At 68.1% G+C, this 57671-nt stretch carries 52 protein-coding genes (1 of these 52 running past the window's edge); 23 read left to right on the plus strand and 29 right to left on the minus strand.

Annotated features, from left to right (window positions below):
• A partial coding sequence (locus tag NB3_RS21510; RefSeq protein ID WP_067806356.1) for a WD40 repeat domain-containing protein occupies positions 1 to 1325 on the plus strand: 1325 nt, incomplete at its 5' end.
• 194 nt (positions 1326 to 1519) lie between these two features.
• Positions 1520 to 1939, plus strand: a complete 420-nt coding sequence (locus NB3_RS21515) for an ATP-binding protein (RefSeq protein ID WP_084823548.1) — start codon at positions 1520 to 1522, stop codon at positions 1937 to 1939.
• Positions 1940 to 1946: 7 nt separating this feature from the next.
• Here the strand turns inward: NB3_RS21515 and NB3_RS21520 are convergent, their stop codons facing one another.
• The 11 genes from NB3_RS21520 to NB3_RS21570 form a co-directional block, all read right to left on the minus strand.
• Positions 1947 to 2303, minus strand: a complete 357-nt coding sequence (locus tag NB3_RS21520; protein ID WP_244892015.1) for a MerR family transcriptional regulator — start codon at positions 2301 to 2303, stop codon at positions 1947 to 1949.
• Between the two features lie 675 nt (positions 2304 to 2978).
• Positions 2979 to 4073 (minus strand): glycosyltransferase, encoded by a 1095-nt coding sequence (locus NB3_RS21525; protein ID WP_067806359.1) that lies wholly within the window; start codon positions 4071 to 4073, stop codon positions 2979 to 2981.
• Positions 4070 to 5437, minus strand: coding sequence for a glutamate-1-semialdehyde 2,1-aminomutase (locus NB3_RS21530; protein WP_067806361.1), 1368 nt, complete (start codon positions 5435 to 5437; stop codon positions 4070 to 4072). The genes NB3_RS21525 and NB3_RS21530 overlap by 4 nt, the downstream gene beginning before the upstream one ends.
• 193 nt (positions 5438 to 5630) lie before the next feature.
• Positions 5631 to 6956 carry a GNAT family N-acetyltransferase gene (locus tag NB3_RS21535; RefSeq protein ID WP_067806364.1) on the minus strand — a complete coding sequence of 442 codons (1326 nt, stop codon included), beginning with the start codon at positions 6954 to 6956 and terminating at the stop codon, positions 5631 to 5633.
• Complete coding sequence (locus NB3_RS21540) at positions 6953 to 8311, minus strand: glycosyl hydrolase family 28-related protein (protein WP_067806365.1); 1359 nt, start codon at positions 8309 to 8311, stop codon at positions 6953 to 6955. The genes NB3_RS21535 and NB3_RS21540 overlap by 4 nt, the downstream gene beginning before the upstream one ends.
• Positions 8308 to 9573: a Wzz/FepE/Etk N-terminal domain-containing protein gene (locus tag NB3_RS21545; protein WP_067806498.1), complete on the minus strand. Its 1266-nt coding sequence runs from the start codon at positions 9571 to 9573 to the stop codon at positions 8308 to 8310. The genes NB3_RS21540 and NB3_RS21545 overlap by 4 nt, the downstream gene beginning before the upstream one ends.
• A gap of 11 nt (positions 9574 to 9584) precedes the next feature.
• Positions 9585 to 10850, minus strand: a complete 1266-nt coding sequence (locus tag NB3_RS21550; RefSeq protein WP_244892016.1) for a hypothetical protein — start codon at positions 10848 to 10850, stop codon at positions 9585 to 9587.
• Positions 10851 to 10933: 83 nt separating this feature from the next.
• Complete coding sequence (locus NB3_RS21555; RefSeq protein ID WP_067806367.1) at positions 10934 to 11950, minus strand: CgeB family protein; 1017 nt, start codon at positions 11948 to 11950, stop codon at positions 10934 to 10936.
• A complete protein-coding gene (locus NB3_RS21560) occupies positions 11947 to 13200 on the minus strand; it encodes a lipopolysaccharide biosynthesis protein (protein ID WP_067806502.1) in 1254 nt (417 codons plus the stop codon). The genes NB3_RS21555 and NB3_RS21560 overlap by 4 nt, the downstream gene beginning before the upstream one ends.
• A 161-nt stretch (positions 13201 to 13361) precedes the next feature.
• Positions 13362 to 14492 carry a glycosyltransferase family 1 protein gene (locus NB3_RS21565; protein WP_067806373.1) on the minus strand — a complete coding sequence of 377 codons (1131 nt, stop codon included), beginning with the start codon at positions 14490 to 14492 and terminating at the stop codon, positions 13362 to 13364.
• Complete coding sequence (locus tag NB3_RS21570; RefSeq protein ID WP_067806505.1) at positions 14489 to 15559, minus strand: glycosyltransferase family 4 protein; 1071 nt, start codon at positions 15557 to 15559, stop codon at positions 14489 to 14491. The genes NB3_RS21565 and NB3_RS21570 overlap by 4 nt, the downstream gene beginning before the upstream one ends.
• A gap of 266 nt (positions 15560 to 15825) precedes the next feature.
• Between NB3_RS21570 and NB3_RS21575 the strand changes: the two genes are divergently transcribed.
• Complete coding sequence (locus NB3_RS21575) at positions 15826 to 16644, plus strand: glycosyltransferase family 2 protein (protein ID WP_067806375.1); 819 nt, start codon at positions 15826 to 15828, stop codon at positions 16642 to 16644.
• Between the two features lie 216 nt (positions 16645 to 16860).
• Here NB3_RS21575 and NB3_RS21580 read toward each other — a convergent pair whose 3' ends face one another.
• Complete coding sequence (locus tag NB3_RS21580; protein WP_067806378.1) at positions 16861 to 17982, minus strand: class I SAM-dependent methyltransferase; 1122 nt, start codon at positions 17980 to 17982, stop codon at positions 16861 to 16863.
• A gap of 14 nt (positions 17983 to 17996) precedes the next feature.
• On the opposite strand from NB3_RS21580, the gene rfbC reads away from it, so the two are divergent.
• Positions 17997 to 18560: a dTDP-4-dehydrorhamnose 3,5-epimerase gene (gene rfbC, locus NB3_RS21585; RefSeq protein WP_067806381.1), complete on the plus strand. Its 564-nt coding sequence runs from the start codon at positions 17997 to 17999 to the stop codon at positions 18558 to 18560.
• Here the strand turns inward: rfbC and NB3_RS21590 are convergent.
• The 4 genes from NB3_RS21590 to NB3_RS21605 are packed head-to-tail and all read right to left on the minus strand — an operon-like array spanning position 18538 to position 22278.
• Positions 18538 to 19572, minus strand: coding sequence for an NAD-dependent epimerase/dehydratase family protein (locus NB3_RS21590; RefSeq protein WP_067806384.1), 1035 nt, complete (start codon positions 19570 to 19572; stop codon positions 18538 to 18540). The two genes, rfbC and NB3_RS21590, sit on opposite strands and share 23 nt — an antisense overlap.
• A gap of 5 nt (positions 19573 to 19577) precedes the next feature.
• Positions 19578 to 20228: a PIG-L deacetylase family protein gene (locus tag NB3_RS21595; RefSeq protein WP_067806507.1), complete on the minus strand. Its 651-nt coding sequence runs from the start codon at positions 20226 to 20228 to the stop codon at positions 19578 to 19580.
• Positions 20225 to 20998, minus strand: a complete 774-nt coding sequence (locus tag NB3_RS21600) for a glycosyltransferase family protein (RefSeq protein WP_067806386.1) — start codon at positions 20996 to 20998, stop codon at positions 20225 to 20227. The genes NB3_RS21595 and NB3_RS21600 overlap by 4 nt, the downstream gene beginning before the upstream one ends.
• Positions 20995 to 22278 carry a class I SAM-dependent methyltransferase gene (locus tag NB3_RS21605; RefSeq protein ID WP_067806388.1) on the minus strand — a complete coding sequence of 428 codons (1284 nt, stop codon included), beginning with the start codon at positions 22276 to 22278 and terminating at the stop codon, positions 20995 to 20997. The genes NB3_RS21600 and NB3_RS21605 overlap by 4 nt, the downstream gene beginning before the upstream one ends.
• Before the next feature lie 450 nt (positions 22279 to 22728).
• On the opposite strand from NB3_RS21605, the gene NB3_RS21610 reads away from it, so the two are divergent.
• Both NB3_RS21610 and NB3_RS21615 read left to right on the plus strand, forming a co-directional pair.
• Entirely contained in the window at positions 22729 to 24246 is a 1518-nt protein-coding gene (locus NB3_RS21610) for a sugar transferase (RefSeq protein WP_084823550.1), read from the plus strand.
• A gap of 200 nt (positions 24247 to 24446) precedes the next feature.
• A complete protein-coding gene (locus NB3_RS21615) occupies positions 24447 to 25100 on the plus strand; it encodes a hypothetical protein (RefSeq protein ID WP_157111935.1) in 654 nt (217 codons plus the stop codon).
• A 24-nt stretch (positions 25101 to 25124) separates the two neighbouring features.
• Here NB3_RS21615 and NB3_RS21620 read toward each other — a convergent pair whose 3' ends face one another.
• Complete coding sequence (locus NB3_RS21620; protein WP_067806396.1) at positions 25125 to 25862, minus strand: TetR/AcrR family transcriptional regulator; 738 nt, start codon at positions 25860 to 25862, stop codon at positions 25125 to 25127.
• A gap of 117 nt (positions 25863 to 25979) precedes the next feature.
• Between NB3_RS21620 and NB3_RS21625 the strand changes: the two genes are divergently transcribed.
• The 3 genes from NB3_RS21625 to NB3_RS21635 all read left to right on the plus strand — a co-directional run bounded on the left by NB3_RS21625 (position 25980) and on the right by NB3_RS21635 (position 28399).
• A complete protein-coding gene (locus NB3_RS21625) occupies positions 25980 to 26579 on the plus strand; it encodes an NADPH-dependent FMN reductase (protein WP_084823552.1) in 600 nt (199 codons plus the stop codon).
• A 219-nt stretch (positions 26580 to 26798) separates the two neighbouring features.
• Positions 26799 to 27908 carry an NADH:flavin oxidoreductase gene (locus NB3_RS21630; protein ID WP_067806398.1) on the plus strand — a complete coding sequence of 370 codons (1110 nt, stop codon included), beginning with the start codon at positions 26799 to 26801 and terminating at the stop codon, positions 27906 to 27908.
• A 110-nt stretch (positions 27909 to 28018) separates the two neighbouring features.
• Positions 28019 to 28399: a nuclear transport factor 2 family protein gene (locus NB3_RS21635; RefSeq protein ID WP_244892018.1), complete on the plus strand. Its 381-nt coding sequence runs from the start codon at positions 28019 to 28021 to the stop codon at positions 28397 to 28399.
• On the opposite strand, the gene NB3_RS21640 is transcribed toward NB3_RS21635, so the two are convergent.
• The 3 genes from NB3_RS21640 to NB3_RS21650 all read right to left on the minus strand — a co-directional run bounded on the left by NB3_RS21640 (position 28394) and on the right by NB3_RS21650 (position 30929).
• Positions 28394 to 29182 (minus strand): MerR family transcriptional regulator, encoded by a 789-nt coding sequence (locus tag NB3_RS21640; RefSeq protein WP_067806404.1) that lies wholly within the window; start codon positions 29180 to 29182, stop codon positions 28394 to 28396. The two genes, NB3_RS21635 and NB3_RS21640, sit on opposite strands and share 6 nt — an antisense overlap.
• A 28-nt stretch (positions 29183 to 29210) precedes the next feature.
• On the minus strand, positions 29211 to 30101 hold the full coding sequence (locus NB3_RS21645; RefSeq protein ID WP_244892019.1) for an alpha/beta fold hydrolase: 891 nt from the start codon (positions 30099 to 30101) through the stop codon (positions 29211 to 29213).
• A 168-nt stretch (positions 30102 to 30269) separates the two neighbouring features.
• A complete protein-coding gene (locus NB3_RS21650; RefSeq protein WP_067806409.1) occupies positions 30270 to 30929 on the minus strand; it encodes a TetR/AcrR family transcriptional regulator in 660 nt (219 codons plus the stop codon).
• A gap of 97 nt (positions 30930 to 31026) precedes the next feature.
• Here NB3_RS21650 and NB3_RS21655 point away from each other — a divergent pair, with 97 nt between their 5' ends.
• Entirely contained in the window at positions 31027 to 32484 is a 1458-nt protein-coding gene (locus NB3_RS21655) for a DHA2 family efflux MFS transporter permease subunit (RefSeq protein WP_067806411.1), read from the plus strand.
• Positions 32485 to 32824: 340 nt separating this feature from the next.
• On the opposite strand, the gene NB3_RS21660 is transcribed toward NB3_RS21655, so the two are convergent.
• Positions 32825 to 33463, minus strand: coding sequence for a TetR/AcrR family transcriptional regulator (locus NB3_RS21660; protein ID WP_067806414.1), 639 nt, complete (start codon positions 33461 to 33463; stop codon positions 32825 to 32827).
• A 154-nt stretch (positions 33464 to 33617) separates the two neighbouring features.
• Here NB3_RS21660 and NB3_RS21665 point away from each other — a divergent pair, with 154 nt between their 5' ends.
• Genes NB3_RS21665 through NB3_RS21695 form a run of 7 tightly spaced genes read left to right on the plus strand, consistent with a single transcriptional unit; the run spans position 33618 to position 41189 of the window.
• On the plus strand, positions 33618 to 34487 hold the full coding sequence (locus NB3_RS21665) for an alpha/beta fold hydrolase (protein WP_244892020.1): 870 nt from the start codon (positions 33618 to 33620) through the stop codon (positions 34485 to 34487).
• Entirely contained in the window at positions 34484 to 35488 is a 1005-nt protein-coding gene (locus NB3_RS21670) for a VOC family protein (protein WP_067806420.1), read from the plus strand. Before NB3_RS21665 ends, NB3_RS21670 begins: the two co-directional genes overlap by 4 nt.
• Positions 35485 to 37236, plus strand: a complete 1752-nt coding sequence (gene mhpA, locus NB3_RS21675; protein ID WP_067806427.1) for a bifunctional 3-(3-hydroxy-phenyl)propionate/3-hydroxycinnamic acid hydroxylase MhpA — start codon at positions 35485 to 35487, stop codon at positions 37234 to 37236. Before NB3_RS21670 ends, mhpA begins: the two co-directional genes overlap by 4 nt.
• Positions 37233 to 38051 (plus strand): 2-keto-4-pentenoate hydratase, encoded by an 819-nt coding sequence (locus tag NB3_RS21680; protein WP_067806434.1) that lies wholly within the window; start codon positions 37233 to 37235, stop codon positions 38049 to 38051. Before mhpA ends, NB3_RS21680 begins: the two co-directional genes overlap by 4 nt.
• Positions 38048 to 39004: an acetaldehyde dehydrogenase (acetylating) gene (locus NB3_RS21685; RefSeq protein ID WP_084823553.1), complete on the plus strand. Its 957-nt coding sequence runs from the start codon at positions 38048 to 38050 to the stop codon at positions 39002 to 39004. Before NB3_RS21680 ends, NB3_RS21685 begins: the two co-directional genes overlap by 4 nt.
• Positions 39001 to 40011, plus strand: a complete 1011-nt coding sequence (gene dmpG, locus NB3_RS21690) for a 4-hydroxy-2-oxovalerate aldolase (RefSeq protein WP_067806435.1) — start codon at positions 39001 to 39003, stop codon at positions 40009 to 40011. The genes NB3_RS21685 and dmpG overlap by 4 nt, the downstream gene beginning before the upstream one ends.
• Before the next feature lie 35 nt (positions 40012 to 40046).
• Entirely contained in the window at positions 40047 to 41189 is a 1143-nt protein-coding gene (locus NB3_RS21695; protein WP_067806444.1) for an amidohydrolase family protein, read from the plus strand.
• A gap of 1188 nt (positions 41190 to 42377) precedes the next feature.
• Here NB3_RS21695 and NB3_RS21700 read toward each other — a convergent pair.
• From NB3_RS21700 to NB3_RS21710, 3 genes are all read right to left on the minus strand, one after another.
• On the minus strand, positions 42378 to 44171 hold the full coding sequence (locus NB3_RS21700) for an AMP-dependent synthetase/ligase (RefSeq protein ID WP_067806515.1): 1794 nt from the start codon (positions 44169 to 44171) through the stop codon (positions 42378 to 42380).
• Positions 44172 to 44434: 263 nt separating this feature from the next.
• Complete coding sequence (locus NB3_RS21705) at positions 44435 to 45337, minus strand: universal stress protein (protein ID WP_067806446.1); 903 nt, start codon at positions 45335 to 45337, stop codon at positions 44435 to 44437.
• A 51-nt stretch (positions 45338 to 45388) separates the two neighbouring features.
• Positions 45389 to 45736 carry a hypothetical protein gene (locus tag NB3_RS21710; protein WP_067806451.1) on the minus strand — a complete coding sequence of 116 codons (348 nt, stop codon included), beginning with the start codon at positions 45734 to 45736 and terminating at the stop codon, positions 45389 to 45391.
• Positions 45737 to 45790: 54 nt separating this feature from the next.
• Between NB3_RS21710 and NB3_RS36855 the strand changes: the two genes are divergently transcribed.
• From NB3_RS36855 to NB3_RS21730, 5 genes are all read left to right on the plus strand, one after another.
• Positions 45791 to 46072 carry a universal stress protein gene (locus tag NB3_RS36855; protein WP_169810733.1) on the plus strand — a complete coding sequence of 94 codons (282 nt, stop codon included), beginning with the start codon at positions 45791 to 45793 and terminating at the stop codon, positions 46070 to 46072.
• Positions 46073 to 46192: 120 nt separating this feature from the next.
• Positions 46193 to 46381, plus strand: coding sequence for a hypothetical protein (locus NB3_RS21715; RefSeq protein ID WP_157111936.1), 189 nt, complete (start codon positions 46193 to 46195; stop codon positions 46379 to 46381).
• A gap of 207 nt (positions 46382 to 46588) precedes the next feature.
• The gene (locus tag NB3_RS34395) at positions 46589 to 46774 is read left to right on the plus strand and encodes an SDR family oxidoreductase (protein ID WP_067806456.1); all 186 of its coding nucleotides are present in this window, start codon (positions 46589 to 46591) and stop codon (positions 46772 to 46774) included.
• 11 nt (positions 46775 to 46785) lie between these two features.
• Positions 46786 to 47775: an Acg family FMN-binding oxidoreductase gene (locus tag NB3_RS21725; RefSeq protein WP_067806459.1), complete on the plus strand. Its 990-nt coding sequence runs from the start codon at positions 46786 to 46788 to the stop codon at positions 47773 to 47775.
• 58 nt (positions 47776 to 47833) lie between these two features.
• Positions 47834 to 48733: a universal stress protein gene (locus NB3_RS21730; protein WP_067806462.1), complete on the plus strand. Its 900-nt coding sequence runs from the start codon at positions 47834 to 47836 to the stop codon at positions 48731 to 48733.
• A 149-nt stretch (positions 48734 to 48882) separates the two neighbouring features.
• Here NB3_RS21730 and ppsA read toward each other — a convergent pair whose 3' ends face one another.
• Positions 48883 to 51198, minus strand: coding sequence for a phosphoenolpyruvate synthase (gene ppsA, locus NB3_RS21735; protein WP_067806464.1), 2316 nt, complete (start codon positions 51196 to 51198; stop codon positions 48883 to 48885).
• Positions 51199 to 51349: 151 nt separating this feature from the next.
• On the opposite strand from ppsA, the gene NB3_RS21740 reads away from it, so the two are divergent.
• Positions 51350 to 51547: a hypothetical protein gene (locus NB3_RS21740; RefSeq protein WP_157111937.1), complete on the plus strand. Its 198-nt coding sequence runs from the start codon at positions 51350 to 51352 to the stop codon at positions 51545 to 51547.
• On the opposite strand, the gene NB3_RS21745 is transcribed toward NB3_RS21740, so the two are convergent.
• The 4 genes from NB3_RS21745 to NB3_RS21760 form a co-directional block, all read right to left on the minus strand.
• Entirely contained in the window at positions 51537 to 52091 is a 555-nt protein-coding gene (locus NB3_RS21745; protein ID WP_067806470.1) for a flavodoxin domain-containing protein, read from the minus strand. The two genes, NB3_RS21740 and NB3_RS21745, sit on opposite strands and share 11 nt — an antisense overlap.
• A gap of 68 nt (positions 52092 to 52159) precedes the next feature.
• Positions 52160 to 54880, minus strand: coding sequence for a cation-translocating P-type ATPase (locus NB3_RS21750; protein ID WP_067806472.1), 2721 nt, complete (start codon positions 54878 to 54880; stop codon positions 52160 to 52162).
• Between the two features lie 306 nt (positions 54881 to 55186).
• On the minus strand, positions 55187 to 56686 hold the full coding sequence (locus NB3_RS21755; RefSeq protein WP_371855925.1) for a wax ester/triacylglycerol synthase domain-containing protein: 1500 nt from the start codon (positions 56684 to 56686) through the stop codon (positions 55187 to 55189).
• A 131-nt stretch (positions 56687 to 56817) separates the two neighbouring features.
• Positions 56818 to 57671 carry the 3' portion of a bifunctional aminoglycoside phosphotransferase/ATP-binding protein gene (locus NB3_RS21760; RefSeq protein ID WP_084823555.1) on the minus strand. The gene runs 661 nt beyond the window's last position, so only the last 854 of its 1515 coding nucleotides appear in the window; its start codon lies off the right edge, out of view; its stop codon occupies positions 56818 to 56820.

Consider the following 57671-nt stretch of genomic DNA (forward strand, 5'->3'; position numbering starts at 1 on the left):
GCACCCTCGCCACCGGCAGCTACGACCGCACGGTCCTTGTGTGGGACACGAGTACCCGGCAACCCATCGGCGATCCCATCACCGGCCATACCGGCGGCGTCTGGTCGGTGGCGTTCGGCCCCGACGGCCGCACCCTCGCGGTCGGTGACTCCGGCGGCGGAGTGCGGTTGTGGGACACCATGACTCGGCAACCCATCGGAGACGCCATGACCGGCCACGCCGGCAACGTCGTGGCGATGGCGTTCGGCCCGGACGGCCGCACCCTCGCCACGGGCGGCGACGACCGTACTGTGCGGCTGTGGGACACCACCATTCGGCAGTCCACCGGACATCCCCTTTCCGGCCACACCGCCTACGTCACGTCGGTGGCATTCAGTCCGGACGGCCGCACCCTCGCCACCAGCAGCTTCGACCACACGGTGCGATTGTGGGACACCACAACCCGCCGACCCATCGGAGATCCGCTCACCGGGCACGCCGACAGTGTGTGGTCGGTGGCGTTCAGTCCGGACGGCCGCACGCTCGCCAGCGGCGGTGAGAACGGCACGGTGCGGTTGTGGGATGCGACCACTCGCCGACCGGCCGGGAACCCGCTCACCGGCCACGTCCGCCGCGTTTGGTCGGTGGCGTTCGGTCCGGACGGCCGCACCCTCGCCAGTGGCGACGAGAACGGCACAGTGCGATTGTGGGACCTCACCACCCGGCAACCGATCGGAAACCCCCTTACCGGGCACGGGCTAAGTGTCCTGTCGGTGGCGTTCAGCCCGGACGGCCGCACCCTCGTCTCCGGCGGGGAGGACGGGACGGTGCGATTGTGGGATACCACTACCGGGCGCCTGATCGGGGAGCCCCGCATCGGCAACACCCGTGGCGTGAAATCGGTGGCACTGAGTTCCGATGGCAGCACTCTCGCCGCCGGCGGCTCCGACGGTACGGTGCGGTTGTGGGACAGTGCCAGCTCTCCGTCCGGTGACTCCCTGATCGGGCACACCGCCAGCGTCTGGTCGGTAGCGTTCAGTCCCGACAGCCACACCCTCGCCACCGGCAGTTACGACGGTACGGTGCGTTTGTGGGACATCGCCACCCGGCAACCGATAGGCGACCCGCTCAGCGGCCTCAACGGCGGCGTCCAAGCGGTGGCGTTCAGTCCAGACGGTCGAACCCTCGCCAGTGGCGGTACCGACGACGCGGTGCTGCTGTGGGATGTGCGCTTCACGACCGATGTCGTCGGGTATCTCTGCGACTGGGCGCGAGGAACGTTCACCTCGGAACGATGGGCGCAGTATGTCCCCGCCGGCACGACTCCTCGCCGACTCTGCCCGTGAGGCGCACTCGCAACGACATGCGGCATTGCGGTGAGATGGATCGCGTTCACCGCCATCTCCGCCCGACTGTCACACCATGTTTGCCGGGGTGAGCGTGAACAGGTGTTTTCGTCGGTGGGCTGAGGGTATGTCGGGGCGAGGTAGTGCTGTCCGTGTGGAGGCCGGTACTCGGCGAGTGAAAGGAGGGGTGCGGGGTGGGTGTTTCGACACTGAATCCGGCGCGTGCCGATGGACGCGCCGCTGGCGCTGCGGTCGAGTGGGATCTCGAGGTGGTGTCATTGGGGCAGCTGCGGGCTGCGGTGCGACGCCTGCTCACGCCGCTCGCCGGTGTCGTGGTCGAGGACACGGTGCAGGTGTGTGACGAGCTGGCCGCCAACGCTGTCGTGCATGCCCGCGCGCCGCGTGGTTGCCGGTTGACGGTGGCCGGCCACGGCGGCTGGTTGCGGGTGGAGGTCGACGATGCTTCGCACGTGCCGCCGCGGATCCGCCGACCGGATCACACCGGCGGGCGGGGGTTGATCCTGGTCGATGAGCTCGCCACCTGCTGGGGCGTGGACTACCACGGGCGCGGCAAGACGGTGTGGGCCGAACTCGGCACCCGCGGCCGCGGGTGATCGCGGTTCAGCTGTCGCGGTCCGGCGCGGATGACTCTTTCCGGGTGAGTTCGGCGTTGAGCTCGTTGGCTCGGGCGAGTTGGTCTTCCAGGACGATGATCCGGCACGCCGCCTCCAGCGGTGTGCCCGCATCGACCAGCGCGCGGACCCGCGCGGCGATCCGCAACTGCGACCGGGAGTAGCGGCGGTGCCCGCCTGGTGAGCGTTGCGGTGTCAGCAGTTCGGTGGCGTCGAGGCCGCGGAGGAAGGCGGGAGTGACGCCGAGGATTTCCGCGGCCCTGCCCATGCTGTAGGCGGGGTAGTCCTCGTCATCCAGCCGGTCGGCGGCGCTGGTGGGGTCGGTGGGGTCGTTCGGTTGCTGCACAACACCTCTGGGGTTCAACGTCGACAGGCCCCGGCGCGTGGTGCGCCGGGGCCCGGGATCGAGGGGGGTTTCACATCGATCCCGCTGGTCGGGCGGTAGCGCCGACCGCGGGAACCGCGCCCGGCAACAGCCCGGGACGCGGAATCTGGGAAGAGCTGTTCAGTAACCACCTCCTGGGGTCGCCGGACGTGTCTGCGGAGTTCGTCATCCCCTCCGGCGGTCCGGCCGACTGCACCGGATTCTCTTCTCCGCCGGAGGGGACGGTGGATCTTGCTTCCGGTGCAGTTCACCTGCCCGGCCAACCAGACATCTCATCTCCAACAACAGAGAAAGTACACCTCGTCTCCCAGAATGTCTACACCCTGCGATACACATTTTGCCGCTTAGCGGGTAGGGGTTTTCTATAGGCCCCGCCTCCGGTAAAGGTGGGTCATGCCGGACCATCTCCCGCTCTCGGGTCGATGAAGCCGCTCGCGATCGTGCCCAGCCGCGGCACCGCCGCGCGGCTGCTCACTCGCCACGGCAGGTCCGGGACACCGAGGGTCGCAGAAGCCCGCTGAAGTTGCCGCCACGGCTGAGCGCACTCGCGAACCGGGAACCTGCGGCCGTCCCATATCCGGTGTCCGGTGGCGCGCATTGAGCGAACAGCGTTCGACAATGCGCTGTGAGGTCGACCTACTGATCGACGAATGCGGCCATCCGGGCCCGAAACGCGGGTGGCGCGAACGTTTCCGCGTGGGCGCGGACGATGTGCGGGTCGTAGCGGGCGGTGTCGAAGTCGGCCATCGCCGCGGCCAAGCGGGTGACGACGTCCGGATCGGCGCCCGGAGCGATGTGTTCGCCGGTGGTGCCCGGTCGTATCGTGTCGAGCGCGCCGCCGGCGCCGATCGCGATCACCGGGGTTCCGCAGGCCATGGCTTCGACCGGGACGATGCCGAAGTCCTCCACGCCGGGCATGAGCAGGGCTCGGCAGCGTTGGTACATGTCCCGCAGGATGTCCGTGGAGGTGGCGCCGAGAAAAGTCGTCTCGGGTCCGGCAAGGGCTTCGAGCTGAGGCCGGAAACGACCTCCGCCCAGCACGACCAGCCGTACACCGGCGAGTTGCGCGGCTCGGATGGCGAGGTCGGCGCGTTTGTAGGGAACGAGGCGACCTGCGCAGAGAAAGAAGTCCTCCCGGGCACGGGTGGGATCGGGGGTGAAACGGTCGACATCGACGGGGGGATTGATCACGGTGGCGGTGAGGCCCCACCAGTCGCGGATCCGGTCGGCGACGGCGGTCGAGTTGGCGATCACCCGGGTCAGGCGCGGCGCGGCGCGCAGTTCGGTGCGGCGGGCCAGTGCGCCCAGGGCGCCGAGGGCGAACTGGCCGGCCCGTCCACCGGCTTCGCGGATACGGAACTCTCTATCCCAGGCCCATCGCGCGGGGCTGTGCACATAGGCGATCACGGGCGCGTCGGTGGCCAAGGCGGCCTGAGTGGCGAACGAGTGGTGGCTGACGACCACCGCGTCATAGCCCCGCAACGGCATACGACGCAGCGAACGGGGGACGAACGGCAGCAGCGGGGCGTGCCGACCTCGGGTCACCGCGTGGGCGCGGGAAAGCCAGGTGTCGTGGACATGCTGGACGGGCGCGCGGATTCCGTCCGGTGTGACGATCGGGGCGTAGATGTCCGCGCCGGGCCAGGTGCGGGCGAACTCGCCCACGACGGCTTCGGATCCGCCGAATTCGGTGAACCGTTCGTGGACGATGGCGATGCGGGGTGTGGTCATCGAGATGTGCTCGTTTCGATCAGCCGCGGTGCGGCGGTGCGGCGAATCGCGGGGGCGACCGGTCGTCCGCGCAGCAGTCCGTCGACGGTGCCGCGTTCGAGGGCGGTCCGGTACACCGCGGCCGCGGCCGCGCAAGCCGACAGGGTGGCGGCGATCGCGTCGTGGTCGTGGGCCGCCGAGGTGACGAAGGATTGCCCGAGTACTCCGCGTTGGAGCAGTTCTTGCAGGAACAAGGTGCGGAATGCCTGGCACGGGTTGCCGTGGGAATCGAGAGTTTCGAAGATCAGGCAGGAGGAGCGACCGCGGACCCGGAGGTGGTCGCCGATGCCGAGTCCGTCTGCCAGCGCGGTGAACCCGGTCGCCAGTGCGGCGCCGGCCGCTTCCATTCGGGCGATCGGATCGCCGGTCCGGTAGGCCGCGGCGACCGCGCGGAAGGCCGCCAGCCCGCTGGTTTCCGGGCCGTGCGTGGTGGACAGCAGAAACACGCGGTCGGCGTCGGTGCGCAGACCGCCCCGTTCCAGGTACTCCCGTCGTCCGGCGAGCGCCGATATGGGGAATCCGTTACCCATGGCCTTGCCCCAGCAGGACAGGTCGGGAGTCACGCCGTAGACGGACTGCGCGCCGCCTGCGGCCCAGCGGAATCCGGTGATCATCTCGTCGAACACCAGCAGGGTGCCGTGCCGATCGCACAGGGCGCGCACCGCTTCGAGATAGCCGGGCTCGGGTTCCGCGGTCGCGGTGGCCGCCTCCATGACGACCGCGGCCACGGTGTCGCCCGCCAGCACCGCGGCGAGGGCGTCGACGTCGTTGTAGGGAAACCGGACGGATTCGGCGCCGACCTGAGCGGGGATGCCCGCCGACATCGGTGTCGTCGCGATGAACCAGTCGTCGACCGAGAAGAACGGCTGTTCGCAGACGGCGATCCGCTGGCGACCGGACACGGCCCGGGCCAGCCGGACGGCGGCGGTGGTGGCATCGGAGCCGTTCTTGGCGAACTTGACCATGTCCGCACCGGGAACCAGGTCCAGGAAGTCCTCGGCGGCAAGCAATTCCAGCTCGGTCGGCCTGCTGAAGTTCACTCCGTCGGCGATCGTGGCCGTCACGGCGTCGAGTACCGGTGCGTAGGCGTGGCCGAGGGTGACCGAACGCAGTCCCATCCCGTACTCGACGTACTGGTTGCCGTCGGCATCCCAGACTCGGCATCCCTTGCCGCGCACCAATACCGGCGCCATCTGCTCGGGGTACTGGTCGGCTCCGCGGGCGTAGGTGTGCGCGCCGCCCGGCACCAGTTCGTGCAGCCGACGCTGCAGCGCGTTGCTGCGGGCGAACCCGTGGTGCGGTGGGAGGCCGGGGTGCGGAGTCATCTGGTGCTCCCTGTGCGGTGCGGGCAGGGTATTGGCGAGAAGCCGGGAAAGCGCAGCGATGCCGGTGAAGTGCCGGACCTGGACACGCTCCGGCGTCGAGGAGGTCGCGGGACCGGCCGGGGGTGTTGGGGTCGCGCGTCGGGGCGCGCTCGGTCGCCGAACTCACGGGACCGGTTCCTCATGGACCGGTGCGTCATCCGGCGGCAGCCGTTCCGGCCGGATGACTGTAGGCCCAGAGGTCGTGATCGCCGCGCGGGCCGAAGACATCGAGGTGCCCGCGCATCCGACCCTCCTCGGCGAACCCCACCGCGGCGACCGCGGCAGCGGCGGCCGGGTCGGATACCGGGATCGCGGTGGCGATGCGGAGGATTCCGAGCCGTTCGGTCGCATGACGCACCAGCAGGCGGAGCACGCGTGCGCGGAGTTCCGGGCGGGCCGAGGCATCGGTCCAGATGCTGAGCCGGACGTTGCGATCGAACATGTCCAGCCCGTGCAGCCGGACTTCCCCAGCGAAGCGGCCGTCGTCGAGGATCGTCAGCGTCAGCCCCGGCCGGGAACGCAGGCCGGTCCTGGCTTCGGCGAGTTCGGCCAGCCAGCGGCGCAGGGAATGCCGGCGCAGCCAGGCGGCGGGTGACATGTGCGGGTCACGGGCCAGCGTCGCACGATTGCGGATACGGGCCGCGCGGCGCTGCCGGAAGTCGGAGACACGGCGTGATCGCACCAGCACCTCGCCGCGGTCATCGGAGTCGGTGAGCGCGATGGCGGCGCTGCCCCGCAGCCACCGGAACACCCGCAGCACTCGGGATAGCTGATACCGCAGATACGCGACCGCGATGCTCACAAGGTGCGGGGCGGCAGAGGCGGCGGGCAGTTGCGTCGTCTGCGGGTGCGGGCGTTGCCGGGCCGGATGGACGGCGGGGAGCCCGCGGTCGGGCCGATCGGCGCTGGTCACCGCCCACAGCTCGTGGTCGCGGCGTGCGCCACCGGCATCGAAATAGGCGCGCATCCGGGCTTCGTACCGCAGGCCCGCCGCGGTCGCGATCTTGGCCGCGGCGATGTTGCCGGGCGCGATCGGTGCGCTGATTCGCATGAGGCCGAGGGTGTGGAATCCGAAGTGCGTGATCATGGTCAGGACGAGGGCGCCGATACCGCCGCCCGCGACGGCGGAACCGATCCAGATGCCGAGCTCGGCGCTGCCTGCCGACGCGTCGATCGAGGCCAGTTCGACCTGTCCGGCGAACCGGCCGGCCACCTCGATGACCATGCTCATCCGCCGCCCTGCGCGCGCGTCGGCCCGGTTGTCGAGGCATTCCCGCACCCAGTGGCGGGCGGTGTGACGGGCGGGCCAGTCCTGTTCCGAGCTGACCCAGTAGGGCTCGATGATCGCGCGGTCGCGGAGCCGGATCCGCCGCCACTCCGCGTAATCGTCGAAGCGCGGCGGCCGCAACCGCACCGCCGTCCCGAGGGGACCGGTGACGGCCTGCGGCGCTTCGATGCTGCGGTGCGTGCGTCGGCTCATCCGCCGGGACGCTTCCTGCCGAGCGCTACCGTGCCCAGCTTCCCGTCGTCGGAGACGGTGAGCCGCCAGTAGCCGCCGTCGGGCGCCTTGAGCACCGGACCGTTGTCGGCGTGCTCGCAGACCCAGGTCCCATCGGCGGCCACCGCGGCGCGGACAGCGCCGTCGCTGCTCTGTGCCTGGAACACGTCCGCGCCGTGCGGCCCCGCTTGGGACACCACGGTGCCGGTGAACCGCGGAGTGCGCATGCCCTTGCGGCCGATGACGGTCCAGCCCGCCGGAAACGCCTCGGCGGGAAGGTCGTCGGTGATCCCCGATATCAATCCGACCGCGGTGCCTTCCGGACAGCCGGCCGGATTCACGCGCACCGGGATGCCCGGCGGCTGCGACTCCGCGTCGAAGATCACGTTCGCCAGATACGGCTGTCGGCAGTAGTTCAGTTCGAGCCCGACCGAACGAGCCGCGACCTTCGCGTTGACCATGCCGAACTGCGCGGGCCCGCCGCGCCCGTTGTCGCCGACCGACACCGCGATGTCGGCTCCCTCGAACCACACGTTGGTCAGCCACCAGTCGTTGGAGGCGCCGTCGACCCGCAGGTGCCGGTCGGTGGTGAGCGGGTTCTGGTCGGAGACGAATTCGACGTTGGTGAGTGCCAGCCCGGCGTTGTGGTCGTTGCCCGTGCCGAGGACGCCGGTGTGATTACTGGTGAACTTCGAGGAGGTGACGTAATTCTGGATACAGGATGTGGTCAGCCCGATCCCGAAATTGTTGATGTCGCAGTTGATGAACGCGGTGCCGCCGGTGTTGTCGCGCAACACGACGCCGCGCTGGGACAGGTACCGCGGATGGTTGTCGCTGAGGTGGTTGCCGCGCAATACCACCGCGTCGAAGGAGCAGCGGAAGCACTCCGACAGCTCGACCGCCGTCGAGCCGGGACCGGTGGTGTAGATGCCGAGCCGGGCGAAACGGACCCGGCTGCGCTTGCGCAGCCGCACCAGAGTGCCGTCGCCCGCGTAGACGATCGTGGTGACGTCGGCGCCGTCGCCGAGAATCGTGGCGTAGTCCGGCAGATCGGGCATCGACTCGACTCGGTAGTGCCCGGCGGGCACGTAGAGCACCAGCGGGCCATCCGGGTCCTTCGCCACGGCCGCGGCAAAAGCCTTGGTGTCGTCGGCGATGCCGTCTCCGACGGCTCCGAAGTCTCGGACGTTGCGCGCCGCAGGCGCATCGGTGGTGGGGGACCGGAACTGCGGGTCGTCCGACTCGGCTGTGGTGCAGGCGGCTGCGATCGGAAGTACCGCCGCCGCACCGAGAGTCGCGGCGAGCAAGCGGCGCCGCCGGAGAATGTCGTCGCTCATACCCTCAACCATCCCATCAGTCGGTCTGCCGTCGATCCGGGCGTGCGGCAGCCGACCACGCCGGTCGGCCCGGACGTGCCGAACGCGGTCAAGGCGGTACGCAGCTGCGGTTCGGTGAGTCTGCCGAGATCGGCGACGCCGAGGATGGCATCGGACAACGGGGCCACGGCGACCGCGTCGGCGGCATGACCGACCGGTGCGGTCTCGATGACCACGCGGTAGTAGCGCTCGCGCAGATCGGCGATGAGATGGGCGAAGTGTTCCGAGGCGATCAGGTCGGAGGTGTCCGGCTCGATGTGCCCGATCGGCAGCACCGCGACCCCGGTCCCGCCCCAGTCCTCGGTGATCGCCCGGTCCAGCGGTACACCGCCGCGCAGCAGCGTCGTGAGGCCAGGACCGGGCACCGTGCCCGAGCTTCCGTCGCCGGAGGTGTCGGCGTCGACGAGGATCACCGGATGACCGGCATCGGCGAAGGCCAGCGCCAGGGTGTTCGCCACCTTCGATTGTGATCGGTCGGTGAGGCTGGTGCATTCGATGATCTGGGCGCCCCGCAAGTGATTGCGCAGCCGCCGGGCCGCCTCGGAGGTGGATTCTCCGTGGTCGAAGGCGGCGACCACCGGGACCGGCGCGACCTCGGCGAGGTCGCCACTGGTGCGAATACGCCGGTCGGTGCGTTCCCGCAGGCACGCGGCCGCGAAGCCGAGCAGCAGTCCACCGAACAAGCCCATGGCGACGAACCGGCTCGTGCCGGGGCCTGACGGAGCGGCCGGGAGCCGGGCACGGTCGACGACCGAGACGCGGGCGGCGGGAGCGGCGCCTGATTCGATGGATTCGAGACTGTCGACCAGAGCACGGAATTGGGCGACTGTGGCGTCGGTGAGATCGCGCGCCCGCTGCGCGGTGGGCGCGGAGACCGCGATCTCCAGGATCGTGCTGGCGGGCGGCGACGAGGCGGTGATCCGGCCGCGGAACTCGTCCGGCGATTCCGTCAGCCCTTGGTCGTGGACGACCCGCTCGGCGACCGCGGCGCTGGTGGCCAGTTCGAGATAGGACCGCACGCGCTGCTGGGCCGCCAGGCCGCCCTGGTAGGAGTCGTTGACCGAGGTACCGGTGGCCATCGAGACGTACATGGTGCTGCTGGCGACGTAGGTCACGGCGCGGGAGGAGGCGTACCAGACGCCGATCACCGTGACGGTCAGCGCGATCGCGGCGATCAGCACCCACCGCCGTCGAACGATGTGCCAGATATCGATCAAACCCATGAACTGCGACCTCATGTCTTCGTAACTGCTGAAGCGTGCGCCGGTGCCGGGAGCGGCGTCGGACGGCGGCGGAATTCCGTGACGATCAGATGGACGAACCAGGCGAGCACGGCCGACTGGGCGAACTTGCCGAGATTCTCGAAACTTCCGAGAATCCCGCGTTCGAACAGCGTGGAGGCGCCGGTGATCGCGAGCCCGAGCACGAGAACCGGGAAGTACCGCGAATACAGCGAGCGCTCCCAAGCGAGCAACAGCCCGAAGGTGAACACGACGGCGACGAGCACGCCGACCCCGCCGCCGAGCACATAGCCTTCGTTCACGTTGCCCTCCGCGAGGGACACCGACACGGTGCTCATATCCACCGACGCGCCACGCACGTCGTTCGCCCATGCCGTACCGGACTGGAGCTTCTCGGCGCCGAGCACCTGCGCAGGGATCAGGCTCAGGCTCGCGTGGTGGAGAACCTCGCCGGGCGACAGCCAGCCCCCCGGTCCGACGAAGTAGGCGTCGGTGGCGGCTTCGAGCAGGTCGAAGCGCCGCAGGATACTCAGGAACGGCCGGACATTGTCCGGGTAGCGGGAGTCGACGACGGTGGCGTCGAGCGCGGCCGTGCCGGAGTTCTTGAACGACTGCAACCAGCCGAACCCGGCGACGCCGAGGACGCCGATCAACGCCACGCCGATCGTGGTGCGCCGGTTCCAGCCGAGCATCGAGAACCGCACGGCCAGCGCGAGTGCGGCGGCGAGGATCGGCGTCTTGGACTGCACGGCCGACGACCAGTACAGTTCGCCCGCGAACAGCGCGCCGAGCACCAGCGCCGTGGTCTGCGGCCGGGCCGGCCGGAGGAAGACGATCATCCCGAGCGCCGCGATACCCGCGAACGTGGCGACGAAGCTGAGCAGGGGATTGCCGCTGCTGACCTCACCGGCCGCGCCCAGCGATCCGGTGGCCACCGATGCCGCCCGCCCCAGCAGCCCGAGCGCGTAGAGCACGATCAGCGTCGGCATCACGCCGGGATCCGCGACCGCGGCCGGGACCGCGCTCGGGGGGTGCCGCCGCCGCCAGAGCGCGTAACCGATCACCAGCAGCGCGTAACACCACAAGCCGAACACCACGTGGTCGAGCACCAGACCGATTCCGCGGTCGTACCCCAGTCCGGCCAGCCGGGGGTCGGAGATGTTGTCGCCGTAATGCGGGTCGGGCAGCACCGCGAGCAACACCAGCGGCCGCGCCACGTAGGACAGCGACCAGAACAGGGCTTGCGCGATGAAGAACACGCGGGCGATGCCGGGGACCCACAGCGCGGCCGCCGCAACCGTGACCAGAGCGGCCGCGACAGCGGCTATTTCGGTGTAGGCGTTCAGTTCGCGACCTCCGCGGCCAGGTCGACGATCTGCCGGGCGCGATCCACGTAACGATGCCCCCCGGCGGTGATCCGCCGGTGCCCGGCCGCCGCGACCTCGGCCGCCCGCTCCGGGTGGGCGGCAACCCAATCGAGAATCGAGACCAGTTCGTCGGTACCGTCGAACAGGAAGCACTCGACGGTGTCGCGTAACAGCTCGGCGTGCTCGCCGGTGCGTTCACCCACGAACAGTCCACCGGCCGCGGGCACCTCGAAGGTACGGCAGGTGTGGGTGTCGCGGTTGCCGGAGTTCAGCAGCACCAGATTGGCTGTGACCTCGGCGACCGCCGCCGAGTATCCGGAACCGTACACCGCGCCGCCGACGACGGCCCGGGTGGCGCGCAGCTCAGGAACCCGGCGCCAGCCGGGGCCGCGGATCAGCAGGCGCGGTCCGTAGCGGCGTGCCAGGGACACCAGTTCGGCACGTCGGTCGGGTCGGCACACTCCGATGAAACCGGCCAGATAGTCACCGGTGCCTCGGCGCGCCGCCGGATGATGCCAGGCCGGGTCGTAAGCGCTGAGCACGAAGCCCGCGGCCCGGGCGCCACGCGCCAGCAACTCCGGCACGTTGTGCTGTTTGGTGGTGACGACGAGGTCCCAGCCGGGTTCGGCGGCGAGGTAGGCATCGGTCAGGTTCTCGGGATTGGACACGTCGTCCGGGCTGTAGTGCACATGCGATGCGGCGGGCACGTCGAGCAGTCGCTGCTGGTCCAGATGGATCCCTTTGAACACGAACAGCATGTCGGGCCGGAACACGGCGGCGTTTCGTTCGATCCGGGCGTGTACCCGTTCGACCGTGCGCGGGTCGCGTCGACCGGTCGCCTTCGCGTACACCCACGGCGGCGACAGCCTGGCCGGAAGGGTCACCGGTGTGGAGTCGACCACGAGCACGTCGTGGCCGGCCTGACGAAAGCCGTCGGCCAGCGAACGCGCGTTGCTGCCGAGCCAGTCGTCGCCGACGAACAGGATTCTCATGGTCGGATGTCCTTCCAGGGCACGATCGGCAGCGGCACGGTGTCGGCTTCGGCCCGGTCGCGGCGGGTCAGGAAGCGCACCCGCAACAGATGCCAGCTGGCGACGGTCATTTCGGCCACCAGCAGGCCGTAGACCAGGGTGTGCACCGAGCGGGTCCGGATGGTCAGCACCAGGGCGCCCGCGGCGACGAGCGTCCCCAGCAGGGCGCCGATCAGGACACCGGTGGTGTCCTGGCGCACCGGCAGGATGGCCGTGGTGATGAAGGAGGTGACCGTCGTGGCGGGCAGGATCAGCACCTCGATCCGCAACAGGCCGGTGGACGCGGCGAACTCGGTACCGAAGATCAGCCGGATCAGCAGCGGCGCGGCCAGCCAGATGCCCACCGAAGCGAGTGCGGCGACGGCGACGGTCACCGCAAGCGCTTGCAGGCTGTGCCGCCAGAACCCGTGATCGTCGCCGCGCCGGGCCATCCGTGGCAGCAGCGCGAAGCCGATGGCGTCGAGCAGTGATTGGACCGCGCGCACCAGGCGGTCGCCTGCCGAATACAGCCCCAGCGAGATGGCGTCGAGCACGGTGGAATACAGCGTCGCCGCGCCCTGACCGTAGCCGGTGACCAGCAACCGGGAGACGAACACCGGCACGCTGCGGCGCAGCACGACGCCGTAGTAGCGGGGACGAGCAGGCGACCCGTACCGGCGCCAGGCGTCCCACCAGGTCAATGCCACGGTCGGCACGGAGGACAACAGCAGGCACAGCAGGGCGATGTGCGAGTTCGGCAGCTGCGGAAGCAAGCCGACCAGCAGCCCGAGATAGCACAGCCGGCCGATGCTCTGATAAGCGGTGGAGGTGCCGAATCGCCCCTCACCGATCAGCAGCCAGTCCTCCGACAGGGACCAGAAGCCACCGGCGAACAGCCCGAGCAGCACCATCTGCCCGGCTTCCGGCACGCGCACGGCCACGGCGACGGCGAGCGCGACACCGAACACCGTCGCGGTGGTGAGCCGAATGGCCAGATAGTCGCCGCGCAGCTGGTTGATCTCCCGCAAGCGAGTCTTTCTGCGCGCGTTGATCTCCGGCACGCGGGCGGACAGGAACTGCGTGACGCCCAGATCCACGACGAGCGAGCCGATGAAGTAGGCCGACATGCCGATGGCGAGCAGGCCGAGGCCGTTGGCGCCGAGCACCCTGGCGATCAGCGGCACGGTCACGACCGTGACGATGTACTGACCGTATCTGCCGAAACTCACCATGGCGATGTCGCCGAGCACCTCGAACCGGCTCGGCTTGCTGTGCGCGCCACCGCCTCCCGGCCCGCGCGCCCCGTCGGCGCGACGGTGCACGCCGGGGCGCCGGGGCAGCTCGACCCGGGGAAAGACGTCGGTGGTGAGTGTGGCCAGGTAATCGGGTTCGGTCACGGCGGCGCCACCTCGTCGAGGAAGCGGGTGACCACCCGCGCCGTGGCGCGGAGGTCGAAGTCGCGCGCGCGGTCGGCGCCCGCGGCGGCGATCCGGGCGCGTGCGGCCGGATCGCCCAGCAGTTCGGTGAGAGCCGCGGTGAGCGCGGCCGCGTCACCCGCAGGCACCAAACGACCGGTACGCCCGTCATCGATGATCTCGGCCGGGCCGCCGGGCACCGTCGCGATCACCGCACAGCCCGCGGCCATACCCTCCACGACGACCTGCCCGAACGGCTCGGGCAGTACCGAGCAGTGCACGAGCACGTCGGCCTGGGCGAGATACCGGTCGGGGTCGTCGACGTGACCGGTGAAGGTCACGGCCAGGCCGAGTTCGTCGGCGAGTCGCTCCAGGTACTGCCGGAACGGCTGTTCGTCGAAGAACGTCCCGCCGACGAGATACACCGCGGCAGGCCGGGTCGGCACCGCCGCCAGGGCCCGCAGGAACACGTCCTGGCCTTTCCAGGGGCTCAGCCGTCCCACGACGACCACGACCGCCTCGGCGGCCGCGCGGGCGCGCGGCGGCGGCGGTGCGGCGGGCAGGGCGACGCCCGGATAGGCGACGACCGCAGGGATACGTGCGGGCAGCGTGTCCCGGGTGCCGTGACTGTTGGCCAGCAGTCCCCGGCACACCAGGGCGGCCAGCAGGCGGATGGTGATCGCCGGGAGCAAGCCGAAGTAGTCCCGCGACACTCGGTCGTGGACCTGCCAGACGAGCGGCACCCGCGCGCGGCGGGCCGCGACCGCCCCCAGCACCAGGGCTTTGCTGCTTTCCGCGACCAATACCCGAGCGCGCAGTTCGCGGACCGTGCCTCCGGCCGTCCAGCCCAGCCGCAGCAGCGCGAGAAACCCGGTGATCAGCCGCAACGGGCCGGATGCCGTGGTCATCGCCCGGCTGTCGAATCGGCCTGTGACGATACGGGTTTCGATCCCAGCGGCGCGGGCGCGAGCCGTCACGGGGCCGTCCTCGGTGCACACCAGCGCCACTGCGGTGCCCTGCGTCCGCAGTGTGCGCAGCAGCCGCAGGGTGGCCAGTTCGGCTCCGGAGGGCGCGGCGGTGTGGCCGAGGAAGACCGCGGGTCCACTCATGCGAACTCCCGATAGAGCGCCGCGTGCCGCCGTGCGGCGACCTGCCAGCTGAAAGTCTCCGCGTGGGCGCGGCATTGGGCCGGTGTGGGCCGAGCGCCCGCGATCGCCGCGCTGATCCGGGCCGCGAGCGCGGTGGGATCGCCGGGCGGCACGATCAGCGACGGATCCAGGCCCTGCACGGCGTCGGGCAAACCACCGCACCGGGTGACCACCGGCGCTCGGCCCGCGGCGAGCGACTCGAGGGCGATCAAGCCGAATCCCTCCAGGGCTATGGTCGGCACCACGGTGAGCGCGGCGGAGGTGTAGCGGGCGGCCAGCTCGTGGTCGGGAATCCGGCCGGTGAACTCGACGCTGCCGTCGAGCCCATTCTCGGTGGCCGCGCGCCGGAGATCCGCTTCCGCGCTGCCGGTTCCGACGATGACCAGACGAGCATCCGGGTGCTCGGCGAGCACCCCGGGCCAAGCGCGCAGCAACACATCGATCCCCATCCGGCGCTCCAGCCGCCGCACACAGAGCACGACCGGCGCGGACGCGGGAACCGGGGCAGCTCGGAACCGGGTGAGATCGACCCCGGGCGCGATCACCTCGATGCGATCCGGCGCGATGCGGTAATCGTCGCACAGCACGTCGCGGAAGTGTTCTGAAAGCACCACGAAACGATCCGCGCAAACGTACCGCATACGTTCGATGAGGTATTTGGCGAAGGCCGCGACGGGATGCTGCCCGTGCATTCGGCTTTCCGCCGCCCACGGGCCGTGGAAATGCACGACGAGCGGTAACCGGCGACCACGCCGGTCCCGGGCGGCCGGGCCGTAGAGGCAGAAGTGGCGATCGACGACCGTGCCGTGATCCAACGCGTCGCGAGCGCAGAACGCGGTGCGCGCGCGGCCCGCTGTCGACCCGCCGACCGGCCCCCAGGATCGGGCCCCGGCATGCGTCCGGTCGGGCAGGCCGAATGCGGCGGCCGACACCGAAATCCCTGGCACATCCAGTAAAGCGCCGTGCAGGTCCGTGAAGTATCGGCCCAGGCCGCCGGGTGCGGCGCCGAACCATTCCGATCCGGTCATGTGCACCTTCACCGCGCCGGAAGCACTCGTCACGACCCGATCTCCTCGTCCCGTTCGCCGCACCGTGAAGTCGTCTGCCGAACTCGTTCACGACCGCAAAGAGCAAGATCACGCATCGGATTCATCCCGGTCGCGCAGATGTGCGGAAACCGATTTCCAGCACTGGGAATTCCGCACCCGGATGCCAACTCGCGGCGAAATGTGGCATAGTTCCGGCAATTACGAGGCAATGTCCGATCACGATTCTGACAAAGGGGCAGTTGGGAATGCGGAAGCTGTCGGTGTGCGTGCCGGCCTACAACGCGGAGAGAACTCTGTCCGCGACCCTGGACTCGGTGCTGGCCCAAGATCTCGATTTCGAACTCGTGATCCTCGACAACGCGAGCACCGACCGCACCGGTGACATCGCGCGAGCGCGGCGCGACCCGCGCGTGCGTGTGCTGCGCAACGATCGGGTCCTGCCGATCGGCGCCAATTGGGACCGTGCGATCCGGGAGTCCACGGGGGACCTCGTGAAGGTGGTCTGCGCCGACGACATCCTGCGTCCCGGCGCACTCGCCGCGCAGTCGGCGGAGTTCGACGACAAGGCGGTCGCGTTGTGCGCGGGCAGGTTCGACGTGATCGACGAGTCCGGCGACCTCCTCGAGACGGGACTGGGGCTGCCGCAGCTGGTCGGCAGGCACGGCAGCCGCCAACTGGCCCGGGTGATCGTGCGTCGCGGGCCGGCCGACTTCGGCCCCACCGCGGCTGCCATGTTCCGGCGCACCGACTACGACGCCGTCGGCGGATTGCGCGGCGACCTGGTGTTCCCGATGGATGTGGACCTGTTCGCCCGCGTCGGCAGCCGCGGCGCTTTCGTCGGGCTCGGCGACATCGTGGCCGCGTGGCGGAACTCCTCGTTCAACCTGTGCAGTCGCACGTCGACCCGGAGCAAGCTCACCGAGCAGCTGCGATTCCATCATCGCCTGGGCGCCGATCACCCGGACCTGGTACGTCCGGCCGACGTGGTGGCTGGTGATCTGCGTCTGGTCCGGGCGCTGGGGACGCGGCTGCGGGTGCGCGCGCGGGGCATGGTCGGCCGCTGAGCACGATCGCGGTTGCTTCTTTCCGACAGCGTCCACCGTCGAACTCGTGCCGCCGCACGCCGGAAAGACAGCCACGACCACCGGTGCGGTGACCGGATCGGCCGGCGAGCGCGGCCGGAGTCGGCGCGTCCGAGGGGTGGTATTCATGGGTACGGCTGTCCTTCGCGTGTCAACTGCTGGCCGGGGCGGACCGGGGGTGTGGCTGTCGGGCTGAAGTCACAAGGCGGGGGTTCTGTTGTCCACCCCTCCTTTTCTGGGTCCGCGCGGATCGTCGAGGAACCAGCGACCGTCGAGTTCCGGCAGTCCCGACGACACTTCATCCAGCAGGTCGGGCAGCGTCAACAGCACCCGGTCGGGTGCTGCCGCGACCAGATCCCGCGGGCTGATGATCGGGATGTCGGTGCCGGGCATTCGGCGTCCCTGCTTGGCGGGCGCGGCGTCGGCGACTCCGGCGACAAGCCCCTGATGCGCACCAGCCAGCGACAGCAGGGCGACGGCCCGGGACGCGGCCCCGTAGGCGTAGACTCGCTGCCCGGCTGCGGCCGCATCGATCAGCCAGTTCCGCAGCGCGCGCACGTGATCGTCCACGAAGCGCTGTAGCAGGCGCAGCGATTCCGGGGTGATGAACTCACGTTCGCGGGACAGGATTTCGCGCACGGTGTGGTCCGGCGCCGCGGGGCCGCGCCGAGCTGCCACCAGAACCGTCCCGCCGTAGAGATCGAACTCCCACGCGGTGGTCACGCCCATGCCCGCGTCGGCGAGCGCCCGGCTCAGCGCGTGCAGGGAGTAGTACGCGAAATGCCCGTGGCGCAACGCGTTCCACTGCCGCTGTGCCACGATGGCGGCGAGCGAGTGGTACTGCAGCAGCAGCAGTCCGTCCGGAGCGAGGGCCGCGGCGCGGGCGGCGAAGGCGGCCCGCTGGTCGGGTTCGTGCATGATGCCGAAACAGTCCACGACCAGCTCCGCCTGCGCCGTGCCGGCTTCTGCGCACCCATGCTCGGCCAGCAACGGCAGCCACGAACCACCGTGCGGACTGCCGAATTCGATGACCGTGTCGCCGCGCAGCAGGCCGGCCGCGTCGACGCGCCCGATCGCGTCGGCGGCCTGATCACGGAGGGCCCGCGGCTCCACTCCACGGGGTTCGGACGCCACCGTGTCGTCTTCGGCGAGCTGTGCGAGCTCGCATCGCGCACACCGCACCATCCGCAGGGGATGCGTGGTCTCGTCCGGCGTCACCGGCCGTGCCGCGGGCGGGAAATCATCGGCCGCGGGCACCGTCCCGAGATCCAGGACGGTGTGCAGAACGGTGCCGGAGCAGGCGCGGCAGCGACCGGTCATGACACGATGCCGGTGTGCGTATCGAGCAAACCGACCTGGCCGACGTGGTGGTGCTGGTCCCGGCGCCCGTCCGGGACGAGCGTGGCCTCTTCACCCGGACCTTCGATGCCGCCGAATTCGACGCCTACCTGGGGATTCCAGGAATTTCGGCGAGTTTCGTGCAGGACTCGCAGTCCCGGTCGCGCCGGGGAGTGGTACGCGGCATGCACGGCCGATCCGGGCGCGGGGAGGCCAAGCTGGTCCGCTGCGCACACGGCGCGGTGCACGACGTGCTGGTCGATATCCGGCCGTCGTCGCCGACCTTCGGACGGACGCAGGCGTTCCGCCTCGATGACGAGGAGTTCCGGCACCTGTACGTGCCGCCGGGGTTCCTGCACGGATTCCAAGCGCTCACCGACATCGCCGACGTGTGCTACCGCATCGATCGGCCGCACGATCCCGCCGAGGATCTCGGCGTCGCCTTCGATGATCCGGACTTGGCGATCGCCTGGCCGCTGCCGGTGACGGTGGTGTCGGATCGCGACGCGAACGCCGGACGATGGAGCCATCTGCGGGCTATCCTGTCGCCGGCGCGGTGACCGCGCGCAGCCGCGGATCCAGTGCGCCGGACGCGCGCAGCCGCTGGAGCCACGTGAGTCGCGTGAATCGCTGGAAGAAGGAGTCCTCGGTGAGGCCGCGTTCGGTGTACTCGCGGTAGAGCTCGGCGGCGCCGTCGGGCACCGACCACTGCGCCCGGAACCCGAGCACGGTGCGGGCGGCGGAGAAGTCGACCCGGTAGGAGCGTGGGTCGGCCCCGGTCTCACCGGTGATCAGCAGCCGCGACCCCGGCACGGTGGCCACCACCGACTCGGCGATCTCGGCCACGGTGAGGTTGTTTCGCTCGGTGCCGATGTTGAACGCCCGGCCCGCGACGGCCGATGCCGGTGCGGTGAGACAGCGTTCGAAGGCTGCCGCGATGTCGCGGGCGTGGACCAGCGGCCGCCACGGCGTGCCGTCGGAGAGCACCTTGACCACACCGGTGAGGACGGCGTGACCGACGAGATTGTTGAGCACGATGTCAGCGCGGGGCCGAGGCGAGAATCCGAACGCGGTGGCGTTGCGCAGGAACACCGGAACGAAGTGATCGTCGGCCAGCGCCGCGACGTCGTCTTCGACTCGCACCTTCGACTCGGCGTACGGGGTGATCGGCCGCAGCGGCGCAGACTCGGTCACCAGCTCGTCTCCGGCAGCGCCGTACACCGAGCAGGTGGAGGCGTACAGGAACCGTGACACACCGGCTTCTTTCGCGAGCCGAGCCAGACGCACCGAGGCGCGATGGTTGATCTCGTGGGTGACATCCGGCGCGAGCGCACCCAAGGGATCATTGGACAGCGCGGCGAGATGGATCACCGCGTCGATGCCGCGAAGAACTTCGATCTCCACCGATCGCAGATCGAGGCGCCTGCCCACCGGGTCGCCGGAGAACTCGCCGAGCAGACAGTCGGCGAACCAGCCGGTGTCCAGCCCGACGACCTCGTGCCCGGCGGCCCGCAGGATCGGGACCATGACGGTGCCCAAATATCCCTGATGCCCCGTGACCAGGACTCGCATCGTTGTCACTGCTTCTCCCATCGAATGACGGCCTTGTCCACCACGAAGGCTTCGGCGTACTCGGTGCGGCACTGCACGCCGCGGATCCGCGCCGAGGCCAGGAACGCGGTTTCGTCGAACCAGTCGCGACCGGTCTGGGACGGGTAATACCGGTGCAGCAGTTGCGATTTCAACTGGACCAGCTCCGCGTCGACCGGGTGGAACACGCTGGGCGCCGGTGTGTCGACCTCCGCCTTGAGGATCTCGTAGCCGAGGATCAGGTGGTCGCGGAACTCGGTCGGCACCAGCTGCGCGAGCGTGCGGTGATCTTGGTGCGCGTCGCCCGGTTGCGGGGCGAACACCAGGTCCGGTTCACCCGCCCGGCGAAACTCCGCTACGGCCGTCTTGATCCGATCCCAGTGCGCCGGTGCTCGTCCGTCCGGGACGTCGAGCACCGTCAACTCCGGGGTCCGTCCCGCGCAGAAGGCGGTGAGCGCTGCCCGTTCCTCCGCTTCGCGCTCGGTGCCCGCACCGGAGAGGACCAGCGCGCGCACCCGCATACCCGGATGGGCGCGGGTCAGCGACAACAGCGTGGCGCCCATGCCGATCGGGATGTCATCGCAATGCGCGCCGAGCAGGGCGATCTCGGCGGGCCGCGGGGGAAACAGCGCGATCACGGCTCCCACACCATCCACGGCCGGTGTCCGCTGCGGTAGGCCGCGTCGAGCTCGGCGCGCTCCTTGAAGGTGTCCGCCGGCTTCCAGAATCCGTCGTGGCGGTAGCCGAACAACCGGCCCTGACCGGCGAGCGCTCCGCAGGCATCCTCCACCAGATCCCCACCGGGTGGCAGCAGGTCGAAGATCTCTCGGCCGAGCACGAAGTAACCGCCGTTCTCCCACAACGGCATACTCGCCACGGGAACGATGTCCTTGACCTCGCCGGTAGGGCTGAGATCCACGCAGTGGAACGATGATTGCGGTGGCACCACCAGCAGAGATGCCGCGGCCCCCGAAGCGTGGAACTGCGTGATCATCTCGTCCAGGGGAGCGTCCGTGAGGACGTCGGCGTAGTTGGCCAGGAAGTACTCGTCGTCGCCGAGGTGCTCGCGCACCCGGCGCAATCGCTCTCCGATGGCCGACTCCACGCCGGTGTCGACGAAGGTGATCGTCCAGTCGTCGATATCGCTGCCGAGCAATTCGACCCGGCCGTTGCGGATCACGAAGTCGTTGGACGCCGACTCCCGGTAGCTGAGGAAGAAGTTCTTGATGTGCTCGGCGCCGTATCCGAGGCACAGGATGAATTCGGTGTGACCGTAGTGCGCGTAGTACCGCATCACGTGCCACAGCAAGGGGCGGGGGCCGACGAGTTGCATCGGCTTGGGCACCATGTCATCGGTGCCGCCGCGCATGCGCATGCCGTAGCCACCGCAGAACAGGACGACTTTCATCCGCGCCGGTTTCCTTTCGACTCGGCTCCGGCCGGCACGGTCGGGGCCGGGGACGCCGGGTCGACCACGTGCAGCTCGGGCAAGGGATAGACGAGCCGACCGCCCCACTCCGCGACATGCCGCAGCTGTGCGGTGATCTCGTGCTCGAGATTCCAGGGCAGCACCACGACCACGTCCGGACGATCGGCGTCGAGCCGGGACGGCGGGTAGATCGGGATTCGCGTTCCCGGCGTGAATCTGCCGTGTTTGTAGGGATTGCGGTCGACGGTGTACTCGAGGAGATCGGGCCGGATCCCGCAATAGTTGAGCAGTGTGTTGCCTTTGCCCGGCGCACCGTATCCGACGACGCGTTCGCGCCGGCGTCGGCAGTCGAGCAGGAACCCGAGCAACTCGTGCCGCACGGACTCGGCACGTCGCCGCAGCGATGTGTAGCCGTCCGCCGAGTGCAGTCCCGCTGACCGCTCGAGGTCGAGCACTTCCCGCACCCGGTCGCTCACCGCCGCCGCGGCGGCACCGGGGCGCACCCACAGCCGGATCGATCCGCCGTGTGTCGGCAGCTGATCGACATCCACCACGGTCAATCCCGCGACAGCGAGCGCACGTTGCGCCGAAAGCACGGTGTAGTACTGGAAATGCTCGTGATAGATGGTGTCGAACTGGCCGAGCCCGACCAAGTTCAGCGCATGGTGCACCTCGATGGTCAGCATGCCGTCGTCCGCCAGCAGGATGCGGAGCGCACGGGTGAAGCCGCGCAGATCCGGGATATGCGCGTAGACGTTGTTGGCGATCACGAGATCCGCGGGGCCGTGTTCGGCACGGATCCGGCGAGCCGAATCCTCGTCGAGGAAGGTGGTTTCGGTGGGTACGCCCGACTCGCGAGCCGCTGTTCCGACGTTGACCGATGGCTCGATGCCCAGGCATCGGATGTCGCGGTCGACGACGTGGCGGAGCAGGTAGCCGTCATTGCTGGCGACCTCCACCACGAAGGAGTCTCTGCCCAGCCCCAGCCGGGCGGCCGCGGTGTCGACGAACTCGCCCGCGTGGCGGACCCAACTGTCGGAGTAGGAGGAGAAGTAGGCGTATTCGGTGAAGGTCTCCTCCGGTGTGATCAGCGCCGGAATCTGCAGCAGCAGGCAGTCGGCGCACACCCGCAAGTGCAGAGGGTAGGTCGGCTCGGGCAGGTCGAGTCGGTCGGCGGTGAGGAACGATTCGCACGGCGGCGTCGCCCCGAGATCCAGAACGCTGGACAGTCTGCCGGAGTCACAGAGTCGACAGCGCACAGATCCGATCCTTTGCTCGAAACGTCCCGGCCCCGTCGGGACGCCTGTCGCGGCGCACGGAAGCATGAGCTGCCCGGCGGATCACGAGATGCGCGCGACGAGAACGTCATTCGTGGTACGGGCCGCATTTTCGCGACCGTCAGCGTACCGACGGCAATATCGGCTGGATTACAGATCAGTGTTACAAACTGTGATATAGAGCACATTACATATTCACCATCATGGTGTTATTCCCGATGCGTATCGAGATCGGTCGCCGACGGGATTCGGATCAGTTAACATCCCGATCACGCTGCTTCGCGCATACCTCTGATCGGCGAGAGACGTTGTGACACTTGCCGATCAAGTGCCGATGAAGCGCTCGGTAGAGGCGGTCGGGACGCTGCCGGGAAAGACGATCTCCGGATCAGGTAGCAATTCCACCGTTGCCCCAGGAGGGGTGTTCTCTTGATGAAATACAAGGCTGTCCCGGCATGGCATGGGACCGCCGAGTCCCCACGATCCTTCGTGGCTCCACCGGTTACCGTCTCGACCCGTAAGGCTTGGCGATCGGAGTATGTACGTCGTATCGCCATCACGGATTTCGCCGCCGTTTCCCTCGCCGTGGGTAGTGCGCAGCTGATTCGCTTCAATGGGGGCGGCGCTCCACCGCTGGCCTGGGAGGGGCCGTACCGGGTCGGTTACACGGTGGTATCGGGCGTGCTCGCCTTGGGCTGGTTCGCGATCCTCGGCAGCGCGGGTAGCCGCGCGCCGCAACTGGTCGGCAGCGGAGTCGAGGAATTCCGGCGGCTGATGTCGGCGACCATGCACCTGTTCGGCGTACTGGCATTCATGTCGCTGGCCCTCGAAATCAACGTCGCCCGAGGTTATCTCGCGATCGCCTTTCCGACCGGCGTCCTCACGGTGGTCGGTGGACGACTGTGGTGGCGTCATCGGCTTGCCGCGGAACGCCGCCGGGGACGCCATCGTTCGGCCGTACTCGTGGTCGGCACCGCCGATGCGGCCGCGGCGATGACCGCGGCGTTCGCCGCGGACCCCGGCGCCGGTTACGACGTTGTGGGCGCCTGCGTGCCGGACGGGCAACCAGGCGATGCGCCGCTGGCTTTCGCCGGCGGTACGGTGGCGGTCGTCGGGGACGACAGCGCGGTGCTGCGAGCGGTCCTGCACACCCACGCCGACACCGTCGCCATCGGTCCCACCCGGCATCTCGGGCCGACCGAGCTGCGCAGGCTCGCTTGGGAACTCGACGCGCTGGGGGTCGAGTTCATGCTGGCGCCAGGGGCGATCGACATCGCCATCTCCCGGCTCACCAATCGGCAGGTCGCGGGGATGCCGATGATGCACATCGCCGAACCGCAATACGAGCGGGCTCGGTCGGTCAGCAAAACGGCCTTCGACATCGTCTTCGCGACGATCTGCCTGTTGCTGCTCCTGCCGGTGTTCCTCGCGATCGCGATCGCGGTGAAGACCACCAGCCGCGGCCCGGTTTTCTACCTGTCGGAACGCATCGGCCGATACGGCCTGCCCTTCCGCATGATCAAGTTCCGCAGCATGCACGACGACGCCGACCGCTATGCCGAAGCTTTGATCGCGCAGCAGGGTGGGAACCCGGTCTTCTTCAAGATGAAGGCCGACCCCCGGGTCACGCCGGTCGGGCGATTCCTGCGCAAGTACAGTCTCGACGAGCTGCCGCAGTTCCTCAACGTGCTGCGCGGCGACATGAGCGTGGTCGGGCCGCGACCGCAGGTCCGGCGGGAAGTCGACACCTACGACCACATGACGCGCCGCCGCCTGCTGGTGAAGCCGGGGCTGACCGGCTTGTGGCAGGTCAGCGGCCGGTCGGACCTTCCGCTCGAAGACGCGGTCCGACTCGATCTGTCCTACGTGGAGAACGTGTCCATGCGAATGGACCTGCGGCTGATCGCCCGCACGGTCGGTGTGGTGGCGCGGGGCGACGGGGCGTACTGAAGACCCGCGGGCGGCGGTAGCCGAATGTTCGGACGGTCGCTCGTGTGATCGAATGGGTTCGCCCGATACTTGTGATCGGGCGGCCCGCATCTCTTGATCGCGAGGGAAGGTTCGCTCGGCATTGACGGCGCGGTGCCGGCCTTTCACCGGCGGCGACACGCCGACATCCACGATCTCAGGCCGGACTCTAGGCTCCCGGCATGAGTACGGCCCAAACCGAGAAAAGCCGACCGAGGAACCGACGATTGTGGTCACGGCTTCGCAGGTATCTTCCGCTCGTCTGCACCATCGTGGCCTGCCTCGGGATACTCGTCCCGGCGAGCAAGCCGGCCAACGCCGAGCTGATGTCATTGTCCCCGTTGCAAATCCTCGGGGGGACATTCGTGGCGGTTGTGGTGTGGACCGTGGTCATCGTCTACTCGATCCTGGCAGTCCGATCCCGGCGGCTTCGGGTACCTGAGTTCGGACCCCTGGCTGCTCCCGCACTGATAATCGCGCTCACGGCCATTTTATGGAGCGCGGACATGCCGATGGCTGTGCGCTGGCACCTCTCGGCGCACGCCTTCGACGATGCGGCACGGCAGGTGAGTGCCGGAATCGATCCACGGACGTTCGAAGGTGACCGCCTCGGCCTCTATCGAATTCGCGGTGTGGAACGCCTCGACGACGGCATCTACTTCAGGACTGGCCCTATGGCGGCCCATTGCTCGAGGGGAAGCGGCTTTGCCAACCTTTCTGGCCCTCGGCCCGCGACAGCAGCATCCCGTCACCTCGGCGGCGACTGGTACTGGTTCTGTTTCGACAGCGCGGGGTTGCAGTGCCCGATTACCCCATCGGCGGAGTGCACTAGGTGACCTCCGGCGAGGGCGGCACGGTTTTCAGATGGCCAGGCGCGCCGCGATGCCGTCGAGGACGGCGTCCAGTCCGATCTGGAACTGCCACTGCACGTCGTCCTTGCGGGCGGCGTCGTGGATATAGCGTGCATACATCGGGTAGCGGCCCGTGTTCAGCAGCCAAGTCATCTGTGTGGCGAGTCCGGCGCGGGCCTCCGCGCGGGTGGACCAGCCGCGCAGGCGGAGCGTCTGACTCAGCCTGACCTCCGAGTCGACCGCGCCGTGCACATAGGCGGTGACGGTGCTGAAGACCGCCATGGCGGTGTCCACGTCGAGCTCGAGGCCGTCGAGTGCGACGAGGACCGCTTCCGTCGCGGCCAATTGGTTCGGGGTCGGCGCGCCGCACGGCACCCGCGTCACCCACGGGTGTGTCACCAGAATTTCCCGTATGCGCAGGGCGACCGACCGCACGGTCGCGCGCCAGCCGTCCTCGCTGTCAGGCAGATCCAGCTCCCCGTAGACGAAGTCGACCATCAGCTCGAGTAGCTCGTCCTTGCCGGTGACGTAGCGGTAGGCGGCCATGGGGGCGACACCGAGTTCGGTGGCCAGGCGGCGCATGGTGACCGCGTCGAGTCCCTCGGCGTCGGCGACAGCGACAGCGACCTCGGCGATCCGCCGGGGCGTCAGGGTGGCACGGGGGGCAGGCGTCGGCCGTTCGATGCGCTCCCACACCGAGACCTGGTCCTTGTCCTCGCTCGCCGACTGTCGCTCTTGGGAGCCCACCGCTTGGATCCTTCCGCCGAATGATGTCGTGTACATCGTACCTGGAGTAGACGTCGTACACGCTGGTGTGTACGTTGTATTTCATGGATACAACGTACACACAATCGAGGGCGTTCCGTGGCTGACGCGACTACCGACACCCTGCGCACCGCGGTGATCATCGGCAGCACCCGGGACGGACGGTTCGGTCCGGTCGTCGCCGACTGGATCGCCGGACACATCGCTCAGCGCGAGGACATGACGGCCGACCTGATCGACCTCGTCCAGACGCCGCTGCCGACCGTCTTCCCGGCGTTCGGCCAGGCTCCTTCCGACGAGGCCATGGCACAGCTGGGCGCAGTGTCGCCCCGGCTGGCCCAGGCCGACGCCTTCGTCATCGTCACCCCCGAGTACAACCACAGCTTCCCCGCGTCGTTGAAGAACGCGCTCGACTGGCACAACGAGCAGTGGCACGCCAAGCCGGTCGGCTTCGTGTCCTATGGCGGGCTGTCCGGCGGGCTGCGCGCCGTCGAGCATCTTCGTGTCGTGCTCGCCGAACTCCACGCGGTCACGATCCGCAACACCGTCAGCTTCCACAGCTACGGGGAGGTCTTCGGTGTCGACGGCAAGCCGTCCGACCCCGGGTGCGACGGCGCCGCGAAAGCCATGCTCGATCAGCTCAGCTGGTGGGGGCAGTCCCTGCGCGAGGCCAGACGCGTCCGCCCGTACGCCGTCTGACGTCGAAGGACGCCGAACAAATTCTCGCGCTTCTTCTTTGCGGCGCCCGCCGGACGGCAGATCCTCACAGCAGGTGTCCCCGGCCGGGGCGGCCTCGAGCACTACTGCCCCGGATTCCGCTCAGCGACCGAGGCGGAATTCAAGCTCATACGCCCAAGCCGACCGCATGGCCTCAATCCCTCGTCGCAGCAGGTCGGCCTCTCTCGAAAGCGAACACCGATGCCTACGAATCCCTTCGAACGTGCCAGGGACATCCTGGTCCGTCCTTTCTCCCTGGGCAGTCTCACGCTGCCCAACCGCGTGGTGATGGCGCCGATGACGCGCGAGTTCTCTCCCGGAGGTGTGCCTGGCCACGACGTGGCGCAGTATTACGCCCGACGGGCGGCCGCCGGTGTCGGTTTGATCATCACCGAGGGCACCTATATCGGCCATGACTCGGCGGGTAGCAGCGCCCGTGTCCCGCACTTCTACGGTGACGAGGCGCTGGCGGGCTGGTCGGCTGTGGCCGAGGCGGTCCATCAGGCGGGAGGTCGGATCATGCCTCAGTTGTGGCATGTCGGAATGGATCGCACCGTCGGCCATCCGCCGGTCCCCGACGCCCCGCGGATCGGCCCCTCCGGCATCGCCCTGGACGGCACGAACTCGGGCCGAGAGATGACCCAGGCGGACATCGATGATGTGGTCGCCGCGTACGCCTCGGCGGCGGCGACTGCCGAGGCACTGGGCTTCGACGGCGTCGAGATCCACGGTGGCCACGGCTATTTGATCGACCAGTTCCTGTGGGCCCACACCAACCGGCGCACCGACGCCTTCGGGGGCGACATCGTGGGCCGTACCCGTTTCGCCGCTCGGATCGTGGCCGCCTGCCGGGACAGCGTCTCCGGCGACTTCCCGATCTCCTTCCGGTTGTCGCAATGGAAGGTGAACCACTACCAGGCGCGGATCGCCGACACGCCGCAGGAGCTGGAGACCATGCTCGGCCTGCTGGTCGACGCCGGCGCCGACGCTTTCCACTGCTCCACCCGGCGGTTGCAACTCCCCGAGTTCGAGGGCTCCGACCTGAATCTGGCGGGTTGGGCCAAGAAACTTTGCGGGAAACCCGCCATCAGCGTCGGCTCGGTGGGCCTCAGCAGCGAGTTCCACCAGATGTCACCAGCCGAAGTCACGGACATCGGCGAGCTGCTCGACCGCATGGAGCGCGACGAGTTCGACCTCGTGGCGGTCGGCAGAGCCCTGCTGGGAGATCCGGAGTGGCTGGCGAAGGTCCTCGCCGGCCGCGTCGACGAACTCACCCCTTTCCACGTAGGGCTCCTCGGCAGCCTCCGCTGAGCGCGGATCCACCGATCTATTGGTGACAGATAATCGAAGGATTGGAGCAAGCCAGAATGCACACCCGACCTACTCTCGGTGATCCCTCGCGCGCTACCACGGCTCACGAGGTGGCCGCACGGTTCGCCGAAGGGTTGCAACGGTCAGGCGCGGCGGGGGACGCGGACGGCTACGACGCCGCTTTCGCAGCGGACGTGGTGTGGGGCAGTCCATATGGCGCGTCGGTAACCGGCTACGCCGAATTGAACGCCATCCACCGCCGCTTGATGAACGCACAGGTCGCGCCACCGTCACACTTCGAAGTCGTCGGCGCGACCTCGCCCGCGCCAGGGGTCGTGCTGACCCAGATCCGCAGGCTCGCCGCCGAAGCGGGCGGATTCTCCGAGATCGCCATGTACGTACTGATCGAGAAGGATGGCCGATGGTGGCTCGCGGGGGCGCAGAACACGCCGATCACGGATCCACCCCAACGAACCGAGTCCAGTTCATGACGTTTCGACGCCCTCTGGCGGGTCTGTTCGCTGGAGCTTGGTCCAGCCGTTCCAGCCGCGCTTCTTCAGTAGCTCGGTCAGTCGACGGGCCGGCGGCCAAGTATCGAACGCCAGCGTGTCCAGCAGTTCGACCAACGGTGGCTCGATCTCGGGATCGTTGAGATAGTCTTCGCCCTGTTCGTCGGCTATCTGCGTGATATACGAGGTCATCTTGTCGGCCAACTCGACGAGGTTTCGGTCGTCGGTCTTGTCCAGAGCCTGGCTCAGCGTGAGATAGAAGTCGATGAGCTGAGGGTCTGCGATCTGTTTCCGCTTGCGTGTGATCCAGTCCGGGACGCGTTCCGGCGAACGCGCGACCAGCGGGATCCAGCCGTCGCGTTCGACCTGGACGATCCGCTCGTCGACTCCGAGTGCCCGCAGTCGGTCCAGAAACTCGACCAGCTCCGGAGGCAGCGCCAGGTTGTCCCCGGCAGCGAGGCGGGCGATTCGTTCGCGAAGCTGCTGCCGCTGCCGAATTTCCGCCCGCAGCTGCTTGTCGATGTCTGCGACCGCCGACGCGAACTTCTCTGTGTCGGCCTGTAGCAGTTCCCGGACGCGCGCCAACGGAACTCCGGCCTCGGCGAGCGTCCGGATTCTGATCAGCTCGACCACGGCAGCTGCGTCGTACCTCCGATAGCCGGAGTGGTCGCGTTCCGGCTCCGGCAGCAGTCCTTTGGCGTGGTAGTGCCGCACCGCTCGTACTGTCACTCCGGCGTAGGAGGCTACCTCGCTGATTGTCAGCATCGGACCGGTCTCCTTGATCTGGGAACCGTTACGAAGATGCCTGGCAGGCTGTGTCCTGGATGATCCGGGCGATCTCCTGGGCGTGGGTGACGAGCAGCCCGTGACCGGCGTCGAGCCACGTTGTGGAGATGTGCGGCTGGTCGCGGACCAGCCGCTCGATACCCGCCTTCCAGTTTTGATTGCGCCATGATGCACGCCCTTCGCCGCTGTCGCCGGCCATCGACGTCGACATGATCATGCTGATCGGACAGTTGATCTTCCGATACCGGTCGAGGATTGCAGACCGCACCATGTCCACCTCGAGATTCAGGTCGAGGATTTCCTGTGCGGTGAGCATCACTTGGCGCGGTGTGCCTTTGGCACCCTCGGTCCATGTAGCGCCGTCGAACATCGCACGAAACTCCGGCAGGTCGGCCTCGGTGATGAATGGTTCGGGCACCGGGTTCGCCCCGTCGATGAGAACCAGCTCAGCGGCGGTGCCGGGATACTCGCAGGCATAGTGCACGACCAGGTCCGCACCCAGCGAGTGACCGACGAGTACGGGCGGCGAGGGCAGGTCGAGGTGTCCCACCTCCGCCATCACAGCGGTGAAATCGCCCAGGAATGCCTTGAAGGAGTACCGGTCGGTGGCCGAGGAGAGGCCATGACCTCGCAGGTCGAAGGTCACCACGTCATGATCGCGCCGCAGCAGATCGGTCAGCTCGTGCAGATCAGCTTGTGTCGTAAGGAGCCCGGGGCACAGGACCAGCGGTCGTCCCCGACCGCCGCGGGACACCGCAATCGTGACGCCGTCGTGGCGGACCATGAAGTGATCGGTTTTCGCAGTCATGCCGATCATGCTGAGGGGTTGACCCTGCGTCAGGGTCAACTGCCGAAGCGTGGTGGCATCCGTTGCATCCCTGACCAGCGCTCCGAGCAACCGGCAGAGCGTTCGATCTGCGTCAGGTCTGATGGCAGAACATCCCGCTTGTGTCGACCGGGTGCTGACCGAGTGGTCCAGCGCCCGGGCGTCAGCGCAAGGCCTGCACCTCGCCCTACACGCGGCGCCGCGTCGGCACCGGCGCCGAAGCCTCGACGAAACTCGGTGTCACCGCGCTAGAAGACGGAGCAGCGTCCGCATCTGCCCGCTGTAGTATTCCTCGAATTCCGCTGAGCCGGGCTGTTTTCCGGTCGCCTGCGAAGCGGTCTCGGGCAGCATGACCGGGGCCAGGATCATGCCCATGACCGCGATGCGCACGAAGGCCGGATCCAAGTCCGGGTGGATTTCTCCGCGTTCCTGGGCTCTGGCCAGATTGGCCAGGTCGGTCTCGACCGCGTCGGCCCCTTCGGGATGGTCGGTGGCGGCACCGCTTCCGGTGAGCCCCCGCCACACCAGCAGCCGCGCAGGTCTCGGATCTTCCCGCACTGCGGAGAGGTAGCGCACGGCGACCTCCTCGAATGGGAGCTCCGGGTCCGCGCGTTCGGCCTCGGCCGCTGGCCAGCCGCGCTGGATCTCTCGGTAAAGGCCCTCTTTGCCGCCGAAGTAATACGTGATCAGCTGCTTGTTGACTCCCGCCCGCTCCGCGATCTCCTGCACCCGGGCGCCGTCGAAACCCTTGGCGGCGAACTCGTCCAAGGCGGCGTCGAGCAGTGCCTGACGCGAGCGTTCGGCATCGCGACGGCGATCTGCAGCGCTGGGCGCGCGGCGGGGACGACGGCCCGCGGCGGAAGGGGCGGAGTTCGCGGTGGTGTGGGGCTCGGTCGCCATTCGCACATCCTAACTCGCTGGATGATTGAGTCATCTGAATGGCTGCATTGTCATCCATCTGGTTGACGTACTCATCCGGGTGGATGACAATTCAGCAGTGACCATCTCGAATCCATCGGAAGCGGCCGTCGAGCGGCCGCCACTCAGCCCGCAGGCGCGACGGGCCGTCGTGGTTGTGCTGTTCGGCGCGGTTCTGGCGTTCCTGGACGCCACCGTCGTCAATGTCGCCGTGAAATCACTCGCCGCCGATCTCGGCAGCTCCCTCGACGCTATCCAGTGGGTCGTCACCGCGTATCTGCTGGTACAGGCGGCGGTGCTGCCAGTGACCGGATGGGCGGCACGCCGAGTGGGGGCCAAACGGCTGTATATCGGTGCGCTGCTGGCGTTCACCCTCGCCTCGGTCGCATGCGCGGCCGCGAACAGCGTCGGCCTGTTGATCCTCGCCCGGGTCGCGCAGGGCCTCGGCGCCGGGGTCATGATCCCCGTCGGGCAGATGATCCTGGTGACCGCCGCTGGGCGGCAGGGCATTGCCAGAGCCATGGTGGCCGCGGGCATACCCATGGTGCTGACGCCAATCGTCGGTCCCACCATCGGCGGGCTATTGCTGGAATACGCGGGATGGCAGTGGATCTTCCTGATCAACGTGCCCATCGGTGTCATCGGGCTGGTGCTCGCCGCACGGCTGCTGCCCGCGGACGAGCCGGGCGAGCCGGCCGGTGCCCTGGACGCACTGGGACTGATCCTGGTTTCGGCGGGAATGGTGGGTATCACCTACGGGCTCTCCGAGGCAGCGTCACACGGGCTTACGGCTACGCGGGTGCTCGTCACGCTGTGCGGAGGAACGGTGTGCACTGCCCTGTTCGTGGTGCGCTCGCTACGCATCCCGAACCCCGTGCTGGACCTGAGGTTGTGGCGGGATCGTTTCTTCACGGCGGGTACCGTCTCGACCTTCGTGATCGGAGCGGTGACCTTCGGCGCGATGGTGTTGCTGCCCTTGTACTTTCAGCTGGTTCGGCATCAGGACGCTGCGCACACCGGCCTGCTCATGGCGCCTCAGGGGCTCGGTGCGGCCGTCGCCATGGGGATGTCCGCTCGGCTCTACGATCGGGTCGGCGCACTCACCTGCTTGCTCGGTGCGCTCGTCGGCTGTGTTGCCACCATTCCGTTCATGCTGATCGCCGACGACACCCCGTACTGGCTGCTCGGCTGTGCCATGGTCGTGCGCGGACTCGGCATCGGCCTGGCTGCCATGCCCGCCATGACCGCCGCGCTGCGGAATCTCACTCCGTCCCAGATCATCTACGCCACACCGCAACTCACCGTCATGCAGCGCGTCGGTGGTTCTATCGGAACCGCCGCCTTCGTGGTCGTTCTGCAGCAACACCTGCACGACAAGGGCGTCGAGCAGCCTGATCCGGCGTCGGCATTTGCGGTGACCTTCGCTTGGGTACTGGCCGCGTCGGTGCTGGCGGTCATGCCGACCGCGCTCATGGCTGTCCTGGAGATGCGGACTCGCCGCGAACATGCGCCTGGCGCAGCGCCGAACCGTACATAAGGCGGCGACGAAGAGCGCGAAATATGTGCACGTGAAGCCCGGAACGCATGTCGGCGTGAAGAGGGGCTGGAACCGGCCATCGTACGTGGCCGTGGATGACGGGTGTATCCGCCGCTTTACGCAGGCCCGGTCCATGGGATTGGCCCTGTTGGGTGGTGGGTCGCACCCAGAGGCTCGCGTGTAGGTGTTGGATGGCGGAGTCGTGGGGCGGCGTGGGTGATCGTGTCGCGAGGGGGAGCCGACCACTACGCACGCAGGCTTCGTCGACGACAAGTACTGCGTCTGGCAGCGAGTTCGGCGGAGAACGGCGTCGCCATCGGCACTGCCGATCGGGAAGAGGCTAGAGTTCGGGGATCTCGGGGAGCGGGCCGGAGCTCAGCCGTTGTGCGGTGCGTTTGGGCATGCCGAACATCCGCAGCATCCGGTAGGTCATCTCGTCGGAGAGGGCGTCGGCGTCGGCGTGTGGATCGGCGTCGAGCAGTTGCAGCAGTCCCAGCAGCGACCCCCCTGCCGCCATGACCGCGAGCTGGGGGTCCATCGGCTCGAAGCGGCCCGCTTCCTGCGCGGCGATGATGTCGCGGCGTGCGCGCGGGGCCAGGCCCTCATCGCGCAGCATCACCGCCATCCCGGAGTTGAGTACCACGCGGACCATTTCCGGGATGCGACGTTGCAGGCGGCCTGTCATGCGGAAGCTGACGGCGAACACCTCGGCCGGATCGTCGTAGAGGGCGACGATACCGTCGCGCAGTTCGCTGTAGACCTGCAACGCCGAGCGAACGGCTTCGTCGAACAGCTGTTCCTTGGACTCGAAGTGGTTGTAGAACGAGCCGAATCCGACGTCGGCGGCGTCGGTGATCTCCTGGATGCTGACCGCCGCGCGTCCCTCCGACAGGAATGTGCGCGCTGCGGCGAGCAGCGCGTTTCGAGTGCGTTCACGGCGACGATCGGTGCGATTGCGCGTCACCGGCTCGGCGGTCATCGGCCCACTCCCTCTCGTCTGGGAGCAATCATAACTGACGAGTCGGTCAGTGCCGATTCAGATGACACCCAATTCTGATGAATTCATCATATCTTGCTTGACACGTAGTTCATCTTGACTGATGATTTCATCAATACAGATGCGGAGGTCGACTGTGACAACTAATGACAACGAGGTCGAGGCCGGGCGCACGGTTCGCGTCGGCGACCGCGACATCTTCTACACCGAGGTCGGCGCAGGTCCGGCGGTTGTTCTGCTGCACGGGGGCGGACCCGGCGCGTCGGGGCTGTCGAACTACTCGCGCAACATCGCCGAACTGGCGAAACGATTTCGGGTGATCGTGCCCGACCTCCCCGGCTACGGGCGCTCCACCAAGCGCATCGATCATTCCGACCCCTTCGGCGACCTCGCCGCGGCCGTGGGCGGACTTCTCGACACCCTGGGCGTCGACCGCGCGCATCTGATCGGCAATTCCTACGGTGGAGCCGCAGCCCTGCGCCTGGCGATGGACCGACCGGAGAAGGCGGATCGGCTGATCCTGATGGGTCCCGGCGGGGTGGGCACCACCCGCGCACTGCCCACCGCGGGGCTGCAATCGCTGCTGTCCTACTACACCGGCGCGGGCCCCAGCCGCGAGAAGCTCGCCACCTTCCTGCGCGAGTACCTGGTCCACGACGCGAGCGCCATCACCGAGGAGGTCATCGACGAGCGCTACCGAGCGAGTCTGGACCCCGACGTGATCGCCGACCCTCCCCTGCGACGCCCCTCCGGCCCCACGGCGTTGCGCACCGCGCTGCGCATGGACTTCACCCGCGACGCTCGACTGGCGAAGGTCGAGCACCCTGCCCTGGTGATCTGGGGCACCGAAGACCGGGTCAATCGGCCCTCGGGTGGGCGGATGCTGGCCGACCGCATGCCCAACTGCGATCTGTACCTGGCCGCGCGCACCGGGCACTGGGTGCAGTGGGAACGCGCCGATCTGTTCAACGACCTAGCCGCCGGGTTCCTCGAGGAGACGCGGTGAACCCCGGCTCGGTCTTCGGTGCCGTCCACCTCGGCTACCTGGTGGTGCAGTCGCAACGGCTGTCGGACTGGCACCGGTTCGGCGCATCGGCGATCGGCACGCACACCGACCGACTCGACACCGACACCCTGCGCTTGCGCCTGGACGACCGCGCCTGCCGATTCCTGATCCAGCGCGGTGCGGCCGAGGATGTCACGGCACTGGGCTGGCAGGTCGACGATCACGAGACCTTCGACCGCGTGCTGGCCCGAGTCGCCGACCGCGGCGTGCCCATCGAAGAGGGCACCGCCGAGCAGGCAGTACTGCGCGGGGTCGAGCGGCTGTGGCGCTTCCCCGGACCCAAGGGAATCGCGACCGAGATCTTCACGACCGCGGTGACAACCCCCGACCCGCTGCGCATGCTCAGCTCCGGTTGGGTGACCGGCGAGGCCGGGATGGGCCATGTCGCGATCGTCTCACGCGAACCGGAGGCGATGCACGCCTACTACCGCACGCTGTTCGACTCCCGGCTCTCCGACTTCATCGACGAGAACATCTCCGGATTGACGATGAAGATCCGCTTCCTGCGGGTCAACGAACGCCACCATTCGATCGCGATCGCCAACATTCGCGGCGTCAAGCTCGATCCCATCCGCGCGCGCGTGCAGCACGTCAACATCCAGTCCGCCACCCTCGACGACATGCTCGCCGCCTACGGGCGGGTCACCGACCTGGGATTCCGGATGGCCTGGTCGGTGGGACAGCACACCAACGACCGCGAACTGTCCTTCTACTGCGTCACCCCGTCCGGTTTCGAGCTCGAGGTCGGCTGGAACCCGCTCGTGCTCACCCCCGACGTCGAAGCCGCGTGGACGCCGAGCACCCATCAGGGCATCAGCATCTGGGGCCACCACACCGTCTCCGAAACCCTGCGCGACAAACTCGCCCAAGTCCGCACCGCCGCCGGACGACTGCGCACCCCCGAGATCACCGTCCCCGAACTGACAGGAGCGCCACGATGAGCGCCATCGGCTACGAGGTCGTCGTCGTCGGCCTCGGCCCCACCGGGCTCACCCTGGCCAACCTGCTCGGCCGCCGCGGCATCAGTGTGCTCGTCCTCGAACGCGAACCCGAGTACTACGGTCTGGCGCGAGCGGTCTACACCGACGACGAATGCCTGCGCATCTTCCAGAGCGCCGGTGTCGCCGACGAACTCGCCGCCCAGATGAACCTCGACTCGACGGTGCAGTGGGTGCGCGGCGACGGGAAGGTCCTGGCCCAGTTCAACCAGATCGACCGCCCGATGGGCTGGCCGGTGGCCAACTTCCTCTACCAGCCATACCTGGAGAACGGCCTCGAACGCGCGCTGGAGCGGTATCCGCACGTCGAGGTCCGACGCGGCCGCGCCGTGGTCGATTTCGACCAGGACAGCGACGGAGTCAGCATCGAACATGCCGGCAGTCGAGGCACCGGATACGGGCGAGGCGAGGCGAGCACCGACCCCAGCACCGCCGAACGGATACGCGCGCGGTTCCTGGTCGGCTGCGACGGTGGACGCAGCATCGTGCGCACCCGTCTGGGAATCGACATGTCGGGCACCAGCTTTCCCGAACGCTGGCTGGTGGTCGATCTGAAGGCCCGCGACGGAGTGGACGCCTTCCGGCATCTGCCCTACTTCGATTTCGTCTGCGACCCCGACTTGCCGATCGTGTCATGTCCGCAACCCGGCGGGCACCACCGCTTCGAGTTCATGTTGCGCGCCGAGCAGACCGCCGAGGAAATGGAGGACCCGGACACTGTGCGCCGCCACATCGCCCGCTACGTCGATCCCGACGAGGTCGAGGTCCTACGCAAACTGGTCTACACCTTCAACGCCGTGGTCGCCGACCGCTGGCGTGACGGACGGGTTCTGATCGCGGGCGACGCCGCGCACATGACACCCCAGTTCATCGGTCAGGGCATGAATTCCGGGGTCCGCGACGCCGACAACCTGTCCTGGAAACTCACCGCGATCCTGCGCCACGGCGCGGACCCGGCCATCCTGGACAGCTACGAGACCGAACGACGCCCCCACGCGAAAGCGATGATCGACCTGTCGGTCCTGAACAAGAACATCGTCTCCCTCGATAACCGCATGCTCGCCGCCGCTCGTGACATCGCCCTGTCCACCGCGGTCCGCGTGCCCGTGCTGGGCGACTGGATCCGGCAGGCGAAGATGAAACCCGCGCCGAAGTTCCGGCGCGGCGCCTACCTCGGGCTGCCTCGCCGATTGTGCGGGGTCGAAGGGCGGTTGATCCCCCAGCCCGAGGTCCGAACCTACGACGGGCGGCATGTGCGCCTCGATGACCGGCTCGGACTCGGTTTCGCCGTACTCGGTTACGGCATCGACCCCCGCCGGGCGCTGTCGGCCGACGGCCTGGCGTTGCTGCGACGACTGGACACCTGCTTCGTCACCATCTTCCCTCTCGGCGGGCGCCCCCAGGGCAGACCGGGTGAAGGCCGCGACGACGTCGTCGACCTCGAGGATCACACCGGCGCGCTGACCCGGTGGTTCCGCAGAGCCCGAATCCGGCCTGGCGACCTGGTGGTCCTGCGCCCGGACCACTACGTCTTCGGCACCGCCACATCCGGGGCCACCGACGCGCTGAGCGCGGCGCTGCGCGAGCAACTTCGTCCACTCACTCGCGTCGACACCGACCACACACCCCCGCTGCCCCTTCCGTTGCCGATCGGCCTCGACTCGGCGGCCCTCCCCGAGGAGCGAGCATGACCTCGACCGTGACAGACACACCGGCCATACGCGCCGCCGCCCGGCGGCTGGAAACCGCCGCGATCACCGGCACGCCCGTGGCACCGATTCGAGACCTCATCGATCGTGACGACGTCGCCTCCGCCTACGCGGTGCAGCGGTTGGGCATCCAGCGACGCGAGACAGCGGGCGCACGGGTGATCGGCCGCAAGATCGGCCTGACCTCGCCCGCCGTGCAACGACAGCTCGGCGTCGACCGACCCGACTTCGGATTCCTGCTCGATGACATGCGGACGCCCCAGACCCCCGTCGAGCGCCGACCCCGGTTGTTACAGCCGAAGGTGGAAGCCGAACTCGCCTTCGTCCTCGCCGAGGACCTCGACCGCGACCGTCTCGACGCCGCCGGTGTCCGTGGCGCGGTCGACTACGCGGTCGCCGCGCTCGAGATCGTCGACAGCCGAATCGCCGACTGGGACATCGTTTTCGTTGACACCGTCGCCGACAACGCTTCGAGCGGCTGGTTCGCCCTCGGGTCCGGCGGGGTCCCGCTGGACCGGTTCGAGCCCCGCGACATCACCATGCACATGATCATCGACGGCGAACTCGCCTCCGAAGGCACCGGCACCGCCTGCCTGGGCGATCCACTCGAAGCGCTCGCCTGGCTCGCGCGCACCGCCCGCGAGTTCGGCGATCCGCTGCGCTCCGGCGAGATCGTGCTCTCCGGCGCGCTCGGCCCCATGGCCACGCTGATGCCGGGCGCCGCGGTCCACGCCGAACTGTTCGTGGGCTCGAGTCTGCTCAGCGCCGTCGATTTCACCTGGGAGGTATCCGCGTGAACCGCATCAAGGTCGCCGTCATCGGCTCCGGCAATATCGGCACCGACCTGATGATCAAGGTGCTGCGCCTGTCCGAAACTCTCGAAATGGCCGCGATGGTCGGTATAGATCCCGACTCCGACGGGCTGGCGCGCGCGGACCGCCTCGGCGTGCCCACCACCTCGGCGGGCGTGCAAGGCTTGATCGAGCTGCCAGGTTTCGACGAGATCGAGATCATCTTCGACGCCACCTCCGCCAAAGCCCACGAATTCAACGCCGCCGCGCTGGAACCCCACGGCAAACAACTCATCGACCTGACACCGGCCGCGATCGGCCCCTACGTGGTCCCGGCGGTCAACCTGGAAGCACACCTCGACGCGGTCGATGTCAACATGGTGACCTGCGGCGGGCAGGCCACCATCCCGGTCGTGGCCGCGATCTCCCGCGTGGTCGAGGTCGCCTACGCCGAGATCGTGGCGTCCATCGCCTCGAAGTCTGCCGGGCCCGGGACACGCGCGAACATCGATGAATTCACCGAGACCACCGCTGCGGCCATCCGCGCGGTCGGCGGCGCACACCGCGGCCGCGCGATCATCGTGCTCAACCCGGCCGAACCACCGCTGATCATGCGCGACACCGTTCAGGCCCTGGTCAACGATCCCGCCGGGACGCACGGCACGCGGATCCGGGAATCAGTGCGCGACATGGTCGAATCGGTCGCCGCCTACGTCCCGGGCTACCGCCTCAAACAACAGGTGCAGATCAGCGAAGTGGTGCCCGAGGACCCCCTGCACACCCTCGCGGCCGATACCCCGGTCACCCATCGCGTGTCGGTCTTCCTCGAGGTCGAGGGCGCGGCCCACTACCTCCCGGCCTACGCGGGCAACCTCGACATCATGACCTCCGCGGCGCTGCGTGTCGCCGAGCGGATCGCCGCGACACGGATCGACCGGGCAGGAGCGCAGACCCGATGACCAAGCTGTTCCTCCAAGACGTCACGCTGCGCGACGGCATGCACGCGCTGCGCCACCGCATCACCCCACGACACGTCGCGACGGTCACCGCGGCCCTGGACGCGGCCGGTGTGGACGCGATCGAGGTCGCCCACGGCGACGGCCTGTCCGGCGGAAGCCTCACCTACGGCCCCGGCAGCAACACCGACTGGGAATGGCTCGAAGCCGCCGCCGACGCTCTCACCCACGCCCGACTCACGACCCTGCTGCTACCCGGCATAGGCACCATCGCCGATCTGCGTCGCGCCCACGACCTCGGGGTCGGTTCGGTGCGGGTGGCCACTCACTGCACCGAAGCCGACATCGCCGCCCAGCACATCGGCTTCGCCCGCGAACTCGGTATGGACGTCTCCGGGTTCCTGATGATGAGTCACATGAACACCCCCACCGGGCTCGCCGAGCAAGCCCGGTTGATGGAATCCTATGGCGCGCATTGCGTCTACGTCACCGACTCCGGCGGGCGGCTGACCATGGACGGCGTCCGCGACCGCGTCCGCGCCTATCGCGACGTCCTCGATCCGGACACCGAGATCGGTATCCACGCCCACCAGAACCTGTCACTGTCGGTGGCCAACAGCGTCGTCGCCGTCGAAGAGGGCGTCACCCGCGTGGACGCCTCGCTGGCCGGCCTAGGCGCCGGAGCCGGCAACACACCGCTCGAGGCGTTCGTCGCCGTCGCCGACCTGAGCGGGTGGGAACACGGAGGTGACCTGAACGCGCTCACCGACGCCGCCGACGATCTCATCCGTCCCTTGATGGACCGACCCGTCCAAGTCGACCGCGAAACATTGACCCTCGGCTACGCCGGGGTCTACTCGAGTTTCCTCCGCCACGCCGAGAACGCCTCGGCACGATACGGAATCGACGTGCGGACCCTGCTCACCGAGGCCGGACGACGCGGCCTGGTCGGCGGCCAGGAAGACATGATCGTCGACATCGCGCTCGACCTGAGCCGATCGCACCGCTGACCCGAACCCTCGCACCGACTCGTGAAAGAGAATCGATGACCTCACGCATCTTCCCGACCGCCTCGACCAGTCGCCGCCGTCTGCTCGGCGCGGCGACGACCACCGTCGGCATAGCCGCGCTGTCCGCAGCCGGCCGTCCGACCGCTCGCGCCGAAGCCACGCCCGCCCGCCGACAGCAGCCGCCCCCGTCGGGGACCTATCGGATCGACCTACACGCCCATTTCCTGCCGGCGGACTACCGGGCATCCTTGCTCGAACACGGTCACCTCACCATCGGCGGCTACCCCACGCCGAACTGGTCACCGGAGGAGGCGATCGGGTTCATGGACTACTACGGCATCCAGGCCCAAGTCCTGTCGATCTCCGACCCCGGCGTCACCTACCTGAGCGGCCGCGAAGCCGTCGACATGGCGCGCTACTGCAACACCTACGCCGCCGACCTGTTCCGCCGCCACCCCACCCGCTTCGGCGCCTTCGCCGTACTGCCCATGCCGGACATCCCCGCGGCGATCGAGGAAGCGATCTTCGCGCTGGACACCCTGCACCTGGACGGTGTCGTCCTGCTCAGCGCCTACAACGGCGCCTACCTCGGTGATCCTCGCTTCGAGCCGTTGATGGCAGTACTGAACCAGCGCAACGCCTTCGTGTTCGTCCACCCCGCCGCCATCCCCGCCGACGCGAAACCCGAACTGCCCCTACCGGACTTCCTGGAAGAGTTCACCTTCGACACCACCCGCGCCGCGACCATGATGATGGTCACCGGCGTCACCCAGCGCCACCCCGGCATCCGATTCCAACTCGCCCACGCCGGCGGCACACTGCCATTCCTGTCCCACCGCGTCGGCGTCGCCTCCCAGACCGTGATCGGCGACCTGTGGCCCGACGACCTGCCCAAACCCTCCGTACTCGACATCGGCAACCAGATCTCACGCTTCTACTACGACACCGCCCTCAGCGCCTCGCCCGCCGCGATGGCCGCCGTCCTGGCCGTCACCGGACGCGACCACATCGTCTTCGGATCTGACTGGCCCTTCAGCGCGGCCACCCTGCCCCAAACCGGCAACCACGACCCAGCACCGGGACTCAGCACCCTCTTCGACGCGGACCAACGAATGGAAATCGAACACCACAACCCACTACGCCAACTGCCACGCCTGGCCGAAGCTATCGATGGTTGAGGGGTCTATCTCGCTAAGAGGAGCCAACTTCGGCCGCACCTGGCCCGCGGCCCGCGGCGAGGACTTCGCCTGGGTGACCCCGCGAACCTTCCCCAAGGGTGTGGCCACCGCGGTCGATGATGCCTTCGAGGTGAGATGGGTCGAATCCCGTCGCCTCTCCATCGAACGAGAAACCCCTTCCGAGGCTGGTCGGAAGGGGTTTTCGTTGTCGGGGTGACACTTGACCTGGGTTCAAGTTTCCTCGACCGATCCGAAGCCATCTCATCGTTCCTGGTCGGAACGAGATTTCGGTGAAGCTCGGTGCTGGAGAAGCCTCATCGTATCCGGACATTTCCCGCCGAAAGTGTGAGATTTTGGTGAGATGGATCGAATCGGCTGCTCGAAGTCGGAGCGATCCGGCCGCATTGGAATCGGTCTGGCTCGTCAACGTGTCGCCGGCAAGACGCGCCGACGAGTCCTGCATGGTAGCTATTTTCTGGCAAACGCCACTGTGACCTCTCTACATCTCTACATCTTCGGTATTCGACGGTGGCGTGTAGGGGTTGGATGAAGGAGTCGTGGGGCGGCGGGGGTGATCGTGTCGCGAGGAGGACACACGCGGTAAGCACAGAGATCGACCTGCTGAAACGCTGATGGATCTGCGGTTCGTGTGCGTACAAGCGCCCGGCCCGGAAGCGAACTGTCGGTGTGGTCTGTCTATGGCGGCGCGTGGGCCGCTTAACTATCGTCAGATCCACGGCGGCCAGGACGAGCAGGTTTCGCCGAAAAAGCCGCTCCCTACAGCGCCTTGTCCTTGCCTCAACACATGTGACCCCGGTGATCGGTCCACCGGACCGATCACCGGGGTCCGTCAGGGTCACGTCAGGCAATGCATCGCCGTGCGGCTTGATCCTGCATGGTGACTGCGATCGTCGGAGCGGGGTCGAGCGCATACCCCAGCCTCTCGCGCAGTCGGCCTCGCTGGTCGGCGCCCGGATCGACGAGCACGGGGGCATCGGTGAGTAGATCTAGATCAGTGGTCTGCCAGCACAGTGCACGGCCCGACCCGAGCGTCAGCGGCGGGTCGACGAGATTCTGTTGTCCCCGACCGCGAAGAGTCCGACGACCGCGGAATCTATTGGCGTACGCCATCAGGTCGCCAAGCGGCTGTGCGCAAATGAGTCTCAGCCGGGTTGCGCCGATCCGCGGTCAGTCGCTGTACATCGCGGCGATCTCCGTGGCGAAGTCGCGGAGCACGATGTTGCGTTTCAGCTTCAACGACGGGGTGATGTAGCCGTTGGCTTCGGTCAGCCTGGTGTGCAGCAGGCGGAACTTGCGGACGGCCTCGGCGCGGGAGACGGCTCGGTTGCCGTCGTCGACGGCGGCCTGGATGTCGGCCAGGAGATCGGGATCGGTGGCGAGTTCATCGACACTGGCATCGGGGGGTTTGTCGTGGAGCTGTTTCCAGAGGGGAAAGTGCTCGTCGTCGATGGTCAGCAGGCAACCGATGAACGGTTTGCCGTCGCCGACGACGATCACCTCGCCGATGATGGCGTTGGCGCGGATGCGGTCTTCGATCACGGCGGGCGCGACGTTCTTGCCTGCGGCGGTGACGATGATTTCCTTTTTGCGTCCGATGATGCTGAGGTACCCGTCGTCATCGAGAGTGCCGAGGTCGCCCGTGGCGAACCAGCCGTCGCAGAACGACTCGGTGGTGGCGCGCGGGTTGTTCCAGTATCCGGTGAATACATTCGGTCCGCGCAGCAAGATTTCGCCGTCGTCATCGATCCGGACCGACGAGCCCGGCAGCGGCTGGCCGACCGTGCCGATTTTGGGCTGGTCATCGGGATTGAAGGTGGCGGCCCCACAGGTCTCGGTCAGTCCGTATCCCTCCAGCACAGTGAAGCCGAGTCCCCGGTAGAAATGGCCGAGCCGTTCGCCGAGCGGCGCGCCGCCGGATATGGCGTGCGTGGCACGCCCGCCCAGCGCGGCGCGCAACCGTCGGTAGACCAGTCGATCGAACAGCGCGTGCCGGAGGCGGAGCGGAAGCGGTATTCGCCCGTGGTCGCGGGCGCGGCTGTAATCGATCGCGGTCGTGGCGGCCAGGTCGAAGATTCGTTCCCGATGGTCGAGCGCCGCTTTTGTGCGGGCGGTGTTGTACACCTTCTCGAAGACCCGGGGTACGCCCAAGATCAACGTCGGCCGGAATGTGCCGAGTTCAGCTGTGACGTCCTTGACGTCGCTGACGTGGGCGATGTCGACCGGGACGTACGCGGCGGCGACTTCGGCGATGCGGCCGAGCACGTGTGCCAGCGGCAGGAACAACAGCACCGAGGACTCTCCGATGCGGAACAGCTCTGGCAGCCTGGCGGTGATGTTGCCCAGTTCGGCCAGGAAGTTGCCGTGGGTCAGCTGACAGCCTTTCGGGCGGCCGGTGGTGCCTGAGGTGTACACGATCGTCGCCAGCGCGTCCGCAGTGACGGCAGTGCGGCGCTCGGCCACGGTGGTGTCATCGATGCGTGCGCCTTCCGCTGTCAGGGTCGCGACGGCATCGGTATCGATCTGCCAGGTGTGCGCCAATTTCGGCAATTGATCGCGTACTGCGGCGACCACTGCTGTGTGGTGATCGGTTTCTGTGGCAATGGCGGACGAACCCGAATCCGAGACAATCCATTGCACTTGTTCGGACGAGGACGTTTCATAGACGGGGACCGAAACCGCGCCCGTGTACCAGATCGCGAAGTCCAACAGCATCCATTCGTACCGGGTGCGAGACATGACGGCCACCCGATCGCCCACCTGGATGCCCGCGGCGATCAGCCCTTTCGCCGTCGCCCGCACTTCCGCGCGGAACTGGGCGGCAGTCACATCCTGCCAGCGCCCATTCACCTTGCGGGAGATGACCGCCAGGTCCGGGTACTGTTCGGCGTTACGTTCGATCAGGTCGGTGAGGTTCGCCTCGGCGGGCACTTGGTACAGGGCCGGAAGTCCGAATTCCTGCATGACCGGTGGTCCCTCCTCCGCGCTGCCGGAGGGGCGCACGATGCGCTCGACCTGGATGAGCCGCGCACTACCGAGTATGGTCCGCATCACACGGCAGTCGCGACGGACGTTGGCAGTCGCGCGAAAGGACGTAGGTCCTCTTCGACGAGCAATGCTCGGCCGCCCTGCCGCACAACACACGGCTCTACGAGCCGCAGTCCGACGGCGTGGAAGAGAAAGACCGTCGACCCTGCTGCCCGTTGTGGAAACCGAGCGTATCGGCATCACCCGCCACGATGGGCCCCAGTTTCGCCCGTTCCATGGTCACTCGCCGATCTCGCGATGATCACCGGAACCTCGGCCGCGTGCAGGACGGACTGACCGACCGAGCCGAGCGTCATTCCGGCGAAGCCGCCGCGACCGTGGCTGCCGACGACGATGAGCTGAGCTTTGTCGCCGATCATGAGAAGCCGTTCGGCGGGACGATCCTCGGTCACGATGCGGTGCACCGGGACCTCCGGATACTTCTCGCCGAATCCGGCGATACTCCGGGAGAGCAATTCTTCGCCCTCCATCTGCATTTGGTCGGATGATCCGAAGCGCAGGAAACCCGACCAGGTGTGTACCGCGACGAGTTCGACGCCACGGAAAGCGGCTTCATCGAAGGCGATCTCTACGGCGTGCACGCTAGCTCGTGAGCCGTCTACTCCGACTACCACCGGTCCGTCCGGTGGTGCGACGGTTTCCGGGATGACCGCGACCGGGCATGCCGCGTGCCGCGCCAGAGCGGTGCTCACCGATCCCAGGAGTTTGCGGTTGACGGCGCCGAGCCCGTGGGTGCCAAGGACGAGCAGTCGCGCGGCCTTCGAGCGATCGCGCAGGACCGGGATCGGAGGCGCGTCCACCAGTTCGGTGGTGATCTCGAGTTCGGCGATCGGCGCGGCTTCGGAGATGGCGGCCGCGCGGGCGGTTTCGAGTGCGCCCAGCCCGCCTCGCCGATAACTGTCGAAGTCGAACTGGTCCAGTTCGAACCCCGATTCGAAGTCACCGAGCACACCGATCGCGTAGATGAGGTGTAGCGGCAGGTTGCGCCGAGCGGCATCGGCGGCAGCCCAGCGCAGTGCGGCAAGCGCGATGGGTGAGCCGTCGACGCCGACCAGGACAGGCGGATTGCTGCTCACGGGCATCTGTTGGTCTCTCTCCCTGCCTAGGCCGGTGCGCCTCGGCGTCGTCGCGAGCTACTGCGGTGCCGATGTGGTGGTGAGATGCTCGGCGATGAGAATGCGGTGAGCTTGCTGGGCCGCATCGGCCCGGCGTCGGTCGTCGGTGTCGCTGCTCGGCAACTGTTCGAGCCCGCGTGCGAGAACCGCGATGGTGTCACCGAGCAGCAGAAGCCGGTGTTCCAGTTCGTCGAGTCGCTCGGTGTGGGCGTCCGCTGCCGCGGCCTGCTCGCCCCCGGTCTTGTCGCGCAGCATCGAGCGCAGGCGCATCGGCGGCTCGGTGACGATCCGGCGAGCGAGGTGCAAGGACGCTTCCAGTGAATCGCTTATAGGGGACATGAGCATCAGGCTCGTCCCGATGTCCATGGCGCGCCTAGAGTCCGATGGCCCCGGCCGGAACGTCCGACGACCCTCCATCAAGTGGTCGTCGGCAACCGTGGTCTGGGGGCGTTCAGGCGACGATTGCCCGGTTCGGTGAGCGCAGCGGTGATCAAGAACGCCCGATGCCCGGTCGGCATCGTTCGCTCCGCGCCCGTCACGGATGCGGGGTCGATGGGTGAACCGGTCCTGGTCGGGGTGGGCGGAACACGCCGCTGCCGACCTGCTGTGTTGCTGGCATTCGAAGAAGCCTCGCGAGGAGGAGTTGATCGCTCTGCACGCGTGGAGCGATACGCGCGGGAGCCTGGATCCGTTCGCGTCTGACTGCACCAGAATTCTACCTACTCGGGGGGAGACAGACGTCAGATGTTTCGACCGATGGCGGCGGGAGCGCGATGGTCGAAGGCAGCGCCGGTTCATCGGAGCACCGTCCGTACCCGCGCGGTGAAGGCTGTAGGCGATGCCGACACCTTCGCCTGCCGGGCCGATGGACACGGCGGCTCCGTGCTCGGCTCGCAGTCGGCGCTGCCGCCCCTGGGCGGCTACCCGCCGGGGGATCGGCGCGCCGCCGCGACCACCGCTCCCGGCGCGACAGCCGAGCCGAAGGTGGACAGAGGACCCGGCATTCGGTGACCTTCGGCCGTCACCCGCTTCGCTAGGTTCGCGCGATGCTGAATCAGAGTCGACAAAGCCGACAGCACCGGCGGAAAGGTGATTGATCGTCATGGTTGAACTCACCGGTAGAAGCGCTCTCGTCACCGGCGGCGCGCGCGGTATCGGCGCAGCCGCTCTGGCGAAGGAGCAGTGCTCGATTCACCCGGGTCCTATTCTCATCCACCGATGACGGCGGCGATGGACGAATCCGTCGCCGCGAACCAGCCGCTGGCCCGCTTCGGTCAGCCTGAGGAGGTGGCCGCGATGGTGCGATTCCTGGTCACCGAGGCCACCTACTCGACCGGCTCGGAATTCGTGCTCGACGGTGGTGTCACCGCCGGTCAGGTTCTGGGCCTACCGGACGACTCTTGAGAGGGCGAGCGATGCCGAGAACACACCCCGACCCCGAGACCCTTCGATCCGCGTTGGCGCTGGCGTCTCGGGCGCCATCGGTGCACAACACCCAGCCATGGCTGTGGCGGCTCGGACATGAGACGGTGCACCTGTACGCCGACGAGAGCCGGAGGTTGCCGCACACCGATCCCGACGGACGCGATCTGCTGCTCAGTTGTGGTGCGGCTTTGCATCATTTCCGAGTAGCCGCACGTGCGGAGGGGTGGGAGACGCTGATCCATCGGCTACCGAATCCGGCCGCGCCCGAGCACCTCGCGTCGATCGAGTTCCGTCGGACCACTTGCAGTCCCGAGGACGTCGAGTTGGCGCGTGCCATCAGCAGGCGCAGCACGGATCGCCGGCGCTTCAGCTCGTGGGAAGTACCGGCGGCGCATATCGAGGCCATGATCGACGCCGGACTGGCCACCGGGGTGCTCGTGCACGATGTCGACGCCGAACCGGGGCGGACCCAGTTGCTGCGCGCGTTCGAACAAGCGGCCTGGCAACACGCCCGTGACGTCTCCTATGGTGCCGAGCTGGCGCAGTGGAGCGGCAGGCACGCGGCGCCGCAAGGGGTGCCCGCGCGCAATGCAGTGTTGACCGAAGCCGATCCCACCGTACGCCCCTTTTCGAATCCGGGATTGCCACAGGCTGTGGTGCGCGACATCGATGCCGCCGATCGAATGCTGTTGCTGAGCACCAGTAGCGACGACCGATTGTCCCAGCTGCGCGCGGGGGAGGCCGCGAGTGCGGTGCTTCTGACCGCGACGACACTCGGTCTGGCGACCTGTCCGCTGACCGAGCCGATGGAGTTGGCCGACACCAGGAGACGCATTCGCGCCGACGTTCTGGACGACACCGGATTTCCGCAGATCATCATCCGGGCCGGTTATGCGGTCACAAGCGCCGACCCGGTACCGCCCACGCCACGCCGCCCGCTCGCCGAGGTGGTGCAGCAGTTGGGTTCGCCGGAGTCGTGATCGTGCGAACCGATTGCCACGGAGGCGTCACGACCGACCTGGGACCGAGGAGAACGCGATGACGGAGCACTCGACGGGAACCGGCGGACCGATCGACAGGCCGATCGTGGTGGCTGTCGACGGTTCGGCCACCTCATATCACGCGGCGGCGTGGGCGGCGGCCGACGCCGCCCTGCATCGGGCCCGGCTGCTCATCGTCACCTCCGTCCCTGTGCGGCCGGGATACGGCCCGGGGGCCACTCTCACCGAAGCCGATGTGGAGTGGCTGCGCAAAGACGGCGAAAGGGTGCTCACGGAAGCCGCTCGCGTGGCCAGGACGACCGCGACGGGCGAGGCGCTGACGATCAGCACCGAGTTGACTGTCGCACCGATCATCCCCGACCTGATCGACCGGTCCCAGAGCGCGCGGATGCTGGTCGTCGGTAGCCGCGGCCTCGGTGCGTTCCGGCGTGAGTTGCTCGGGTCGGTGAGCACGGCGATGACTCGGCACGCCCACTGTCCGGTCGCGGTCGTGCGTTCGACGTCGGCGACCGATGCCTTTTCCGCGGGGAAACCGGTTTTGGTGGGAGTGGACGGCAGCACCAACAGCATGCCCGCCGTCGAGCTCGCCTTCGAGGAGGCGTCGCGACGCAAGGTCGGTGTGATCGCGCTGCACGCGTGGAGCGATTCGAGTGGCATCGACCTCGTGCCAGGGTGGGACACTGTGCGGGAACGCGAGGACGCGTTGCTGGCGGAGAATCTCGCCGGATGCGGCGAACGCTACCCGGACGTCGCCGTGCGACGTGTCCTGGTCCGTGATCGGCCGGTTCGGTCCTTGCTCGACCAATCGGACGAGGCTCAGCTGCTCGTGGTGGGCAGCCATGGCCGCGGTGGGTTCACCGGCATGTTGCTCGGTTCCACCAGCGCGGCTTTGCTGCATTCGGTGGAGTGCCCCGTCATCATCGTGCGTCAGCGGTGACGCGGGTAGGTCGAGGGGCGCTTGCCCTGTTCCGCTGTGCCGACGCGAACGGCGATTTGCGGGCGACTGCCGACCGCACACGCCGCGCAGACCACCGCGTGCGAACCCGTTGAGGCCGTATCGGCTGACTACCGCCGGTGAGGACCTGACTACGCCCGCTGAGGAGGAGTCTCCCGCGTGGCGAGCGCTTGCTCGAGCAGAACTCTCCGCTCGGCGGCGGCGATCGCCCGACGGGCGGCGGGCACGGCGTCCGGTGTCACCGATATCGAGGTGATGCCCATCCGCACCAGGTATTCGGCGAACTCCGGGCGCGTCGAGGGCGCCTGTCCGCACAGCGAGGACGTGATCTTCAGCCGCCGGGCCGTCTCGATGATCCTGCCGATCGCGTCGAGTACGGCGGCGTCGGATTCGTCGAACAGCTCGGCGCACGTGTCGGAGTCACGGTCGACGCCGAGCAGCAACTGCGTGAGGTCGTTGCTGCCGATGGAGACGCCGTCGATGCCGAGGCCCACGTATTCGGGGAGCCAGTGCACCACCGAGGGGACTTCCGCCATCACCCAGCGGTGCAATCCGCGGTGGTGGCCCAGCGGGCTGCCATCGATGAGGTCGAGGCAGGCCTCGAGTTCCCAGCGGGTGCGCACGAACGGGATCATCAGGTGCAGATTCGGCGTCTTCTCGCGGACGAGCGCGAGCGCGGTGAGTTCGAGCGCGAACACCTCCGGTTCGCGGATGTAGCGATAGCAGCCGCGGTACCCGATCATCGGATTGCGTTCGTCGGGTTCATAGACTGCTCCACCGGCGAGATCGCGGAATTCGTTGCTCCGCAGATCGGTCGCCCGGTAGATCACCGGTCGGGGGGCGAACGCCGTAGCGATCCTGTGCAAGGGTTCCGACAGCCGTTCGACGAAGAGTTCCTTCTCACCCCGCGCTATCAGATCCCGGGGATGACGTCCGTCGAGCGCCTGTGTGATCAGCGTTTCCGCGCGCAGCAATCCGACGCCGTCGACGTCGGTGGCCGCGACGCGTTCGGCGACATCCGGTAATGCGAGATTGACGTAGATGCGGGTCGCGGTCGATTCCGGCGCAGCGGTCGGCGCCGACGGGCGAGGTTCGGCCTGCACCGGTTCCGAACGCCCTGCTCGGATCTGGCCCGCGGAGCCGTCGACGGTCACGACGGCGCCCTCGGTCAGGGTTGTGGTCGCTGTGCGGGTGCCGACCACGCAGGGCACGCCGAGTTCGCGCGCGACGATCGCGGCGTGGCATGTCATTCCGCCGCTGTCGGTGACCAGGGCTGATGCTCGTGAGATGGTGGGCAGCCAGTCGGGATTGGTCATGGTCGCGACGAGGACCTCGCCGGCGTGCAGTGCCGAACCCTCGGACGGTGACCGCAAGATGCGTACGGCGCCGCTGGCTCGTCCAGGTGCGGCGGCGAGGCCGCGCAGTAGAACCTGAGCGGGGGCCGCCGCGTGCGCTGCGGGCTTTCCGTCGGGCCGCCCCGTCAGGGTGGTGATGGGCCGAGCCTGCACCAGCCACAGCCGCTCGTCGTCGAAGGCCCATTCGACATCTTGGGGACGGCCGCCGTGCAACTGTTGTACCCGCAAAGCCGTTCGGGCTACCGACACGGCTTCGTCCTCGCTGAGCACCTGGCCCGCCGCTTGTTCGTCGCTCAGCTGGATCCGCTGGTCGCCGTCGGGTCCGGGCACGATGGCGTATTCCTGGTGGCCCGTGCGAGCGGCGATCAGCGTGGGTCCCTTGGCGTCGAGCATGTAGGTGTCGGGTTCGGTGGCGCCGGAAACCACCACCTCGCCTTGTCCGCGGGCCGCCTCGATCACCACGCGATCGCGACGGCCGGTCGCCGGATCCGCGGTGAACGCCACGCCCGACCTGCGTGCTGCGACCATACGCTGCACCACCACCGCGATATCCGGGCGCTCGTGCATCTCGCGGCGCGCGCGATAGGTGAGTACGCGGGGGGTGAACAGCGACGCCCAGCAGTCGACGAGCGCGTCCATGAGCTGGTCGTCGCCGCGGATATTGGTGCGCGACAGATTCATTCCCGCGAAGGAGGCGGTCGCGCTGTCCTCGCCGACCGCGGACGAGCGCACCGCGACCGGAACGGAATCGCCGAGCCGGTGGTAGGCGGCCAGTACGGCGTCGCGCACCGCTGCCGCCATCGGGGTCTGGTGCACGAGCTTGCGCATCCGGGTGCACAGGTCGTCGAGTCCTGCCTCGTCGGAGCGAGCGCTCTGTGCGGACGCTCGCAGCGCCTCGTCGTGCAAGGTGTCGAGTTCCGCGCCGTGCGGCCCGTGGATGATCACCTCCTCGTAACACGATTTGAGGATCACGTACCCCGACGGCACCGGCAGGTGCGCCGCCACCAGCTCACCGAGATTCGCGCCCTTGCCCCCCGCACGGTCGGCATCCACCAGCCGCAGACCGGCGAGGTCGGCCACATAGTCGCCCATAACGGCTCCGATCAATCGGAATTCCAATGTCGCGTGTAGTCAGCCTGACTCGACATGATGCGCGTTCACCACGGCCGAAGGTCCCCATGTGACGCCCATTGGCCCCCGTCGCCGCACCGGGAGCCGGTGCGTGCAGGACACGGTGGCCCCGATGACGAGCGTGACCTACGCGACCGCGGTGGCCGCGCTGGCGGTCGAGTACGAGTCCAGAGCCCGCGTGAACAGTTCACCGTGCTCAGCACCGATCAACGAGCGCAGGGACAGGTGCCGGCCGTCCGGCCGAGCGGGAACGCTCGGTGTCATCCAGCACGTGGAGCCGGAGTGGCAGGACGTGTTCGTCATGGGGTGATGGTGGTGGAACGGGCCGACGGCAGCCGGAGACTGCGGGCGATGGTGTCGGTCCACGAGCGGACGGTTGCCCAGTCGCGCAGGTCCCCGTAGCGGCCTTTGCCGAGCAGTCGGTAGAGCACGCGGGTCCGCAGGGAGATGCCGTCGCTGTCGTACCGTCCGGCGAACGCCCGGTAGTCGTGCGCCCTGACCGAATCGCGCAGTCCGGCGATCTTCTTCGGGACCAATCGCCCGAGGCGGCGGCCGATCGGGCCGCGCAGTGCCGGGGCGAGGCCGACGCTGAACAGCCACACGTCCTTTTCCACCAGCTCGTCTCGGTGGGCGTGGACATAGTCGGTAACAGAGGGTAGCAGTTTCATGTTGTGCACTGCGCTGCCGAGCACGATGGTGTCGAAGTTGGACAGTTCGGGGGCGTGATCGATATCGGCGAGTTCGACGATGGCGTCGCGGCTCGACAGCTCGGTGCCGATGAATTCGGCGATGTCGCGGGTGGATCCCTGTTCGGTCGCGTAGACCACCGCGATGTGGTGTTTGTCCTGGTCCATGCCGAGAATCCTCCTCGCCTACGCCGTGTCCGATGAGAGGACTCGTGCCTGGGCGCAGGGGACCATCGTCACTGCCGGTGGCGGCGCAGCAGCCAGCGCCGCAGTTCATCGGCGCCCCACACGATGAACGGATACGGCAGTGTGAACGCGAGCATGGCAGGGGTGAGAGCGGCCGTCCCGAGCAGACTTTGCAGCACCGGGAGGTAGATGATCACTGCCGCGAGGGCGAGTTCGAAGCCGATTCCCCAGAGCAGCAGGCGATTGGACAGGACGCCGATGGAGCGCAGTGAGGCGCGGTCGGTACGCGCGGCGAACGCGGTGCCGATCTGGCCGGCGACCATGCCGAAGAAGGTCATCGTGGTTGCCTGTTGATACGTGTGGTGCAGTGGCGTTCCCGGGCCGGTGGGGTCACCCGGGTGCCAGCCACCCCGCAGCAGGACGAAGAAGAAGCCCGCCATGGCAAGCACCGCGGCGATCACTCCGAGGAACAGCCATGCGCGCAGCAGCATCGGTGTGCGGATCACCGATTCGCTGCGCTTGCGGGGCGGCCGGTGCATCAAGCCTGGCTCGGCGGCTTCTCGTCCGAGTGCCAGCGCGGGCAGTGTCTCGGTGCCGACGTCGAAGGCCAGCAGCTGCATCACGGTCAGCGGCAGCGGGATCGCGCCGCCGGAGAGCGCGAAAACCAGCAGCGGCGTCACTTCGGGTGTGGTGTGGGCGAAGATGTAGCAGATGAACTTGCGAATGTTGTCGTAGACCCGCCTACCGGCTTGGATGGCGGCGGTGATGGTGGCGAAGTTGTCGTCGGTGAGCACCATCGTGGCGGCCTCGCGAGCGACGTCGGTGCCGGAACGGCCCATCGCCACACCGATGTCGGCACGTCGCAATGCGGGCGCGTCGTTGACGCCGTCGCCGGTCATGGCGACGACGTGGCCTGCGGCGCGCAGCGCGTCGGCGATGCGCAGTTTTGCCTCGGGGGAGGAGCGGGCGAAGATGAGTTCGGTCGGCCCGGCAAGCAGCCGGTCGAGTTCGGCTTCGCTCATCCGCTCGAGTTCGGCACCGGTGATCACCGTCGGCCGTCCACGCGTGATGCCGAGTTGGTCGGCGACCGCGGCAGCGGTCAGGCCGTGGTCGCCGGTGATGACGATGATGCGGATGCCCGCCGCGTGGCACAGCCGCACGGCCTCGGCGACCCCGGGTCGGGGCGGGTCCTCCATGGCTACCAGGCCGAGTAGGACCAGGTCCTGCTCGGCTTGGTCCCGGTCCTGGGGAGCTGCGGAAGAGCCGAGATCACGCTCGGCGACGGCCAGCATCCGCAGCCCCTGCTGGGCGCGAGAATCGACGCGTTCGTCGAGTTGTGCGCGGCGTTGTTCGCTCAGCGGTCGGATGCTGCCGTCGGCCCCGAGTTCGGCAGTGCACAGCGGCAGCATTGACTCCGGGGCTCCTTTGGCGTGTACGCGCAGCCGACCGGTCTCGTCCGCGTCGACGGTCGACATCCGTTTGCGTATCGGATCGAAGTGGAACAGTCGTTGCCGGAAACGCTCTCGTTGTTCGATGAGGTCCTGCTTGTGCAGGGCTGCCGCCGCGGTCAGCAGTGCGAGTTCGGTGGGATCACCGACGGGGGATCCGGCGTCGGTGAGACGCGCGTTGTTGCAGGCAACCATTGCTTCGGTAATCCGGGATAAAGTGGCGTCCCGCTTTCCGAAGGTGGCGTCGGGGTCGTGGGAACCGGTCGCGGTCTCGATCACGACGACCCGCATGCGGTTCTCGGTGAGGGTGCCGGTCTTGTCGGTGCAGATCACATCGGTGGAGCCGAGGGTCTCCACGGCGCTGAGGCGTTTGACCACCGCGCCGCGGCGCGCCAGGTCACGCACACCGATCGCCAACGCGAGGGTGATCACCGGCAGCAGACCCTCCGGAACATTACCCACCAGCAGCCCTACGGCGAAGACCACGGAGTTGACCGGAGACAGTCCGGCCCCGAGCATCGCGACCGGAATGAACGCCGCCGCGAGCAGCACCGAGATCAACGCGATCAACCAGGCGACCCGGCGTACCTGATGTTCGAGGGGACTTTCGTCGCGCTCGACGCGTTCGGACAATGCCGCGATGCGCCCGAGTTCGGTGTGCATGCCGGTGGCGAAGACGATCGCGCGGGCTTCGCCCTCGGTGCACGAGGTGCCGCTGAAGACCAGTTCGCGGGCCTGCGCCCGCGGCACTCCGGCGTCTACGGCGTCGGCGCTGCGGTAGACCGGCATCGATTCCCCGGTCAGTTCGGACAGATCGACCTCGATGCCGCCGTCGAGCAGCCGTCCGTCGGCGCAGATCCGGTCACCTTCGGTGATGACCAGGACGTCGCCGGGCACAACACAGGTCGCCTCCACTTCTGCGATCTGGCCGTCCCGCACGACCTTCGCTCGCATCGGCAGGTACGCGGCGAGCGCTTCCACCGCCTGCTCGGCGTGCCGCTCTTGGGCGAACGCGAATCCCGCGTTGATCATGATGACGACGACGATCGCGATCGCGACCGGGACGATGCCGACCGCGGCCGCGAGCCCGGCCGCCGCCCACAGCAACAGCGCCAGTGGGTGGCTGAACTGGCGTGCCAGCTCACGCAGTGGGCTTCGGCTGCCGCGGCGCCGGAGGACGTTCGGCCCGTAGTGGATCAGGCGCCGTTCGGCCTCGCGCGTGGTGAGCCCGCTGCGGCTGCCGCGCAGATCGCGAAGCAGCAGATCGATCCGCTCGGTCGGGTCGATCCGGAGACCGGTCTCCGCTTCGACCAGGCCGGTCACAGCGACGCCGCCACGTCACGATCGGTCGTCAGTGTCGGTATCCCGCATTTCACCGAAGCCACCTCTCGAGCGTGCGCTTCGCGGTGGGCGCCGGACAGGGGCGAAAGTCCCGCTTCGCGCGCCGTCCTCGGGGCCGACCGCCGCTGGACATTTGGTCTCTGCCGCTGCGAACACGACATGGCGCTGTCGGGGGGACGCGGGCGTCGTCGATCACGTCGACGGGGTGCGAACCGTCTATGGTGTGGTCGGGAGCGGCGCGTACCTCTTGCTCACGGTTCGGCGAGGATGCCGACGACGACTACCCCACTAGACACTCGTCGGGCGGGGCTTGTACGACGGCCGGGAGGCTTCTCCCGCAGATGCGCCCCCGGCTTCCGATGCGGGCTCGCTGCCGAGTCGTAGCACGGTGGCGAATCCTTCGGCGAGGCACTCGGTCAGCGTTTCGGCGTCCGGCACGGCCGCGGTGTCGGCGTTGATTCCGATGTTGCAGGTCCCCGCATGCGAGGTCAGCGTCACGTTGACGGCGGTACCGATGGTGGGACCGAAGGAGTACATGCGGTCGATCCGCGCCCCGGCGATGTAGAGCGGCACCGGGGAACCAGGAACGTTGGAAGCGACGAAGTCGACGTGCTTGAGCATTTCGGTGAGCAGCCTCGCGGGCAGGCGGTTCAGTGCGGCCGCGACGAGACCGGACAGCGGAATCGCCGGTTCCCGGCGCCAACCCGAAACCGCGGTGTCGACAGCACGCATCAGGTCCGCGGTCGCGGCGATGCCGGCCGGTAAGGCGAAACGGGCGAGGGTGATGCGGTTGCCGCCGAGCGGATCGTCCGGCGTGCGCAGGCTGATCGGCATCGTCACCCGCAGCTGGTCGAGCGTAGCTCCGTGCCTGATGTGATAAGTGCGCAATCCGATCACCACGGCGGTCAGGAAGGCATCGTTCAAGGTGCAGCCAGTCGCACGTGCTGTGTCGCGCAGTCCTTCGAGGGGCACATCGAGCACCGACACCCGCCGACCGAGACCCCGCCTGGTCATCACGGGCGACAGCGTCGTGGTGATCGGCCGGGCCAAGCGGACGAGCGAACTGGCCAGCGCGACACCATCGCGCACCGCCCGGACGGGATCGCGCAGGGCTCGCCGTACCGTCGGCGGCGTCGAGCGAACGCCGCTCACAACGAGTTCCGAGCCGACGGCCAAGTTCCACGCCATGATGTCGCGCAGTGCGCTCGCGGAGTCGGCTCTCGGCTCCGGCGGACGACCATGGTCGGCGCCCATACGATCGAAGTCGAGCAGCGCCGTGGCGATCTGGATGCCGCCGATGCCATCGGTGAGGCTGTGGTGCACCGTCAGCACCAAGGCGCATCGCGTGCCGTCCAAACCGCTGAGCAGCGTCGCGCGCCACAGCGGGCGGGCCTGGTCGAATCCGGTCATGGCCTCGGTCCGCGCGAATTCGAGCACCGCGCTCATGTCCGCCGGTTCCGGAAGCACGGATCGTCGAACATGCCAGGACAGGTCGAAATCCGGATCGGGCGTCCACCGCGGCGGGGCGAGGCCGAGCGGCGCGGCGACGAGCAGATGCCGCAGCCTGGGGACGATCCGGGTGCCGAGTTCCATCGTCCGCAGCAGGCGGTCCGGATTCGGCTCGGTATCGAGCACGAGAACCGAGACGATCGTCGAGCGCAGGACCGGATCACGCTCCATGTTCCAGGAGAACAGGTCCGACTGTGACATGTGGGTGTGCTGGGACGAGAGTCGCGCGGCGAAGATGCTGCGCACTGTCGCCGGACCTGCGGACTCCGCGGTATCCATACCACTCAGTCTGCTGGATTCGGTTCGGCCCGCGGTCGATGACGAAGACCTTTTTGTGAAGGTCCTTCGTCCTCTCGGCGGCGCGCGGCTGGGGTCACCATCCGCAAGCAGGTGCCTGCCGCTGAACGCGCTCACCTACTACGGCTGACAGCGACCGGTGCCGGAAACGTCGCGCCGCGCCAGACGTGAAGCGCCTCGGCGACTGATTCCTCGACCGCTCGGGTGGTGTCGAGCTCGACGGCTTCGGGCCACGGCGCTGCCTCGGCCGCCAAAGCGTCCGCAATGGCGGGAGTGGCATCCGAGTCACTTCGGGGCCTGGTGCGGAGTCGTTCGGCGGCGATGGCGCGCGGACAGGCGCACCGCAGCGATACCAGATCGCTGCGTGTCTCGTCGGCCAGGGCGGCGGCGCGGGCGCGCTGGCCGGCGTCGGTCCAGCTGGCGTCGAGGACGACCGAGACACCGTGCTCGAGCAGCTCCCTGGCCCGCGCCAGCATTCGCGTGTACACCGCTTCCTTCGCCGTGTGCCGATAGGCGCCAGAGCCGTAGGTTCCCGAGGCGCCCTCGATGGCTCCCGCGGCGCGCAGACCGGCGCGGACGGTGTCGCTGGAGATCGCGGCGGCGCCGGTCGCCGCTGCCAAACGGGCCGCCACGGTGGACTTACCGGTGCCGGGCAGGCCGCCGACCAGCGCGAGACGCACGGCGCCCTGTTCCAGGTGCTCGACGGCCATGGCGAGATGTCGCCCGGCGCGCGCCGCGGCGTGTGGATCCCCTTGCTCGGCGCGGATACTGTCGGTCTTGGCTCGGACCGTCGCCCGGTAGGCGATGTAGTGGTGCCGCAGCGATGGCGGAGGCGAATCGTCTGCCGCGCGCAGGTAGTCGTTCAAGAACGAAATGGATTCTCTTGTATATCCGAGGAATTCGAGATCCATCGCCAGGAACGCCGCGTCGTCCAGGCCGTCGAGGCAGCGCAGCTCGTCGTCGAAAT

The sequence above is a fragment of the Nocardia beijingensis NBRC 16342 genome (genome assembly GCF_001612785.1).
Lineage (GTDB): Bacteria > Actinomycetota > Actinomycetes > Mycobacteriales > Mycobacteriaceae > Nocardia > Nocardia beijingensis.

Excerpts from the sequence above, each read along its gene's own strand:
- dmpG (WP_067806435.1), top strand. The coding sequence starts at position 39,001 with ATGACCAAGCTGTTCCTCCAAGACGTCACGCTGCGCGACGGCATGCAC.
- NB3_RS21695 (WP_067806444.1), top strand. The coding sequence starts at position 40,047 with ATGACCTCACGCATCTTCCCGACCGCCTCGACCAGTCGCCGCCGTCTG.
- NB3_RS21745 (WP_067806470.1), bottom strand. The coding sequence starts at position 52,091 with ATGGACCAGGACAAACACCACATCGCGGTGGTCTACGCGACCGAACAG.
- ppsA (WP_067806464.1), bottom strand. The coding sequence starts at position 51,198 with ATGGGCGACTATGTGGCCGACCTCGCCGGTCTGCGGCTGGTGGATGCC.
- NB3_RS21575 (WP_067806375.1), top strand. The coding sequence starts at position 15,826 with ATGCGGAAGCTGTCGGTGTGCGTGCCGGCCTACAACGCGGAGAGAACT.
- NB3_RS21525 (WP_067806359.1), bottom strand. The coding sequence starts at position 4,073 with ATGACCACACCCCGCATCGCCATCGTCCACGAACGGTTCACCGAATTC.
- NB3_RS21730 (WP_067806462.1), top strand. The coding sequence starts at position 47,834 with ATGACGGAGCACTCGACGGGAACCGGCGGACCGATCGACAGGCCGATC.
- NB3_RS21640 (WP_067806404.1), bottom strand. The coding sequence starts at position 29,182 with ATGCTGACAATCAGCGAGGTAGCCTCCTACGCCGGAGTGACAGTACGA.
- NB3_RS21530 (WP_067806361.1), bottom strand. The coding sequence starts at position 5,437 with ATGACTCCGCACCCCGGCCTCCCACCGCACCACGGGTTCGCCCGCAGC.
- NB3_RS21565 (WP_067806373.1), bottom strand. The coding sequence starts at position 14,492 with ATGAGTGGACCCGCGGTCTTCCTCGGCCACACCGCCGCGCCCTCCGGA.
- NB3_RS21705 (WP_067806446.1), bottom strand. The coding sequence starts at position 45,337 with ATGCCCGTGAGCAGCAATCCGCCTGTCCTGGTCGGCGTCGACGGCTCA.
- NB3_RS21560 (WP_067806502.1), bottom strand. The coding sequence starts at position 13,200 with ATGGTGAGTTTCGGCAGATACGGTCAGTACATCGTCACGGTCGTGACC.
- NB3_RS21615 (WP_157111935.1), top strand. The coding sequence starts at position 24,447 with ATGAGTACGGCCCAAACCGAGAAAAGCCGACCGAGGAACCGACGATTG.
- NB3_RS21740 (WP_157111937.1), top strand. The coding sequence starts at position 51,350 with ATGACGAGCGTGACCTACGCGACCGCGGTGGCCGCGCTGGCGGTCGAG.
- mhpA (WP_067806427.1), top strand. The coding sequence starts at position 35,485 with ATGAGCGCCATCGGCTACGAGGTCGTCGTCGTCGGCCTCGGCCCCACC.
- NB3_RS21725 (WP_067806459.1), top strand. The coding sequence starts at position 46,786 with ATGCCGAGAACACACCCCGACCCCGAGACCCTTCGATCCGCGTTGGCG.
- NB3_RS21535 (WP_067806364.1), bottom strand. The coding sequence starts at position 6,956 with ATGAGCCGACGCACGCACCGCAGCATCGAAGCGCCGCAGGCCGTCACC.
- NB3_RS21545 (WP_067806498.1), bottom strand. The coding sequence starts at position 9,573 with ATGGGTTTGATCGATATCTGGCACATCGTTCGACGGCGGTGGGTGCTG.
- NB3_RS21540 (WP_067806365.1), bottom strand. The coding sequence starts at position 8,311 with ATGAGCGACGACATTCTCCGGCGGCGCCGCTTGCTCGCCGCGACTCTC.
- NB3_RS21580 (WP_067806378.1), bottom strand. The coding sequence starts at position 17,982 with ATGACCGGTCGCTGCCGCGCCTGCTCCGGCACCGTTCTGCACACCGTC.
- NB3_RS21600 (WP_067806386.1), bottom strand. The coding sequence starts at position 20,998 with ATGAAAGTCGTCCTGTTCTGCGGTGGCTACGGCATGCGCATGCGCGGC.
- NB3_RS21710 (WP_067806451.1), bottom strand. The coding sequence starts at position 45,736 with ATGGACATCGGGACGAGCCTGATGCTCATGTCCCCTATAAGCGATTCA.
- NB3_RS21755 (WP_371855925.1), bottom strand. The coding sequence starts at position 56,686 with ATGGATACCGCGGAGTCCGCAGGTCCGGCGACAGTGCGCAGCATCTTC.
- NB3_RS21570 (WP_067806505.1), bottom strand. The coding sequence starts at position 15,559 with ATGACCGGATCGGAATGGTTCGGCGCCGCACCCGGCGGCCTGGGCCGA.
- NB3_RS21630 (WP_067806398.1), top strand. The coding sequence starts at position 26,799 with ATGCCTACGAATCCCTTCGAACGTGCCAGGGACATCCTGGTCCGTCCT.
- NB3_RS34395 (WP_067806456.1), top strand. The coding sequence starts at position 46,589 with ATGACGGCGGCGATGGACGAATCCGTCGCCGCGAACCAGCCGCTGGCC.
- NB3_RS21590 (WP_067806384.1), bottom strand. The coding sequence starts at position 19,572 with ATGCGAGTCCTGGTCACGGGGCATCAGGGATATTTGGGCACCGTCATG.
- NB3_RS21680 (WP_067806434.1), top strand. The coding sequence starts at position 37,233 with ATGACCTCGACCGTGACAGACACACCGGCCATACGCGCCGCCGCCCGG.
- NB3_RS21650 (WP_067806409.1), bottom strand. The coding sequence starts at position 30,929 with ATGGCGACCGAGCCCCACACCACCGCGAACTCCGCCCCTTCCGCCGCG.
- NB3_RS21700 (WP_067806515.1), bottom strand. The coding sequence starts at position 44,171 with ATGCAGGAATTCGGACTTCCGGCCCTGTACCAAGTGCCCGCCGAGGCG.
- NB3_RS21660 (WP_067806414.1), bottom strand. The coding sequence starts at position 33,463 with ATGACCGCCGAGCCGGTGACGCGCAATCGCACCGATCGTCGCCGTGAA.
- NB3_RS21555 (WP_067806367.1), bottom strand. The coding sequence starts at position 11,950 with ATGAGAATCCTGTTCGTCGGCGACGACTGGCTCGGCAGCAACGCGCGT.
- NB3_RS21610 (WP_084823550.1), top strand. The coding sequence starts at position 22,729 with ATGAAATACAAGGCTGTCCCGGCATGGCATGGGACCGCCGAGTCCCCA.